Source organism: Cobetia sp. 29-18-1 (genome assembly GCF_029846405.1).
Taxonomy (GTDB): domain Bacteria; phylum Pseudomonadota; class Gammaproteobacteria; order Pseudomonadales; family Halomonadaceae; genus Cobetia; species Cobetia amphilecti.
This window is the reverse complement of sequence record NZ_JARWKS010000001.1, coordinates 402344-456562: the sequence shown is the minus strand read 5'-3', so window position 1 is coordinate 456562 and position 54219 is coordinate 402344. Positions and strand designations below refer to the sequence as shown.

38 protein-coding genes (1 of these 38 running past the window's edge) are annotated in these 54219 nt (G+C 64.5%); 8 read left to right on the top strand and 30 right to left on the bottom strand.

The features are described 5' to 3' along the window. Nucleotides 1–307: 307 nt before the first annotated feature. The 9 genes from QD208_RS01805 to QD208_RS01765 all read right to left on the bottom strand — a co-directional run bounded on the left by QD208_RS01805 (nucleotide 308) and on the right by QD208_RS01765 (nucleotide 13295). Nucleotides 308–2212 carry a M48 family metallopeptidase gene (locus QD208_RS01805; RefSeq protein ID WP_279835436.1) on the bottom strand — a complete coding sequence of 635 codons (1905 nt, stop codon included), beginning with the start codon at nucleotides 2210–2212 and terminating at the stop codon, nucleotides 308–310. 70 nt (nucleotides 2213–2282) lie between these two features. Continuing rightward, the gene (locus tag QD208_RS01800; RefSeq protein ID WP_054555402.1) at nucleotides 2283–2876 is read right to left on the bottom strand and encodes a LemA family protein; all 594 of its coding nucleotides are present in this window, start codon (nucleotides 2874–2876) and stop codon (nucleotides 2283–2285) included. Nucleotides 2877–3063: 187 nt separating this feature from the next. Next, nucleotides 3064–4722: a bifunctional 2-methylcitrate dehydratase/aconitate hydratase gene (locus QD208_RS01795; RefSeq protein WP_279835435.1), complete on the bottom strand. Its 1659-nt coding sequence runs from the start codon at nucleotides 4720–4722 to the stop codon at nucleotides 3064–3066. 205 nt (nucleotides 4723–4927) lie between these two features. Further along, nucleotides 4928–6196, bottom strand: a complete 1269-nt coding sequence (gene prpF, locus QD208_RS01790; protein WP_279835434.1) for a 2-methylaconitate cis-trans isomerase PrpF — start codon at nucleotides 6194–6196, stop codon at nucleotides 4928–4930. Then, nucleotides 6193–8895, bottom strand: coding sequence for a Fe/S-dependent 2-methylisocitrate dehydratase AcnD (gene acnD / locus QD208_RS01785; protein WP_279835466.1), 2703 nt, complete (start codon nucleotides 8893–8895; stop codon nucleotides 6193–6195). The genes prpF and acnD overlap by 4 nt, the downstream gene beginning before the upstream one ends. Before the next feature lie 67 nt (nucleotides 8896–8962). Continuing rightward, nucleotides 8963–10105 (bottom strand): 2-methylcitrate synthase, encoded by a 1143-nt coding sequence (prpC, locus tag QD208_RS01780; RefSeq protein WP_279835433.1) that lies wholly within the window; start codon nucleotides 10103–10105, stop codon nucleotides 8963–8965. A gap of 182 nt (nucleotides 10106–10287) precedes the next feature. Continuing rightward, nucleotides 10288–11199: a methylisocitrate lyase gene (gene prpB / locus QD208_RS01775; RefSeq protein ID WP_043333964.1), complete on the bottom strand. Its 912-nt coding sequence runs from the start codon at nucleotides 11197–11199 to the stop codon at nucleotides 10288–10290. 73 nt (nucleotides 11200–11272) lie between these two features. Beyond that, complete coding sequence (locus QD208_RS01770; RefSeq protein ID WP_279835430.1) at nucleotides 11273–12052, bottom strand: GntR family transcriptional regulator; 780 nt, start codon at nucleotides 12050–12052, stop codon at nucleotides 11273–11275. A gap of 370 nt (nucleotides 12053–12422) precedes the next feature. Further along, nucleotides 12423–13295, bottom strand: a complete 873-nt coding sequence (locus tag QD208_RS01765) for an alpha/beta hydrolase (RefSeq protein WP_279835429.1) — start codon at nucleotides 13293–13295, stop codon at nucleotides 12423–12425. Nucleotides 13296–13538: 243 nt separating this feature from the next. Between QD208_RS01765 and pabB the strand changes: the two genes are divergently transcribed. After that, nucleotides 13539–14990 carry an aminodeoxychorismate synthase component I gene (pabB, locus tag QD208_RS01760; RefSeq protein ID WP_279835428.1) on the top strand — a complete coding sequence of 484 codons (1452 nt, stop codon included), beginning with the start codon at nucleotides 13539–13541 and terminating at the stop codon, nucleotides 14988–14990. A 215-nt stretch (nucleotides 14991–15205) separates the two neighbouring features. Then, complete coding sequence (locus tag QD208_RS01755; protein ID WP_107335490.1) at nucleotides 15206–15832, top strand: phosphoadenosine phosphosulfate reductase family protein; 627 nt, start codon at nucleotides 15206–15208, stop codon at nucleotides 15830–15832. Between the two features lie 166 nt (nucleotides 15833–15998). Here the strand turns inward: QD208_RS01755 and cysB are convergent, their stop codons facing one another. After that, nucleotides 15999–16970, bottom strand: coding sequence for an HTH-type transcriptional regulator CysB (gene cysB / locus QD208_RS01750; RefSeq protein ID WP_043333969.1), 972 nt, complete (start codon nucleotides 16968–16970; stop codon nucleotides 15999–16001). A 176-nt stretch (nucleotides 16971–17146) separates the two neighbouring features. Between cysB and QD208_RS01745 the strand changes: the two genes are divergently transcribed. Next, nucleotides 17147–17923: a sulfite exporter TauE/SafE family protein gene (locus tag QD208_RS01745; protein ID WP_043333970.1), complete on the top strand. Its 777-nt coding sequence runs from the start codon at nucleotides 17147–17149 to the stop codon at nucleotides 17921–17923. A 250-nt stretch (nucleotides 17924–18173) separates the two neighbouring features. Continuing rightward, nucleotides 18174–18497, top strand: coding sequence for a thioredoxin (gene trxA, locus QD208_RS01740; RefSeq protein WP_043333971.1), 324 nt, complete (start codon nucleotides 18174–18176; stop codon nucleotides 18495–18497). Nucleotides 18498–18631: 134 nt separating this feature from the next. Here the strand turns inward: trxA and QD208_RS01735 are convergent, their stop codons facing one another. The 5 genes from QD208_RS01735 to QD208_RS01715 all read right to left on the bottom strand — a co-directional run bounded on the left by QD208_RS01735 (nucleotide 18632) and on the right by QD208_RS01715 (nucleotide 26019). Next, a complete protein-coding gene (locus QD208_RS01735) occupies nucleotides 18632–19852 on the bottom strand; it encodes an AI-2E family transporter (protein ID WP_225347551.1) in 1221 nt (406 codons plus the stop codon). Nucleotides 19853–20252: 400 nt separating this feature from the next. Continuing rightward, nucleotides 20253–22064, bottom strand: coding sequence for an acyl-CoA dehydrogenase C-terminal domain-containing protein (locus tag QD208_RS01730; RefSeq protein WP_279835426.1), 1812 nt, complete (start codon nucleotides 22062–22064; stop codon nucleotides 20253–20255). Nucleotides 22065–22519: 455 nt separating this feature from the next. Then, nucleotides 22520–23284 carry an SDR family NAD(P)-dependent oxidoreductase gene (locus QD208_RS01725; protein ID WP_279835424.1) on the bottom strand — a complete coding sequence of 255 codons (765 nt, stop codon included), beginning with the start codon at nucleotides 23282–23284 and terminating at the stop codon, nucleotides 22520–22522. A 168-nt stretch (nucleotides 23285–23452) separates the two neighbouring features. Then, nucleotides 23453–25123 carry an AMP-binding protein gene (locus tag QD208_RS01720; RefSeq protein WP_279835422.1) on the bottom strand — a complete coding sequence of 557 codons (1671 nt, stop codon included), beginning with the start codon at nucleotides 25121–25123 and terminating at the stop codon, nucleotides 23453–23455. Nucleotides 25124–25401: 278 nt separating this feature from the next. Further along, the gene (locus tag QD208_RS01715; protein ID WP_279835420.1) at nucleotides 25402–26019 is read right to left on the bottom strand and encodes a TetR/AcrR family transcriptional regulator; all 618 of its coding nucleotides are present in this window, start codon (nucleotides 26017–26019) and stop codon (nucleotides 25402–25404) included. Between the two features lie 117 nt (nucleotides 26020–26136). Here QD208_RS01715 and QD208_RS01710 point away from each other — a divergent pair, with 117 nt between their 5' ends. Next, entirely contained in the window at nucleotides 26137–27357 is a 1221-nt protein-coding gene (locus QD208_RS01710) for an acetyl-CoA C-acyltransferase (RefSeq protein WP_279834538.1), read from the top strand. A gap of 146 nt (nucleotides 27358–27503) precedes the next feature. Here QD208_RS01710 and pstB read toward each other — a convergent pair whose 3' ends face one another. From pstB to QD208_RS01685, 5 genes are all read right to left on the bottom strand, one after another. Next, the gene (gene pstB, locus QD208_RS01705; RefSeq protein ID WP_153635115.1) at nucleotides 27504–28346 is read right to left on the bottom strand and encodes a phosphate ABC transporter ATP-binding protein PstB; all 843 of its coding nucleotides are present in this window, start codon (nucleotides 28344–28346) and stop codon (nucleotides 27504–27506) included. An 81-nt stretch (nucleotides 28347–28427) separates the two neighbouring features. Next, a complete protein-coding gene (pstA, locus tag QD208_RS01700; protein WP_043333976.1) occupies nucleotides 28428–29594 on the bottom strand; it encodes a phosphate ABC transporter permease PstA in 1167 nt (388 codons plus the stop codon). A gap of 14 nt (nucleotides 29595–29608) precedes the next feature. After that, complete coding sequence (gene pstC, locus QD208_RS01695; protein ID WP_043333977.1) at nucleotides 29609–30865, bottom strand: phosphate ABC transporter permease subunit PstC; 1257 nt, start codon at nucleotides 30863–30865, stop codon at nucleotides 29609–29611. A 128-nt stretch (nucleotides 30866–30993) separates the two neighbouring features. Then, nucleotides 30994–32010: a substrate-binding domain-containing protein gene (locus QD208_RS01690; RefSeq protein WP_043333978.1), complete on the bottom strand. Its 1017-nt coding sequence runs from the start codon at nucleotides 32008–32010 to the stop codon at nucleotides 30994–30996. A 112-nt stretch (nucleotides 32011–32122) separates the two neighbouring features. After that, nucleotides 32123–33340 carry a Bcr/CflA family multidrug efflux MFS transporter gene (locus QD208_RS01685; RefSeq protein WP_054555389.1) on the bottom strand — a complete coding sequence of 406 codons (1218 nt, stop codon included), beginning with the start codon at nucleotides 33338–33340 and terminating at the stop codon, nucleotides 32123–32125. 324 nt (nucleotides 33341–33664) lie between these two features. Between QD208_RS01685 and tal the strand changes: the two genes are divergently transcribed. Continuing rightward, nucleotides 33665–34603 (top strand): transaldolase, encoded by a 939-nt coding sequence (gene tal / locus QD208_RS01680; RefSeq protein WP_043333980.1) that lies wholly within the window; start codon nucleotides 33665–33667, stop codon nucleotides 34601–34603. Between the two features lie 217 nt (nucleotides 34604–34820). Here tal and QD208_RS01675 read toward each other — a convergent pair whose 3' ends face one another. The 6 genes from QD208_RS01675 to QD208_RS01650 form a co-directional block, all read right to left on the bottom strand. Then, entirely contained in the window at nucleotides 34821–35375 is a 555-nt protein-coding gene (locus QD208_RS01675) for an STAS domain-containing protein (protein ID WP_279835418.1), read from the bottom strand. Then, nucleotides 35368–36519 (bottom strand): PP2C family protein-serine/threonine phosphatase, encoded by a 1152-nt coding sequence (locus tag QD208_RS01670; RefSeq protein WP_043333982.1) that lies wholly within the window; start codon nucleotides 36517–36519, stop codon nucleotides 35368–35370. The genes QD208_RS01675 and QD208_RS01670 overlap by 8 nt, the downstream gene beginning before the upstream one ends. Before the next feature lie 115 nt (nucleotides 36520–36634). Then, nucleotides 36635–37396, bottom strand: a complete 762-nt coding sequence (locus QD208_RS01665; protein ID WP_043333983.1) for a VacJ family lipoprotein — start codon at nucleotides 37394–37396, stop codon at nucleotides 36635–36637. Between the two features lie 135 nt (nucleotides 37397–37531). Next, the gene (locus QD208_RS01660) at nucleotides 37532–38716 is read right to left on the bottom strand and encodes a beta-ketoacyl-ACP synthase III (protein ID WP_279835464.1); all 1185 of its coding nucleotides are present in this window, start codon (nucleotides 38714–38716) and stop codon (nucleotides 37532–37534) included. Nucleotides 38717–39082: 366 nt separating this feature from the next. Continuing rightward, complete coding sequence (gene hrpA / locus QD208_RS01655; protein WP_279835417.1) at nucleotides 39083–43246, bottom strand: ATP-dependent RNA helicase HrpA; 4164 nt, start codon at nucleotides 43244–43246, stop codon at nucleotides 39083–39085. A gap of 232 nt (nucleotides 43247–43478) precedes the next feature. After that, nucleotides 43479–45239 (bottom strand): AMP-binding protein, encoded by a 1761-nt coding sequence (locus QD208_RS01650; RefSeq protein WP_279835416.1) that lies wholly within the window; start codon nucleotides 45237–45239, stop codon nucleotides 43479–43481. Nucleotides 45240–45759: 520 nt separating this feature from the next. Between QD208_RS01650 and cysK the strand changes: the two genes are divergently transcribed. Beyond that, a complete protein-coding gene (cysK, locus tag QD208_RS01645; RefSeq protein WP_043333985.1) occupies nucleotides 45760–46725 on the top strand; it encodes a cysteine synthase A in 966 nt (321 codons plus the stop codon). A gap of 155 nt (nucleotides 46726–46880) precedes the next feature. Here the strand turns inward: cysK and QD208_RS01640 are convergent, their stop codons facing one another. The 3 genes from QD208_RS01640 to QD208_RS01630 are packed head-to-tail and all read right to left on the bottom strand — an operon-like array spanning nucleotide 46881 to nucleotide 50499. Continuing rightward, the gene (locus QD208_RS01640) at nucleotides 46881–47774 is read right to left on the bottom strand and encodes a class II glutamine amidotransferase (protein ID WP_225347544.1); all 894 of its coding nucleotides are present in this window, start codon (nucleotides 47772–47774) and stop codon (nucleotides 46881–46883) included. Beyond that, nucleotides 47767–49914 carry a VWA domain-containing protein gene (locus QD208_RS01635; RefSeq protein WP_279835415.1) on the bottom strand — a complete coding sequence of 716 codons (2148 nt, stop codon included), beginning with the start codon at nucleotides 49912–49914 and terminating at the stop codon, nucleotides 47767–47769. Before QD208_RS01635 ends, QD208_RS01640 begins: the two co-directional genes overlap by 8 nt. Before the next feature lie 60 nt (nucleotides 49915–49974). Then, nucleotides 49975–50499, bottom strand: a complete 525-nt coding sequence (locus QD208_RS01630; RefSeq protein ID WP_279835414.1) for a hypothetical protein — start codon at nucleotides 50497–50499, stop codon at nucleotides 49975–49977. Nucleotides 50500–50766: 267 nt separating this feature from the next. Between QD208_RS01630 and QD208_RS01625 the strand changes: the two genes are divergently transcribed. Next, complete coding sequence (locus tag QD208_RS01625; protein WP_279835413.1) at nucleotides 50767–52887, top strand: prolyl oligopeptidase family serine peptidase; 2121 nt, start codon at nucleotides 50767–50769, stop codon at nucleotides 52885–52887. Between the two features lie 163 nt (nucleotides 52888–53050). Here the strand turns inward: QD208_RS01625 and QD208_RS01620 are convergent, their stop codons facing one another. Beyond that, nucleotides 53051–54219: the 3' portion of a catalase gene (locus tag QD208_RS01620; protein ID WP_153635106.1), read on the bottom strand. It continues 358 nt past the right edge of the window; the window shows 1169 of its 1527 coding nt (coding positions 359–1527); its start codon lies beyond the right edge, outside the window; the stop codon is at nucleotides 53051–53053.

The following is a 54219-nucleotide window of genomic DNA, read 5'->3' as shown; positions in this document are numbered from 1 at the left end:
ACGCTTGAGAAGTCAAGCACTTGATGATGAGTCAGTCGACTGCCTCTAAGCATCATCAAGCGGTGAGGAGCGTTGCTCGATCACCTGTTCCGTAAGGAGTGCGGCGTATTCTAGCGAATCGCCCGGGATTGTCAATCGATGATGTCGAAGCGGACTTCAAAAACATCAAGCAAAACAATCACCTGCAAACCTCTTTCACCGCTGGTAACGCCATGCGTCCCCGGCAGCGGATGCGTACTTTACGCAGGAATCGGCTTGATGGCAAGAGCTTTTTGACGCAGAAAACAGCCACTCGCCTGATCAATACTCAGACCGCCTTGCCGTCCGCGGGTCGTGACACTGGGCGCGCCTGCCAGCCACCACGCGAATGCGACTGTGTCTCAAGCGCCGCTTCCAGGCGCGCCTCCGGCAGCTGCATGACGCGGGCCAGCAGTGTCAGCAGGGCCACCTCCTCATCGGCCAGCGTCTGGTCGGCATGCACCACCTGGGCTAGCGCCGTGAACCAGCGTTGCTTGTCCATCGGGCGCAGGTGAGCCAGCTGCGTGAGATGACGGCAGCGCAGCGCAGGATTATCCCCATCCGGCTGCGACTGCGGATACGCAAGCGCCAGACCAAGTTCTGCACTGGCATCCAGGAAGATGTCCTTGCGCAGCGCTTCATCGTCGATGAGTCCGACCATCAGCACGAGCCAGTGCTGACAGGCCGGCTGGCATTGCTGCAGGGCCAGCGAGTCACTCTTGCGATCGATCCGCGGGTCCAGTGACTCCAGCAGCAACTGCCACAGGCACCAGATGAACATGTCCTGCGGAGGTGTCTGCGCCTTGAGCATGCGATGCGCGCGCTCATCCGCTTCCCGCCAGCGCGGTATCAACCGGTTGAGCAAGGGAATCCACTCGACCCGCGGCAAGGACTCGAGCTTGCGCCGCGCCTCGCGCACGCGCTTGCCATCCAGCCAGTCATGTTGACGCTCAAGCTCGGTGAGCCAGACCCCACGCCGGGTGAGCTCCGAGGGCGCGATCATCGCCACCACCAGCTGCGGGCAGAGAAAGCGCGACAGCGTCAGGTTCTCGAGCTCACCCCGGGACCGCGACAGCTCGCCCATGACGGCCGCGCCGGCGATACCCGCCATGACCCCGCCAAGCACTTCTGCCCCGATGGGCCCCTGCTGCTCGAAGGTATGCACCGGTTGCTGGCGCGCGCTCAGATATTGCCTGTCCCAACGGGGTTCCAGGCGCTTGATGCGTTCATCCAGCGGCGGATGCGAGTCGAACCAGCCCGTCAGCCATGGCGGACGCGCTTCGACGAAGAAGAGATGGTTGTAGGTCATGGCGCGCGGATGCTGGATACGCCCCTGCCAGCCCATGCCACCGATACGCTTGAGGGCCGAGGCGATGCCATCCGGGAAACGCGTCAGGCGCACTGCACTGGCATCGGCGAGATATTCGCGTGAGCGCGCGACCCCGCGCTGCAACAGCCTGCCGCCCAGCCCGCCGAGACTGCCGAGCAACCACAGCGCCACACCGACCAGCATCAGCTGTGGCATGCCGCCTTTCTTGTCGGAACCGGAGGAGCGCGCCCTGCCCAACACGAAGCCGATGCGCCCCGCACCCATCAGGAAGCGCCCCGCCTCGGAGAGAAACACCAGGCCGTGGACCGCACTCGCCAGACGCAGGTTGAGGCGAATATCGCCATTGGCGATATGGGCGAACTCGTGAGCGACCACACCCTGCAGCTCGTTGCGATCCAGCTGCTCCAACGCCCCGCGACTCAGCGCGATCACCGCATCATGTGGCCGATAGCCCGCCGCGAAGGCATTGATCATCGCCTCATGCGGCAGCAGAAACAGCTGCGGCGTGGGCAGATTGGCGGCGATCGCCATCTCTTCCACGACATTCAGTGCCCGCCGCTCGCGCGAGTCCTGGGTCTCGACATCCACCAGCTTGCCACCCAGGCGTGCGGCCACGACCGCACCGCCCTGCTGCAGGCGTCTCAATTCACGCGCCGCAACCAGTGCATTGCACAGGAAGATGATGCTCGCCACTGGCCAGACATATTCAAACGTCGTGGCGGCCGGGCGCCCCAGGAAACTGCTGATCGCGACATGCACCACGGCGCCGGCGGCAAGAGACACCACCAGCGACATGGCCGTGAAGGCCAGCAGCAATAGCCGCGTTCGACGCCGCGCACTGTCCTGCTCATGATAGAAATTCATTCGCGCTCGCCATCTACCCAGTCAGGATCACAGCGCAAGGCCGCTGCGAGAGAAGCATCAGCCGGTCGACTCACGAGAAGCTGACATCCGGGGCCTGGCGAATCTTCACGCTGTCATCAAAGGCCAGCAGGCCTGCATCACTGCGATGACCGAAGGTCGGCGCGAACACCACCTGCGGGAAGCTCTGGCGATAGACGTTGTAGTCGGTGACGGCATCGTTGTAGGCCTGACGCGCGAAGGCGACGCGGTTCTCGGTGGCGGTCAGCTCTTCCATCAGATCGCTCATGGTCTGGTCCGCCTTGAGCTCCGGATAGGCCTCAACCACCACATCCAGCTTGCCCAGACTCGCCGCCAGCCCCTGCTCGGCACCGGCCAGGCTGGCCAGCTTGTCCATGCTGCCGGGATGCGCCGCTGCGGCATTCAAGGCGGCCATCGCCTTGTTGCGGGCATTGATCACTTCTTCCAGGGTGCCACGCTCATGACTCAGATAGCCCTTGGCCGTCTCGACCAGATTGGGAATCAGGTCATAGCGCCGCTTGAGCTGCACCTCTATCTGCGCGAAGGCATTCTCGAAGCGCGCCTTGAGACTGACCAGCTTGTTGTAGATCGAGATCACGTAGATGACGATCAGCGCGATGGCGCCCAGCAGCAGAAATGTTTTCATGATGAGTCCCTTGTGATGATGCCTTTGCAATGAAGGCCCTGCAGGCGTTGTCCCGCTCTCCGGCGAGTCTTTGCAAGCGCCCCTGTCGATCTTCCTGTGCAATCCGCTTCCAGTTTACCCATACCGGATGACGGCACCAGTCAATTGGATGACTGATTGCCAACGGGGCATCATGCGGCCGGCAACCTCACGGCACCCAATGCGCCATGAACTCGTGCACCGGCAGTGCTTCGAGTCGCTCGCGATCGCCCAGCAACGCCATCAAGGTGTCGCACCGCGAGGGCGGGAAGCAGGTGGCCAGATTGGCCCGACACTTGTCCTCGAGCGGGACGAGCGACTCTTCACGCCGCCGACGATGTCCCAGCGGGTATTCCACCGTCACCTGCTCGGTGGCACTGCCATCGCAAAAGACCACCCGCAGGGCATTGGCGATCGAGCGCTTGTCGGCTTCCAGATACTCGCGGGTGAAGCGCGCCTCTTCCTTGACGACCATCCTGTCACGCAGCCGGTCGATCTCCGGGTGAGCGGCATGGAAGCCATCTTCATAGTGGTCCGCGTTCAACTCGCCGAAGATCAGCGGCACCGCGACCATGTATTGCAGGCAGTGATCGCGGTCCGCCGCATTGGCGAGCGCACCCTGCTTGGAGATGATGCGGATCGCCGATTCGTGGGTGGTGATCTCGATGCGCTCGATCTCCTCGAGGCGGCCGCGCACCTCGGGGTGGAGTTGGACGGCGGCCTCGGCGGCGGTCTGGGCATGGAATTCGGCCGGGAAGGAGACCTTGAAGAGCACGTTCTCCATCACATAGCTGCCCAGAGGTCGCGCCAGCGTCAGGTGCCGTTCGTCTTCAGGCTTGAGGGCGAGATCGCTATTGCCGTGACTGAAGGAGACATCATTGAAGCCCCACTGCGGCGCACTGAGAGCGCCGGGGACGCCCATCTCGCCACGCAGGGCAATGTCCGCCAGCCGCACGCCGCGTGAGGTGGCATCCCCCGCCGCCCAGCTCTTGCGCGAGCCCGCATTGGGCGCATGACGATAGGTGCGCAGACTCTGGCCATCGACGAAGGCGTGCGACAGCGCCGACAGCAACTGCTCGCGATTCGCCCCCATCAAGCGCGCCGTCACGGCCGTGGTCGCGATCTTGACCAGCATGACATGGTCGAGCCCGACGCGATTGAAGCTATTGTCCAGCGCCAGCACGCCCTGGATCTCGTGGGCCATCACCATGCTCTCCAGCACATCACGCATCACCAGGGGTGGCTTGCCCAGCGCGACACGCTGGCGCGAGAGGTGATCCGCCACCGCCAGAATGCCCCCGAGATTGTCCGAGGGATGCCCCCACTCCGCCGCCAGCCAGGTGTCGTTGTAATCCAGCCAGCGGATGGTGCAGCCGATATCCCACGCCGCCTTGACGGGATCGAGACTGAAGGCGGTGCCGGGCACCCGTGCACCATGCGGCACCACGGTCTCAGCCACCAGCGGGCCGAGATGCTTGGTGCATTCCGGGAAGCGCAGCGCCAGGATGCCGCAGCCGAGGGTATCCATCAGACACAGGCGAGCGGTGTCCATCGCCTCTGCCGAGGGACCTGAGCGCTCGCTCTTGCCGGCCAGACCATCCACATCCGTATCCGTATCCGTATCCGCGATACGAGGATCGTCGCAATACCCCAGCACATAGTCGGCGATCTGCTGCAGCTCCGGGTCATAGTCCGGGCGCTGGTTGACGCTAGCCTGGTTGGCACTGGCTTGAGTGGCGCTGGCCTGGTTGGTACTGGCCTGACTTTTACTGGCTTGAGTGGCGCTGAGACGGCTGTCGCCCGTCTGATCAGAGGATGGCGTGCTCATGTGTGATCTCCTGTCGTGGATCGTCTTTGCTCGCATGCATCTCCCGCGATACCGGCATGTCCCCCGAAATACCCGAGTCCGCACCACAGAAACGCGAAAGCCGGCCCTCTGCACATGCATGCCAGGCCGGCTTTCATCGGGATGCCGCGGGAGGGATATCAAGAGAGATATATTGACAGTAGACCATCGCCTGCCAATACCGGCGCTAGCACATCAAGGTCTCCGCCGGCACCCGCACCCAACCTTCCATCAGGATACGCGCGCTGCGACTCATCACGGCCTCACTGACGGTCCATTCGCCCTCGCCTTGCTGGTCGTCACCGTCCTGACCCGAAGGTGACTGACGATGGGCACTCGCGCCGACCCTGAGCGTGCCGGAGGGATGCCCGAAGCACACCGAGTCACGCGCGGTGCCATTCTGCCCGACCCCAGACTCAGCATCGGCCCCGCCACCTGCAGCCAGATTGACCAGCGTGCCGGGTACCGCGGCCGCCGCGGCGATGGCGACGGCCGCGGTGCCCATCATGGCGTGATGTAGCTTGCCCATCGATACGGCGCGAATCAGCACGTCGATCTCGTCGGTCTTGATCTCGCGACCACTGGAGACGACGTGATCCACCGGCGGTGCCACGAAGGCGACCTTGGGGGTGTGCTGACGCCTGGCGGCCTCACCCAGCTCCTGGATCAGCCCCATGCGCAGTGCGCCGTGGGCGCGCAATGTCTCGAGGCGTGCGAGGGCCTCGCCATCCGCGTTGATCGCTTCCTGCAGTTCGGTGCCCTGATAGCCGAGATCGCGAGCATCGACGAAGATGGTCGGGATGCCAGCATTGATCAGGGTCGCCCGGATCCGCCCGCCCGCGACCACCGATTCCGGTACTTCCAGCGTATCGACCACATTGCCGGTGGGGAACATGCTGCCCTCGCCGGCGGCGGGGTCGCGGAAGGCGACCGCCACTTCGGCGGCCGGGAAGGTCACGCCATCCAGGGCGAAGTCGCCGCTTTCCTGGACGCGCCCCTCGCACATCGGCACCCGCGCGATGATGGTCTTGGCGATGTTGGCCTGCCAGATACGCACCTCGGCGATGCCATCACGCGGCAGGCGCTCGGCCGGCACCAGCCCCTTCTCGATGGCGAAGGGCCCGACCGCCGCCGAGAGATTGCCGCAGTTGCCGCTCCAATCGACGAAGGGCGAGTCGATGGAGACCTGGCCGAACAGATAGTCGACGTCGTGGTCCGGCTGCTCGCTGCGACTGATGATCACCGTCTTGCTGGTGCTGGAGGTCGCGCCCCCCATGCCGTCGATCTGCTTGGCGTAGGGGTCGGGGCTGCCGATCACGCGCAACAGCAGGGCATCACGCGCCGGGCCCGGCACCTGCGCCGCTTCCGGCAGCTCATCACGCAGGAAGAACACGCCCTTGCTGGTGCCGCCACGCAGATAGGTGGCGGGAATCCTGAGCTGTGCCTGCTGGCTCATGCCGTCACCTCCGCCGCCGGCTCGCCCGGTGCCTGCGAGCTCAAGAAGTCTTCGGCGAAGCGCTGCAGCACGCCGCCCGCCGAGTAGATGGAGACTTCCTCACGGGTATCGAGACGACAGGTGACCGGCACGCGCTCGAGCTTGCCTGCCTTGTCACCGGCGGTGCGCTCGATCACCAGCGTGAGCTCTGCCCCCGGCGCCGGCTCACCCTCGACGGCGTAGATTTCGCTGCCATCCAGCGCCAGCGTCTTGCGCGTGGTACCGGCGGCGAACTGCAGCGGCATCACGCCCATGCCGACCAGGTTGGTGCGGTGGATACGCTCGAAACCTTCCGCGACGATGGCCTCGACGCCCGCCAGCCGCACGCCCTTGGCCGCCCAGTCACGCGACGAGCCCTGGCCGTAATCCGCGCCCGCGATGATGATCAACGGCTGCTTGCGCTGCATGTAGGCCTCGATGGCCTCCCACATGCGTACCACCTTGCCTTCCGGCTCCAGGCGCGTGAGCGAGCCCTGCTTGACCTCGCGCTTGCCGTCCGCCCCTTCCACCACGGCCATCTCGTTGATCAGCTTGGGATTGGCGAAGGTGGCCCGCTGCGCGGTGAGGTGATCACCACGGTGAGTGGCGTAGGAATTGAAGTCCTCCTCCGGCAGGCCCATCGCGGCCAGATACTCGCCCGCCGCACTGCTGGCCATGATGGCATTGGAGGGCGACAGGTGATCGGTGGTGATGTTGTCCCCCAGCACCGCCAGTGCCCGCATCCCCTTGAGCGTCGGTGCGCTGGCCAGGCCGCCTTCCCAGTACGGCGGACGACGGATGTAGGTGCTCATCTCGCGCCAGTCGTAGAGCGGGCTGGTCGTGTCGTCGCGATCCTGACGGGCCTCGAACATCGGGATGTAGACCTGACGGAAGTGATCCGGCTTGACGCTGGAGCCGACGATGGCGTCGATCTCCTCGTCGCTCGGCCACAGGTCCTTGAGCATGATCGGCGAGCCATCCGGCGCATGCCCGAGAACATCCTTCTCGATGTCGAAGCGGATGGTGCCGGCGATGGCGTAGGCGACCACCAGCGGCGGCGAGGCCAGGAACGCCTGCTTGGCGTAGGGGTGGATACGGCCATCGAAGTTGCGGTTGCCGGACAGCACCGCGGTGGAATAGAGATCGCGCTCGACGATCTCCTGCTGGATCGCCGGGTCCAGCGCACCGCTCATGCCATTGCAGGTGGTACAGGCGAAGCCGACGATACCGAAGCCGAGCTGTTCGAGCTCCGGCAGCAGTTCCGCCTCTTCCAGATATAGCTGCACGGCCTTGGAGCCCGGCGCCAGCGAGGTCTTGACCCACGGCTTGCGCGTCAGGCCCAGCGCATTGGCGCGTCTGGCCAGCAGGCCGGCGGCGATGACGTTGCGCGGATTCGAGGTATTGGTACAGCTGGTGATGGCGGCGATGATCACCGCGCCATCCGGCATCAGGTCGCGCCCGTCCTCGTCCTGCTCATGCTCGATCACCCCGGAGATGCCGCGTGCGGCCAGCTCACTGGTCGGCACGCGACTGTGCGGGTTGGAGGGGCCCGCCAGGGTGCGCACCACCGAGGACAGGTCGAAGGTCAGCTCGCGCTCATATTCCACCGCGCCTTCGATATGACCGCTCTCGTCGGCCCAAAGCCCGGTCTCACGCGCGTAGCGCTCGACCAGCGCGATGTTCTCCGGCTCACGCCCGGTCAGCGTCAGATAGTCCAGCGTCTGCTGGTCGATGTAGAACATCGCCGCCGTGGCGCCGTACTCCGGCGTCATGTTGGAGATGGTGGCGCGATCGCCCAGGGTGAGGCTGGCCGCGCCTTCGCCGAAGAATTCCAGATAGGAGGAGACGACCTTCTCGGCGCGCAGGAATTCGGTCAACGCCAGCACGATGTCGGTGGCGGTGATGCCCGGCTGCGGACGCCCGGTGAGGCGCACGCCGATGATGTCCGGCAGACGCATGTAGGAGGCACGCCCCAGCATCACGCTCTCGGCCTCGAGCCCGCCGACGCCGACGGCGATCACGCCCAGCGCATCGACATGCGGCGTGTGACTGTCGGTGCCCACCAGGGTATCCGGGAAGGCGACCTGATGACCCTTCTCATCGGCGCGCGACTCGATCACCGGCGACATCCGCTCCAGATTGATCTGGTGCATGATGCCGTTGCCCGGCGGAATCACGTCGATGTTCTCGAAGGCCTGACGCGTCCAGTCGATGAAGTGGAAGCGGTCCTCGTTGCGACGCTCCTCGATGGCGCGATTCTTGGCGAAGGCGTCCTTGTCGAAGCCGGCGTGCTCCACCGCCAGCGAGTGGTCGACGATCAACTGGGTCGGCACCACCGGATTGACCTTGGCCGGGTCTCCGCCGCGCTCGGCGATGGCATCGCGCAGACCGGCCAGGTCGACCAGCGCGGTCTGACCGAGGATGTCATGGCACACGACGCGCGCGGGGTACCAGGGGAAATCGAGATCACGCCGACGTTCGATCAATTGCACGAGGCTGTCACGCAGCTGATCCGGCGGGCAGCGACGTACCAGGTTCTCGGCCAGTACGCGTGAGGTATAGGGCAGACCGGCGTAGGCGCCGGGGGCGATGTCTTCCACGGCGGCACGCGCATCGAAGTAGTCGACCGGGGTACCCGGTGACGCCGTGCCAGGCAGGGGTTTGCGATACTCGGTATTCATGGGCATCCGGACTCATCAGGCGGTCAAGAAAACGATCGGCCAGCACGCTGACTGGCCGAGGAAAGGGTCAGTCGCGCTGCTCGATGGGCAGCCAGTCGCAGTGCTCCGGGCCGGTGTAATCGGCGCTCGGGCGGATGATGCGATTGTTGGCGCGTTGCTCGAAGACATGCGCCGCCCAGCCGGTCAGGCGTGAACAGACGAAGATCGGCGTGAACAACTTGGTGGGAATGCCCATGAAGTGATAGGCGCTGGCGTGGAAGAAGTCGGCATTGCAGAACAGCTTCTTCTCGCGCCACATCACGGCTTCGACGCGCTCGGAAACGGCGTAGAGCTGAGTGTCGCCCACATCCTCGGACAGCTTGCGTGACCATTCCTTGATGATGGCGTTGCGCGGGTCACGTTCACGGTAGATGGCGTGGCCGAAGCCCATGATCTTCTCGCGACGTTCCAGCATGCCGAGAATCTCGCGCTCGGCTTCCTCCGGTGAGCGCCAGTTCTCGATCATCGCCATCGCCGCCTCGTTGGCACCGCCATGCAGCGGTCCGCGCAGCGAGCCGATGGCCCCGGTCACGCAGGAGTGCAGATCAGAAAGCGTCGAGGCGCAGACACGCGCGGTGAAGGTCGAGGCATTGAACTCGTGCTCGGCATAGAGGATCAGCGAGGTATTCATCACCGCGGCATGCAGCTCGCTGGGGGCCTCGCCGTGCAAAAGGTGCAGGAAGTGCGCGCCGATGGAGTCGTCATCGGTCTCGGTGTCGATGCGCACGCCATCATGGCTGAAGCGATACCAGTAATTGATGATCGACGGGAACACCGCCAGCATGCGGTCGGCCTGATCGGACTGCTCATCGAAGCTCTCTTCGGTCTCCAGATTGCCGAGCATCGAGCAACCGGTGCGCATCACGTCCATCGGGTGGGCACTGGCCGGAATCTGCTCCAGTACCGCCTTCAGGGCATCCGGCAGACCACGCAACTCCTTGAGGCGCGTGATGTAGGCGTCCAGCTCCGAACGATTGGGCAGCTTGCCCTTGAGCAGCAGATAGGCGACTTCTTCAAAGCTTGCGTGGGCGGCGAGATCCTCCAGATCGTAGCCGCGATAGCGCAGGCCGGAGCCGGTCTGGCCGACGGTGCACAGGGCGGTCTCGCCGGCACTCTGGCCGCGCAGGCCGCTGGAGGCACTAGGGCTCGGGGTAGCGGTGGTATCTGACATGGCGCGATCTCCTTGGCAGTGACGTCATTGAGTTGTTCTTTTTCTTGTAGGGCATAAAGCGTCAAGCCCCTCGCCGGCCAGGCGTTTGCCAGCGAGGGAGAAACGGTCGGGCCGGAAGTGCCGGCCCGTGAAGCCAATGGCCTCCTGATACGAGACATGGCGCCCGTCTCGAGCGTCTGGCATCAATCCTTGCGGCTTTCGGCCTCGAACAGGGTGTCCAGCTTCTGCTCGAAGGTGTGGTAATCGAGGAAGTCGTAGAGCTCCATGCGGGTCTGCATGTCGTCGACCACGTCCTTCTGGTCCCCCTTGTCGTGGATGTTCTGGTAGACCTTGAGGGCGGCGGCGTTCATGGCGCGGAAGGCGGACAGCGGATAGAGCACCATCCGGCAGCCGACATCGCCCAGCTCGCGCTGATTGAACAGCGGCGTGGCGCCGAATTCGGTGATGTTGGCCAGAATCGGCGCGTCGACGCCCTCGCAGAAGGCACGGTAGTCCTCGAGGGTATGCACCGCCTCGGCGAAGATGGCATCCGCCCCGGCCTCGACACAGGCATTGGCACGCGCCACGGCGGCCTCGAGCCCTTCCTTCTGGAAGGCATCGGTACGCGCGATCAGATAGAAGTCGTCGTCACGGCGGGCATCGGCGGCCGCCTTGATGCGATCGACCATTTCCTGGCTGGAGACGATGGCCTTGTTGGGACGATGCCCGCAGCGCTTCTGGGCGACCTGGTCTTCCAGGTGCACGGCAGCCACGCCGGCCCGCTCCATCTCCTGAATGGTGCGCGCGATGTTGAAGGCGCCGCCCCAGCCGGTGTCGATGTCCACCAGCAGCGGCAGCTCGCTGGCGGCGGTGATGCGGCGTGCGTCTTCCAGCACGTCATTCATGCTGGTCATGCCCAGGTCCGGCAGCCCGTAGGAGGCGTTGGCCACGCCGCCACCGGACAGGTAGATCGCCTGATGCCCGACGCGCTCGGCCATGATGGCGGTATAGGCATTGATGGTGCCGACGATGGGCAGCGGACGGTTGGCTTCCAGCGCCGCGCGGAAGCGGGCGCCGGGGCTTGGCAAGGCGGTGGAACTCAGATGGCGTGACATGACATCTCCCGGGCTGGGCCCATGACGGGGTTGGAATTGTTGGGGGTGATCCGGTCGCAAGCGGTGTGGCAGTTCACTCCTCGCCCTGCTCTTCCTTGAGCGTGGCGGCATAGCGGCGGGCGACGTTCTCCCGCGAGGCGCTGACGTGGCGCCGCATCAGCAGCTCCGCCAGTTCCTCGTCACCGGCCTCGATGGCATCGACGATACGGTGGTGCTCGACGAAGGCCTTCTGCGGACGCGAGCCACTGGCGCTGAACTGGGTGCGATACATGCGCACCAGGTAGTAGAGGTCGTCGCAGAGAATCGTCATCAGCATATGGTTATGGCTGCCGAGGACGATCTGATAGTGGAAGTCGAGATCGCCTTCCTTCTGGAAGTAGGCGGTGCCGGTCTTGAGGTCCGACTGCTGCTCGTGGGTCTTGAGCACGCTGCGCAGCCGCGCGACCTCCTCCTGCGTCATGTGCCGCGCCGCCAGACGCGCGGCCATGCTCTCCAGCGCCTCACGCACGTCGAACAGCTCCAGCAGCTCGGTCATCGAGAGCTTGACCACCCGCGCGCCGACGTGGGGCACGCGCTCGATCAGGCGATGGACCTCGAGGCGACGCATCGCCTCACGCAGCGGGCCGCGCGAGATGCCATAGGCCTGCGCCAGCCCCGGCTCGGTGATCTTGCTGCCCGGTGCCAGCTCGCCGCGCACGATGGCGTCCTGCAGCTGGTGGAAGACGCGCTCGGCCAGGGTGCGCACCTCAGGCGCCGGAGCACTCGCGGAGGCGGTGTGGCCTGCCTGCTCGGCAGTGGCGCCGCGCGCGAGGCTTCGAGCGGTGGTGGCATTGTGAAAGGCATCGGTGGTCATGGCGGTCAGGCAATCCGGCTGGACAAGGGGCTGAGACAGGACAATGGCGATGAGGGACTTTCAGCACCATTGTCGACAATCGTTCAATGACTGCCAGACTAGCCAGCGAGCCTGAGTGGGTCAAGATGCAATCCGCCATATCCTCTACACCTTTGGCGTAAGAGAGCTGGCATGCGCTGGATAAACGGCTGCCAGAACAAGGCTTAACCGCCTGAGACGCCGCCATGCCAGTCTTCTCACTTCGACAGGCCAGAGGCACGCCAGCCGGTAGCAGCCGAGACTCAAGACGCCCCGCCAGCACAGGCTGACGGGGCGTCTTGAGTCTCAATGCCAGACCGTTCATCGGTCGGCTTGTCGACAATCACGCGTTTTATGTGAAGCTGAGCTCCGCGCCGATGCGGCGGGGTTTCTGGAAAGGCAGCGAGTGATCGGTGCCGGGGATTTCCAGCGATTGCCAACCCGCATGACGTTCGGCCAGCAGGCTGTGATAGTCGCGCAGGGTCTGCGGGCTCTTGCCGCCGACCAGGCTGCGCACCTCGCTGCCTGAGGCCAGCACGTCGGCCAGCAACGCCTCGCGGTCGATCTCGCGCACGGCATGCGTGACACAGTCCAGCGCATTGGCGAAGCCCAGATGACGATGCGCCAGTCGCGCCACCATCATGCGCTCGGCGCGCGGGTTGCGCGTACGGTGCGGCGAGATGAGATCGAGGAAGGCGGTGATGCCCGCCTCGGGGCTTGGGGCTTCGCGCATGGCGCGCGCCGCCTCGGCGTAGCCGTCACGCACCTTGAGCATGGTGGCGTGGCATTCGCGCTCCAGCAGCGCCGGCTCCAGCAGACTGATGTCGCCGACCTTCACCTCCGGGCGCTCGGCGCGCAGACGCTGGACGAGACGCATGGCGACCAGCCCGCCGAAGCTGTAGCCGATCAGGTCGAAATGCGTGATGCGCTGGGTCTCGATCAGCGCCATCACGTCCTCGACCACCTGCTCGAGAGTGAAAGGAGGCTCGCCGCCCTGCGGCGCCAGCGTCTGCCCCATGCCACGCAGGTCCGGGATGATCAGCTCATCATGGGCCGTGAGATGCCCGACCAGCGGTGCCCAGGTCAGCGTGCCGGCCACGCCCGCGCCGTGCAGCATCAGCAGTCGACGCCCGCCCTGGGCGCCATGCCGCTTGAGACGCTGCCAGAAGATGTTCTGATCGGGACGTGACAGCAGATGTTGGCCGTGTTCGAACTCGGGATGCATGCAGGGGCTCCGGTGGGGTGCCAGGGGCTGGGCGAGAGACTGGGCAAGAGGGCTGGGCGAACGTCAGCACGCGCGTCAGGGCAGTCATCGATGACGACGCGGGGCGTTCAAAGGCAGGCACCTTAATCAGCGCACGGGAGAACGGCAAGCCGACAAGGCCAGCCACTCACCGGAATCCGCACGCATGGGCGGACAAAACGCCTTCGGATGCCTAGAATGCCCTGTCCGCCAACGGAAGCTGTCATGACCATCTCGCTCGAAATCAACGCCCTGCCCTACGCCCTCGCCGCCGAGGATGAAGCCTCCACGCTGTCGCGCTTCGCACGCCTGCGCTCACGTCCCGACGCCGTGCTGCTCGACAGCGGCCAGCCGTCGCTGGCCGGTGGTCGCTTCGACATCATCAGCAGCGACCCGCTGGCCGTGCTGGAGCAAGGCCCACACGGCGGCAAGCTCACCGGCCCGCTGCCGGAGTCGATGCGTGACCTGAGCCAGTTCAGTGAAGCGCTGGAGCGCCTCGCCCGCCTGCCGGTGATCGAGGCCCAGCGCCAGCTGCTGACCCTGCTGCCGCAGACGCTGGCAGGCGAAGAGCTCGCCCGGCACGACCTGAGCGCCGAGGACCTGCCGTTCATCGCCGGCCTGCTGGGCTACTGGAGCTACGACTTCGGGCGCGCGCTGGAAGACCTACCCGCCACGACCGAGGACGACATCGCGCTGCCCTGGGCGCGTCTCGGTCTCTATGACTGGGCATTGATCAGTGACCATCAGCACCAGCAGAGCTGGCTGATCGCCTCGCCCCAACGGCGCCGGCAGGTGCTTGAGTGGCTGGAGAAACCGGCGCCGCGCAGCGCCGACTTCGCCCTCGACACCCCCTTCTCACCACTGCTGGACCGCGCGAGCTACGGCGAACGCTTCCGCCAGGTGATGGAGTATCTGCATGCCGGTGACTGCTATCAGATCAACCTGACCCAGCGCTTCTCCGCCGACTGCAGTGGCGACAGCTGGGATGCCTACCTGCGCCTGCGTCAAGCCACGCCGACACCCTACGCCGGCTATCTGAGCTGGCAGGACGCCCAGGGCGAGGAGATGGCGATCGTCTCCGTCTCGCCGGAGCGCTTCGTCGAGGTCAATCATCGCGCGGTCGAGACCAAGCCGATCAAGGGCACCCGCGCACGTGGCGCGACGCCGGAAGAGGACGCGCGGCTGGCCGCCGAGCTGCTGGAAAGCCCCAAGGACCGCGCCGAGAACGTGATGATCGTCGACCTGCTGCGCAATGACCTGGGCCGCGTCTCCGCGCCCGGCAGCGTCAAGGTGCCATCACTGTGCGCCTTGGAGAGCTACGCCAACGTGCACCATTCCGTCAGCACCATCACCAGCACCCTGGATGACGGACGCGATGCGCTGGATCTGCTCGGCGCCGCCTTCCCCGGCGGCTCCATCACCGGCGCGCCCAAGATCCGCGCCATGCAGATCATCGAGGAGCTGGAGCCGGTGCGCCGCAGCGCCTATTGCGGCAGCCTCGGCTATCTGGATATCCGCGGCCACATGGATACCTCCATCGCGATCCGCACGGCGGTGATCGCCGAGGGCCAGGTGCATCTGTGGGGCGGCGGCGGTCTGGTCGCCGACTCCGAGGAAGAGGCCGAATACCGCGAGAGCCTGGCCAAGATCCAGCGCCTGATGGAAGCGCTTGGCTGACAGGCGGCGTTATAAGGCGTCATGAGCGCCATAACTCGATGGCATATAACGTTCGAACGAATTCGTATTGGGGAAGCAGTGCCTGCCTTTGATAGGGTAGGCGCATTCCTGCACGTCTCCTTGAGCGCTACCCGCCTCTGCTGATGGCCTTTCCTGGCCATTGATCAGCCCTGCGCCCCGCTCCATCGGACGTGCCCTCGTTCTGGAGATTCCTCATGTCCGATACCTTCGATCTCGCCCGCATCAATGCCGAATTCGGCAACGACCCGGAAGCCCTGACCCGCTGGGCTCTGTCGCTGGACAAGCACGCCATCTGCACCACGAATTTCCGTCCCTTCGAGGCGGTGATCCTGCACATGGTGACGCGCTTCCGTCCTGACATCCCGATCGTGTGGATGGACAACGGCTACAACACCGATGCCACCTATCGCTTCGCCGATGAGGTGACGCGCAAGCTGAACCTGAACCGCATCATCTATCTGCCGCAGCGCACTCGCGCCCACCGTGAAGCCGTCGATGGCCTCACGCCGCATATCGATGACCCGCGCCATGAAGCCTTCACCCATGAAGTGAAGCTCGAACCCTTCGAACGTGCGCTGCGCGAGCTGAACCCCGAGATGTGGTTCACCGCCGTGCGCGCCAGTGACACCGCCTTCCGTGCCGGCATGCAGCCGGTCTCGCTGAACGGCGATGGCCTGATCAAGGTCGCCCCGGTGCTCAACTGGTCATCCAAGCAGATGCACGAGTATCTGGTCGCCCACGACCTGCCCAACGAGTTCGACTACGTCGACCCGACCAAGGCGGAAGACAACCGCGAGTGTGGCCTGCACCTGGCACACTGAGCCCTGTGGTTGACGCTGTGCGCTCGAGCCGCCCAGCCAGCAAAAAGCCCGCCTCTCAGGAGGCGGGCTTTTTCATCTGTACTGTGGCAGATCAGGCGAGCGGCACTCAGTCCACCGACACTCAGTCCACCGACACTCAGCCAACCGGCACTCAGCGCACCGGCACTCAGCGCACCGGCAGCTCGATATCGTGGAAGATCTCGTGCTCGTGGCGCGGGCCGGCGGCCAGTGCCGCTTCAACACGCTCGCGCGTCAGGTGCGGCGCGAAGCGCTCGACGAATTCGAACATGTAGCTGCGCATGAAGGTGCCGCGACGGATGCCGATCTTGGTCGTGGAGCTCTCGAACAGATGCGTGGCGTCCAGCGCGACCAGGTCCTCGTCGGCCACCTCGTCCACCGCCATGTGCGCGACGATGCCGATGCCCATGCCGAGACGCACATAGGTCTTGATGACATCGGCGTCCGAGGCGGTCAGCACCACGTTGGGCGCCAGGCCGTGGGACTTGAAGGCATCGTCCAGCTGGCTGCGCCCGGTGAAGCCGTAGGTGTAAGTGACCAGCGCATAACTGGCCAGCGACTCGAGGGTCAGCTCCTCGCCATTGGCCAGCGGATGATCCTTGGGCACCAGCACGCAGCGGTTCCAGCGATAGCACGGCAGCAGGATGAGGTCGTTGAACAGCTCCAGCGACTCGGTGCAGATGGCGAAATCGGCCTGACCTTCACTGACCATGTTGGCGATCTGCTTCGGCGTGCCCTGCTGCATGTGCAGCGCGACATCCGGGTACTTGCGCGTGAAATCGGCGATCACCGGCGGCAAGGCATAACGCGCCTGGGTGTGCGTGGTGGCGATCGACAGGCTGCCGCGACGGTCGTCACTGTGCTCCTGGGCGACGTGCTTGATGTTCTCCACCGTGCGCAGCACCTGGCTTGCCAGCTCGACGATGGACTCGCCGGCCGGGGTCACCCGCGTCAGGTGCTTGCCACTGCGTGCGAAAATTTCGACGCCAAGTTCATCTTCCAGCAGACGAATCTGCTTGGAAATGCCCGGCTGGGAGGTATACAGACTTTGCGCGGTGGCGGACACATTCAAGTTGTGACGGGTGACTTCCCAGATATAACGCAACTGCTGGAGTTTCATGCGGCTTCACTCTCCTGAGAAGCACCATCGACGCGACGCGGCGTGACAGTGGCCCGGACATGGCCGGTCACCTTGCTAAGATGATCGGGCGATAAAATCATGAATAATGATTCCTTTCGGGAATATACGCTCAAGAGTAGATTGGCGACAGTAACCTGACAAGGGGGTAGGTAGGGATGGAAGTCACACAACTGCTGCTATACGTGCTGGCAGGCGCCGGAGTGGGTTTCGCGGTCGGTGTCACTGGCGTGGGCGGCGGCTCGCTGATGACGCCCCTATTGTTGATGTTCGGCTTCCCGCCGCACATCGCCGTGGGCACCGACCTGCTCTATGCCTCCATTACCAAGGCAGGCGGTGCCTTCGCGCACCATCGCCAGGGCCATGTGGACTGGACCATCGCCCGGCGCCTGGCCATCGGCTCGCTGCCGGCGGCGCTGTTGACGATTGCGGTCCTGCACACCTTCTTCACTGACCCCACCGCCTACGCGGGCCTGATCAAGGGCATGCTGGGCGTGATGTTGATCCTCACCGCCGGCGTGCTGCTGTTCAAGAAGCGCCTGCTGGGGCTGATCAGCCCGGAAAGCTTCATCGTACGCCACGCGGCACCGCTGACCGTGCTGTCAGGCATCGTGCTCGGCGTGTGCGTCACCCTGTCCTCCGTGGGTGCCGGCGCCTTCGGCGCTGCCGTGCTGATCATGCTGTTCCCGCTGTTGAGCACCGCGCGCATCGTCGGCACCGATATCGCTCACGCGGTCCCGCTGACCCTGGTCGCGGGACTGGGCCACCTGTGGCTGGGCAACGTCGACTTCCTGTTGCTCGGCGCGTTGCTGGTCGGCTCACTGCCCGCCATCAGCCTGGGCGCACGCCTGACACGCCACATGCCCAGCGGCCTGCTGCAGGGCCTGCTGACGACACTGCTGCTGGGGCTGGGCATCCGTTACGCCTTCTTCTGAGCTCTCCTTGCTGCGGGATCCTTCACACAGGCAATACCAAAGTCGGGGCAGGCAATCCACATTGCCTGCCCCGTTGCTATTCCCTCAAACCAATAAAACAGCTATAAAAACACTAGCGATCATAACCCCGTGCTATTGAGCCGATGGACAATGCCCATTTGTCAGTGATGCAAAGTGGCGCTACCATCGGACGCAGCCTGCATGTCCGGCAATGCCGCAGACAGCGAAACGAATCCCCTGGAGAAACAAGATGTCCAATCACGTCGATGTCACCGGCGCCAACTTCGAACAGGAAGTTCTCAACGCTGAAGCCCCGGTCCTGCTGAAGTTCTGGGCCCCGTGGTGTGGTCCGTGCAAGATGATGGCGCCGGTCGTCGAAGAAGTCGCCAACGAGAAAGGCGAAGGCCTGAAGATCGTCAACGTCAATGTCGATGACGCGCCGGAAATCGCTGCCGAGCAAGGCGTGCGTGGCGTGCCGACCGTGATCCTGTTCAAGTCCGGCGCCAAGGTCGCCTCTCTGGTCGGTGCCCAGTCCAAGGGTCAGCTGAGCCAGTTCATCGAGCAGAACCTCTGAGTCGACTTGCTGACAGGTGACTGCCCCGCCAGCCACCGCGCACTGATTCGATAACCAAAGGCCCCGTCACGCTATGCGTGACGGGGCCTTTGGCATTCAGGCAGCGGGTCATCCTCGCAGAGCTGGCTCGCGGGTCATTCCTCCGCCATGCGTCGACGACGGCGAATCCGGCGCACGGAGGGGCCCAGCAGACGCGCCGCCCAGCGCGTGCCCGGGTGCGAGTCGAAGGCGATCTTGAGCGTCATGGTGATCGGCACCGACAACAGCATGCCCACCGGCCCGAACACCCAGCCCCACACCACCAGCGACAGGAAGGCGGCCAGCGTCGACAGCCCCAGGGTGCGCCCCATCACGCGCGGTTCGATCAAGTTGCCGAGAATGAAGTTGATCGCCAGATAACAGCCGCCCAGCATCAACGCCTTGACCGCGCCACCCTCCGGCATCACCAGCGTCAGCAACACCGCAGGCACCGCGGCCAGCGCCGAGCCGATGTTGGGGATGTAGTTGAGGCAGAAGGCCAGCGTGGCCCACAGGAAGGCGAACTCCACATCGAGCACCAGACAGCTGATCGCGACCAGTCCCCCGGTCACGAGGCTGATCAAGGTCTTGACCGCCAGATAGCGGCGCAGCGTCAGCGAGAACAGCGTGAAGCGGCGCAGACTGACATGCGGGCTGCGCAGCGTGCTGACCAGCTTGTCGCGCAGTGACAGCGCCTCATAGAGCAGGAAGGTGGCCGTCAGCACGATGATCACGCTCGAGGACAGAAGCCCCCCAAGTCCGGTCAGCAGGTTCGGCACCCACTGGGTCAACGAGGCCGGGTCGACCAGCTCGCTGAAGCGGGCCGGCGCGATGGATACGCCGCTGTCCGCCAGCCATTCCAGCATGCTCTGATACTGTTCGCGCAGGCTCTCCTCAAGCTTGGGCATCTCATCGCTGAACAGGGTGAAGCGCGAGACCAGCAGCGCCGTCAGCGACGAGAACAGCACGCAGACCGTCAGGATGACGATCGGCACCCCGAAGCGTTGCCCGATGCCGTGACGGGCCAGCCAGCGCACCGGCGCGTCGCAGACCGCGGCGACGAACACCGCCAGCAGCAGCGGGACTACCAGGTCCGCCGCCAGCTTGAGGCCGCCGATGATGATGACCACTGCGGCCATGCCGACCAGCAAGGGGTGAATCTCCAGCGCGCGGCGCACATTGGGCGCATGGCGAGAACGTCCGGAGCGTTCGAGCGCCTCCTGCTGACGCTCGTCGCGTGGCACCTGCATGCGTGTCACGGCCTCCTCGATGGAAGTGCCCTCACTGACGCTGCGTGGCTCGCCAACGCTATCGTCAGGCGCTTGCGCATCAGCCATCTGCGCCTCGGGCGGCACTTCCTCGTGTCGCGATCTTTCCTCAGGCGTATCGTTCGCGTGCATCCTGCGCCACCTATCCTGTCAGTGCTTGCCATCAGTACTTGCCATCAGTACTTGCGAGTCGTTGCCCCGCGGGTTCCTCGGGACAGCCTTCGATGCGCCTATCTTGGGCGCATGCCTGTCACAAGCCAAGACTGAAACGAGATTGATTGCTCGTGTCGGGGAAAACCCGCGCTCCCCTCAAGACGCACAAAAAATGGGGAGACCGAAGTCTCCCCAAGGGTACCGAGTCAGAGCGCACTGACTGGAGGCATAAGACACGACTGTTGCCGATACATCTAACTGCTGAGTCTTGAAACTGCTGTCAGGCTTGAAACTGCTGTCAGGCTTGAAGCCGTCATCAGATCTCGAAGCCGCTGCCGAAGCCTTCCACCGTCGGCGCCATCAGCGTCTCGCCACCGGCACGAATCATCGCGGCATGGCCTTGCGTGCGCGGCAGGATGCGCTGGAAGTAGAAGCGCGCGGTATCCAGCTTGGCCTGATAGAAGGCAGCGTCCCCTTCGCCGGCCGCCAGCGCGGCCCTGGCCGTCTCACCGGCCCGCGCCCACAGGTAGCCCAGCGTGACGTAGCCGGCATACATCAGGTAATCGACACTGGCCGCGCCGACCGCTTCGCGGTCCTGCATCGCACCCATGCCCACCGCCATGGTCAGCTCGCCCCATTCGCGGTTGAGCTCGGCGAGCGGATTGGCAAACTCGCTGCCTTCGCTGGCCTGACAGAACTTGTGGATCTCCTTGGTGAAGACCTTTAGCGATTCGCCCTGGCTCATCAGGATCTTGCGGCCCAGCAGGTCCAGCGCCTGGATACCGGTGGTGCCTTCATAGAGCAGGGTGATACGCGCATCGCGCACGAACTGCTCCATGCCCCACTCCTGAATGAAGCCGTGGCCGCCATAGACCTGCACGCCGTGATTGGTCGCCTCGAAGCCGGTCTCGGTCAGGAAGGCCTTGACGATGGGCGTCAGCAGGCCGAGCAAGGTATCGGCACGTGCCTTGTCTTCGCTGTCCGGGGCGTTCTCGACGATGTCATTGAACTGGGCGGCGTACATCACCAGCATGCGCCCGCCCTCGGCGATGGCCTTCTGGGTCAGCAGCATGCGGCGCACGTCCGGATGCACGATGATCGGGTCGGCCGCCTTCTCCGGTGCCTTGGCGCCAGACAGGGCACGCATCTGCAGACGGTCACGCGCATAGCTCAGCGCATTCTGGAAGCTGGCCTCGGCCAGCGCCACGCCCTGGATCCCCACGCCGAGACGCGCGGCATTCATCATGGTGAACATGCAGGCCAGTCCCTTGTGCGGCGGGCCGACCAGATAGCCTGTGGCGGAATCGAAGTTCATCACGCAGGTCGCGTTGCCGTGAATGCCCATCTTGTGCTCGATGGAGCCACAGCTGACGCCGTTGCGCTCACCGGCTTCGCCATTGGCGTCGGGCAGGAACTTGGGCACCACGAACAGCGAGATGCCACGCGAGCCTTCCGGAGCATCCGGCAGCTTGGCCAGCACCAGGTGCACGATGTTCTCGGACAGATCGTGCTCACCGGCCGAGATGAAGATCTTGGTGCCGCTGATGCGGTAGCCCTTGCTGCCATCGCTGTCATCCGGTGGCACGGCGCGGGTCTTGATCAGTCCCAGGTCCGTGCCGCAATGCGGTTCGGTCAGGCACATGGTGCCGGTCCAGCTGCCTTCGACCAGCTTGGTCAGATAGGTCTGCTTGAGCACCTCGCTGCCGTGATGCTCGAGTGCATTCATCGCGCCATGCGACAGACCCGGATACATGCCCCACGACAGGTTGGCGGAGGCAACCATTTCCGAGAGTACCATCGCCAGTGACGGCGGCAGGCCCTGACCACCATGCTCCGGTGAGGCAGCCAGACTCGGCCAGCCGCCCTCGACATACTGCTGATAGGCAGCCTTGAAGCCGCTCGGCGCCTTGACCTCGCCGCCCTCGAAGGTACAGCCCTCGCGATCGCCCGACTGGTTCAGCGGCGTCAGCACCTCGTGCGCGAAGCGTGCGCCCTCCTCGAGGATGGCGGTCACGATATCGTCGCTGGCCTCATCGCCACCCGGCAGGCTGGCATAGTGCGCGGGATAGTCGAGCAGCTCATTCATCACGAAGCGGATGTCGCGCAACGGCGCCTGATAGTCCGGCATGCTTTACTCCTTGAGCCGTCGCGACGCGGCGGCACTGACCTGAACAACGACAGGTGGCGGCAGGACGCTTGTCAGGCGGCGCAACACTCACTCGAGCAATGAAGAAGCGAGTCGCTGGCGGCGAACAGGTCTGACGCAACACTATCAAACATGTGTTTGAAATTAACGCCTCCTTCGCCATACCGTCAAGCGGTCGTTTGATTTCTGACCTGCGACATTGGTGGCAAGCCCTGTCTCATCAATGGCAAGCCCTGTCTTCAGGCCGCGCCGCGCGCACGGCAGACACAAAAAGACACACACTAAAAACAGAAACAAAAAAGCCCGACCGCAGCCGCGATCGAGCAATATCTCCCCCAGAGATAACCTGTCCTGCAAGATTCCTTGTGTACCGTGCTCTCTCCAGAAAGCTGATCCAGAGAGCCCGATCCAGACGATAAAGGTCTTACCCGCCAGCCTCAGGCCATGCGAATGCTGCCATCGAGGCGGATCACCTCCCCGTTGAGCATGCTGTTGGTGATGATGTGCTCGGCCAGACGCGCGAACTCATCGGGCTTGCCCAGACGCTTGGGAAACGGCACCGCCTCGCACAACGCTTCGCGGGCCGGCTCCGGAATGCCGGCCATCATCGGTGTCTCGAACACGCCGGGCGCGATCGCCATCACGCGAATGCCATGGCGTGCCAGCTCACGCGCCATCGGCAGCGTCATGCCGGCGACCCCGGCCTTGGAGGCGCTATAGGCACACTGCCCCACCTGGCCATCGAAGGCCGCGACCGAGGCGGTATTGAGAATGATGCCCCGCTCGCCGTCCTCGCCTTCGGCGGCATTGCGCGCCATGCGTGCCGCCGTCAGGCGCGCCACGTTGAAGGTGCCGCTAAGATTGATCGCCAGCGTCTTCTCGAAGCCCTCGAGCGGAGCAGGCTCGCCGTCACGGTCCACCAGCTTGGCGACGCTCACCACGCCGGCGCAATGGATCACTCCATGAATGGCACCGAAGGTCTGCTCCGCGACATCCAGCGCGGCCTCGACACTGGCGCTGTCGGTGATATCGCAATGACAGAAGCGTGCCGCCTCCCCCAGTGAATCGGCCTGTTCACGTGCGGTCTCGGCAAGATCCGCCAGCACCACCTGGCCGCCGGCCGCGACGATACGTGAGGCCGTGGCGGCCCCGAGGCCGGATGCTGCGCCGGTGATCAGAAAGCAGTGGTCGGCGATCTTCATGAAACGAGTCTCCCGAAAGGTGATGGCAGGAAGGTGATGACAGACCTGTGGTGACAGGCACGTGGTGACAGGCCGGTGGTGACAGGCGCGTGGTAACAGGCGCGTGGTAACAGACAAGCCCCGCCGGATAGCCGGCCGTGCCTGAAAGCCGCGTGTATGCCTCGGTGTTCAGCTCTCGCGCGCCTGTGCCCGCAGCAGGAAACGCTGGATCTTGCCCGACGGCGTCTTGGGCAGGCTGTCGACGAAGTGGATCTCGCGCGGATAGCTGTGCGCCGAAAGTCGCTGACGCACGCTGGCGCGAATTTCCTCCGCCAGCTCGTCACTGCCGACATGGCCATCGCGCAGCACCACATAGGCCTTGATGATCTCGCCGCGCAGCGCATCCGGCTTGCCGACCGCCGCCGATTCCGCCACCGCCGGATGCACCAGCACAGCGTTCTCGACATCCGCCGGGCCGACGCGATAGCCCGCGGTGGTGATGATGTCGTCATCACGCCCGGCGAAGGTGAAGCGGCCATCGGGCTCTGCCACCACCACGTCTCCAGTCAGGTAATAACCCTCGACGCAGGGCTGTTTTTCCTGCCAGGTGTAGCCGGCGAAGAAGTGCGCGGGAGAGCGGGCGATATCCACCGCCAGCACACCCGGCTCGCCCGGCGGCAGCTCACGATACTCGGCGTCGAGCACGGCCAGTCGATAGCCGGGCAGCGGGAAGCCGACACTGCCAACCACGACCTCATGGGCCAGCGCGTGATGATTGCAGCAGGTCATGCCGGTCTCGGTCTGGCCGTAATGGTCCATCACCGCACAGCCCAGCTCCCGCGCGACCCAGCCCACCACCTCGGTGTTGAGGGGCTCGCCGGCCGAGCTTGCGACCCGCAGGTTCAGGCGCTCGAAGGCGCCTTCACCAAGCCCGGAGGCCTTGAGCATGCGATAGGCCGTGGGCGCGGCCGCGAAATTGTCGATGCGGTGACGCTCCATGAAGGCCAGCCCGCCTTCTGCACTGAACGGCGCCTGCATGAAGTAGGTGGTGGCACCCAGCAGCAGCGGGCCGGTGATGGCGTAGTAGAGGCCGTAGGCCCAGCCGGGGTCGGCCATGTTCCAGAAGCGCTCGCCGGGGCGCAGGTCCACCGCCAGTCGTTGATAGAGCCAGAAGGCGGGCAGCGCATTCAGCGCCACCGCCACGCCCTTGGGCTTGCCGACCGTGCCGGAGGTGAACATCTGCAGGAAGGGCGCCTCCGCCGGAAGCCACACCGGCGGCTCGGTCAGTGGCTCGCTCTGCATCAATGTCTGCCAGTCGAGATCGCCCGCCTCCAGCGCATCTCCCTCACCGCGCACGCAGATGATCACGGGATGGCGGGCAAGCTCAGTGAACTTGCTGCGCTGGCTCGTCTCGGTGATCACTATCTGCGTCTCGGCGCGCGACAGGCGATAGTCGAGCGCATCGGTGCCAAAGGCGGTGAACAGCGGCTGATAGACGGCGCCCAGCCGCCAGGTCGCGGCCAGCGCGATCATCAGCTCCGGCGTGCGCGACAGCATGCAGGCGACCCGCTGCCCCGCCATCACACCCTGTGCCTTCAAGGCAGCCGCCATCCGCGCGCTCTGCTCATCGAGCTGTGCGTAACTCAGCTCACGCACCCGGCCCTGTTCGTCTTCGTGGACCAGCGCGATACGATCGCCCTGCCCGGCGCGCAGATGACGCCCGACACACGCCTCATAGGCATTGCCGAGCTCGCCTTCGCCGTCGGCGTCGAGCGGCGTGGTGAACAATTCATCGCGCAGTGTCTGGATATCGAAGGCGGCCAGATAATCGCTCAGCGTCTGGCTGGCGGCGGGTTGCATGGCGTGTGAATTCGCAGATGCAGCAGAGGCGGCGCGTGACGTGCGGTTTGTTGTTGTATCGCTTGGCGTCATGGCGTGACTGGCTCCTGAGTGGTGCTCCGGGGCGAAGTGAGATGACTGGGCACCAGTCATCTACAGTTAACGTAAACGTCAAGTTAGCGACAAGCCTGTCGGGCGGCAAGCATTGTGACGCTCGACTGGCCAAAAGTTGCAGACGCCGTGTAACGGACGCCGTGTAGCGGACGCCGTGTAACGCACGCTGAGTAGCAGACGCTGGCTCAGGGCAGGCGACACAGGCTGTCGACCAGCGCCTCGGCCAGCTCATCGGGGGAGCGCTCTCCATCGGGGCGATACCAGCGTACCGTCCAGTTGAGCGCGCCGAGCATGAACTGGCGCAGCAGTGCGGCGTCGCCCTTGAGCAGCCCTGCGGCCACGGCGGAGGCGATGGCGTCACGCCACAGGTCTTCGTAGTCATCGCGCAGCTGGACGAGATGCTCGCGCGCCGGGCCCTCCAGCCGCCGCCACTCATAGAGCGCGACCACATGGGCATTGCGATCAGTGAGCAGCGTGTCCAGATGTGCACGCGCCAGGGCCAGCAGTCGTTCACGCGCCTGTTGCTGCGACGCCGCCGAGGCGGTCACTTCGCTTGCCTGGTGCGGCTCGCAGCGCGCCAGATGCTCACGGGCGATGGCCAGTGCACTGAACATGCCCTCCTCGATCACGGCGCACAGAATTTCCTGCTTGTCGGCGAAGTGATGGAAGAGACTGCCGGACTTGATGCCCATTTCCTGGGCCAGCATGCGGACGGTGGTGCGATCGAAACCCTCCTCGACGAACAGGCGGGCAGCGATACGGACCAGCTCCTTGCGACGGGGTGAGGCGGTGGCTACATTCATCGTATAACTAGCGCTTGCTTGGTTTATGGGATTGAATGGATCAAAGCATAGCCACGCAGTGATCACAACGCCGACTGCACGACTCGATATTCCAATAACAAGACACAGGAGACCGTCATGACGACCGCTTCCCGCACTACGCCAAGCCCCGCCGCCAGCGCCGATGACATCGTGATTCTCGCCGGTGCCCGCACGCCGATGGGGGGCCTCAAGGGCTCACTCTCGACGCTGAGCGCACCCCAGCTCGCCGCCGTGGCCATCAAGGCGGCCATCGAACGCGCTGGCCTCACGCCTGCCGATGTCGACGAGGGCATCTTCGGCTGCGTGCTGCCAGCCGGCGTCAAGCAGGGCCCGGCGCGGCAGGCCATGCGTCAGGCCGGCGTGCCGGACAGCATCGGCGCTACCACCATCAACAAGCTGTGCGGTTCCGGCATGAAGGCCACCATGCTGGCGCATGACCTGATTCGCGCGGGCACCAACCGCATCATGCTGGCCGGCGGGATGGAATCGATGTCCAACGCCCCGCATCTGCTCACCCAGGCACGTGGCGGCTATCGTCTCGGCCATGGCGAGCTGAAGGACCACATGTTCTTCGATGGGCTGGAAGACGCCGAGACCGGCAAGCTGATGGGCGTGTTCGCCCAGGAAGTGGCCGATGCCCGCGGCTATGATCGCCAGCGCATGGACGACTTCGCCATCGAATCGCTAAGGCGTGCCATGACGGCGACCGAGTCGGGTGACATCGCGCCGGAAATCGCCGCCGTCACGGTCAAGAGCCGCAAGGGCGAGAGCGTGGTCGAGCAGGACGAGCAGCCCTTCCAGGCCAACCTCGACAAGATTCCCACCCTGCGCCCGGCCTTCGCCAAGGACGGCACCATCACCGCCGCCAATGCCAGCTCCATCTCCGACGGCGCCTCGGCACTGGTGCTGACACGCCGTGATGAAGCCGAACGACGCGGGCTGGCCGTCAAGGCGCGTATCCTCGGACACAGCACCCACTCCCAGCACCCCAGCGAATTCACGCTGGCGCCCATCGGCGCCATCGACACGCTGATGAAGCGCCTGGAGTGGACCACAGAAGACGTCGACCTGTTCGAGATCAACGAGGCCTTCGCGGTGGTCACCCTGCTGGCGATGGACGCCCACGACATCCCGCACGACAAGGTCAATGTCTTCGGCGGCGCCTGCGCCCAGGGGCATCCGGTGGGCTCCACCGGCTCGCGCATCATCGTCACCCTGATCAACGCGCTGGAGCGCCGCGGCAAGAAGCGCGGCATCGCGGCGCTGTGCATCGGCGGCGGCGAAGCCACCGCGATCGCCGTCGAACTGGAAGGCTGATCCGCCAGCAGACACTGAGCCAACCTGATGCTTGAAACGACACGAGGCCCGGATCATTGATCCGGGCCTCGTGTCATCGTGCGGCCTGCAATGCTCTCAGGCAGCGATCAAGGGCTCAGCCTTCCGAGCCCTGACGCTGGCGCCGCTTAGCCATAGCGACCGGTGATGTAGTCCTCGGCCTTCTTGGTGTTCGGGTTGGAGAACATGGTCTTGGTGTCGTTGTACTCCACCAGCTCACCCATGTGGAAGAAGGCGGTGTAATCGGCGACACGCGCCGCCTGCTGCATGTTGTGCGTCACGGTGACGATGGAGAACTGGGTCTTCAGCTTGTCCATCAGGTCTTCGATGGTCGCGGTGGAGATCGGGTCGAGTGCCGAGGTCGGCTCATCCATCAGGATGACGTCCGGCTTGACCGCGATGGCACGCGCGATGCACAGACGCTGCTGCTGACCACCGGACAGCGAGGTGCCCGGCTGGTCGAGAATGTCCTTCACTTCTTCCCACAGACCCGCATCACGCAGCGCGCTCTCGACCAGATCATCCTTGTCGGCGCGACGGCTGACCAGGTCGTGCATGGTCGGCGCGTAGGCGATGTTGTCGTAGATGGACTTGGGGAACGGGTTCGGCTTCTGGAACACCATGCCGACGCGACGACGCAATGCCACTTCATCCATGTTGCGCGCGTTGACGTCACGGCCATCCATCTCGACCAGACCTTCGATGCGCACGCTGCGGATCAGGTCATTCATGCGGTTCAGGCAGCGCAGGAAGGTCGACTTGCCACAACCGGACGGGCCGATCAGAGCGGTGACGTTCTTCTGGAAGACATCGATGTTGATGTTCTTCAACGCCTGCTTCTCGCCGTACCACAGGTTGAGGTCTTCCACGCGAATGGCCAGCTCGTGGTTGGCATCTTCGTTGATGACGACCGGGCTACCGGGACGAGTGGCGGCGGCAGGCTTGGCGGGAGTGGCGACGGTGCTGTTCATGTCTCGTATTCCTTGATGAGTCGTGGGCCAGGGCTAAGGGTGGAAGGCGACCGGCCAATCGGCGGGCCGCCTCGCAGCTGCCTACCAGCGACGCTCGAATTTCTTGCGCAGCATCACGGCTGCGGCATTGAGTAGGATCAGCACTGACAGCAGCACCAGGATGCCCGCCGCAGTACGTTCAACATAGGCCTGCTCCGGCTCGCCCGCCCAGGTGAATATCTGGGCCGGCAGCACGGTGGCAGCCTGGGTGATGGCGGTCGGCGCATCCGGAATGAAGGCCACCATGCCGACGATGATCAACGGCGCGGTCTCGCCCATCGCCTGTGCCAGGCCGATGATGGAACCGGTCAGGATTCCCGGCAGTGACAGCGGCAGCACGTGGTCACGCACCACCTGCCAGCGGGAGCAGCCGACGCCGAAGGCGGCCTGACGAATGGTGTCCGGTACGCTGCGCAGCGCCGAGCGCGTGGTGATGATGATCACCGGCAAGGTCATCAGACCCAGCGTCAGACCACCGACCAGCGGGGAGGAACGCGGCATGCCGAAGAAGTTGATGAAGATCGCCAGACCCAGCAGACCGAACAGGATCGACGGCACCGCCGCCAGGTTGTTGATGTTGATCTCGATGGCCTGGGTGAAGCGGTTGTCCGGAGCGAACTCCTCCAGATAGACCGCCGTCAGCACGCCGACCGGGAAGGCGAAGGCCAGCGTGACCAGCAGTGTCAGGATCGTGCCCATCGCGGCCGACCAGATACCGGCGTATTCCGGCAGCTTCGAATCACCGGTGGTGAAGAAGTTGATGTTGAACTTGAGCTCGGCCGTGCCGTTCTCGATCATGCGATCCAGCACGGCGGTCTGCTTGGGCTTCAGGTGTGACTTGTGGCCCTTGAGGTACTGGTCGACCTGGTCATCGGCGATCACCCAGCGGTCGATCGTCTGCCCCATCAGGCTGGCGTCAGCGGCCATGTCGCGCGGCAGCTGGCGCAGCCAGCCGCGGCTGACCAGATCACGCACGTCTTCTTCCACCGCTGCCAGCGGGATTTCCTGCGACTGCTCGCTGTAGGTGACCGGCACGTGCAGTTCTGCCTGCTGGAAGGCCGGGTAGCCGCGCATGACCATGTCGCCGATGAAGACCACCAGGAAGGTGGCGGCCAGGGCGAGTGCGCCCATGGACATGAATTTCAGGCGCTTGGTGCGGCGATGACGGCCCTTCAGCTGGGCCGAGATATCGTCGAATGAATGGCTCATGTCTAGTCTCGGCCTCAGAGGTTGTTGGCGCTGTACTTCTCACGGAAGCGGCGGATCAGGACCACCGAGACCATGTTCAGCAGCAGAGTGACAACGAACAGCACCAGACCCAGCGCGAAGGCCGACAGAGTCTCGGCACTCGCGAATTCCTGGTCGCCGGTCAACGCGGCAACGATGCGCACCGTGACGGTGGTCATGTCTTCCAGCGGGTTGGCGGTCAGGTTCGGACGCATGCCCGCCGCCATCACCACGATCATCGTCTCGCCGAGGGCGCGTGACATGGCCAGCAGAGACGCGGAGATGATGCCCGGCAGCGCGGCCGGCAGGATGACGTTGCGGATGGTCTCGCCGTGGGTCATGCCCAGCGCCAGAGAGCCCTGACGCATGGTGTCCGGCACGGAAGTGATGACGTCATCGGACAGTGAGGAGATGAACGGAATGATCATGATGCCCATGACCAGACCCGGCGCCAGCGCGTTGTTGTAGGACGCCTCGATGCCCAGCGGCGAGAAGATGTCGACGATCAGCGGCGCGACGGTGATGGCGGCGAAGAAGCCGTAGACCACGGTCGGGATACCGGCGAGCACTTCCAGCACCGGCTTGGCGACGGTACGCACGCTCTCGGGGGCGAACTCCGCCATGTAGACCGCGGCGAGCAGACCGATGGGAATGGCCACCAGCATCGCGATCAGGGTGATCATGAAGGTACCGGCGAACAGCGGTACGGCACCGAAGTTGGCGGTGCTCTCGACGCCTTCACCACGGCCGGCGGCCATCTGGAAGCTGTTGCCCGGATCCCAGGTGGTGCCGGTGATGAAGGTCCAGAAGCTTTCCATCTGGAAGAAGCGGATGGCCTCGAAGATGATGGAGACCAGAATGCCGAACGTCGTGACGATGGAAATCATCGCCGCGCCGATCAACACATAACGAATGAGGGTCTCGATGGCATTGCGCGCATGGAAATCAGGCTTCACCAGGGCGAGGCCGATGACCAGGCCGACGGCTGCGACGACCAGACTGGCGATCAGCAGCTGCATGCCTTCGATATCGATATCTGCGGTGGCAATCGCAACGACGGCTGCCAGACCGACCAGCAGAGCAGGCCCTGCGCTGGAGATTGCCGTGAACCAGCCGTACTGATCCGGCTGGGCGTACATTTCAGCACCGCTGGCACGCACACGCTGTGCCTTGCTGCGGCCGCTGAAGAAGGCCACCAGGCCAGCCAGCGCCACGATGCCTATGAAGAAGAGAAAGATCTGCTGAGTCTGCATCTTTCGGGTCCCGGAGTCGCGTTGTTCACAGGGGGAAGGCTTCATGCCTTGCGAAACCCTGCGACCAGTCAAGCAAACGGGCCGGCTGCCAAGGGCAACCGGCCGCGTCAGAGGGTCAGCTGCGTTGCTTACTTCTGGAGATCGGCCAGAGTCAGCTTGGTGCGCTCAGCGACCTGCTCGCGAAGTGTGGCGCGCTCTTCCTTCGGCAACGGGATCAGACCGATGCCCTTCAGGTAGCCCAGCTCACCGATCATCTTCTCGCTCATGAACAGGTCGTTGTAGGCCTGCTGAGCCGGCACGTCATCCTTGTGCTGGTTCTTCACGTAGTAGAACAGGGAGCGGGAGACCGGGTACTCGCCAGAGGAGATGGCATCGGCTTCCGGCTGCACGCCATCGATGGAAGCACCGACGACCTTGTCAGCATTCTCTTCGAGGAAGGAGTAGCCGAAGATACCGAAGGCTTCGGTGTTCTCGACCAGCTTCTGGATGATCAGGTTGTCATTCTCGCCGGCAGCGATGTAGTGACCGTCCTGACGGATGTTGGTGTAACCCTCACCGCCGTAGCCTTCCATCTCTTCGGTGGAGACTTCCATCACCAGCTCTTCGAAGGCGTCACGAGTACCGGAAGTGGAAGGCGGCCCGTAGACGGTGATCTTGCGGTCCGGCAGGGAGGAGTCGATCTCGGACCACTTGGTGTAGGGGTTGTCGACCAGCTTGCCGTCGACCGGCACCTGAGCGGCGACCGCCAGGGTGATCTGCTCACGGGTCAGGTCGATGCTGCCATCGCGGACAGACTGGGCGAAGGCGATACCGTCGAAGCCGATCATGGCTTCGGTGATATCGGTCACGCCGTTCTCTTCACAGCGCTCGAATTCAGACGTCTTCATGCGACGAGAGGCGTTGGTGATGTCCGGGGTGCTGTCACCGACACCTTCACAGAACAGCTTCATGCCGCCGCCGGAACCGGTGGATTCGATGACCGGAGTCGGGAAATCGCTGGTGGCACCCAGCTCTTCAGCGACGTAGCTGGAGAACGGATAGACCGTGGAAGAACCCACGATGCGCAGCTGTTCACGGGCTTCTGCAGCACCAACTGATGCAGCGATGACAGCCACTGCGAGACCGGACTTGAGGAACGCCTTCATGCCTGAAACTCCTTGCGATAGGAATGAGCCAGTGAGGTGGCTTCTTGTCTACAGGGAGTACCTTGCCAAGCATTCATGACAACTGTGTGACAGTCGCCGGCTCAAGCCTTTCTCAGTCGGACGGCGTCTCATGGCGCGCCAGGGCGCGGCGCCCTGCCAGCACCCGCAGCAGAATATTGCTGACCAGCGCCGTGCCCAGCATGCCGAGAATCATCGGCCACAGGCTGTCCATCGCCAGACCTGCGATCAGCATGCCGATCACGGCGCCACTGGCAAACTGCATGCTGCCGATCAGCGCATTGGCCGTGGCGCTGATGCGCGGGAAATACTCCAGCGCCGAGGAGATCGCGTTGGGCGCCACCATGCCGTTGGCCCCGACGAACACCATCAGCAGCGGTGCGATGACGTAGAGCAGGTCCAGCCCCAGTGCCAGCGCCGATACCAGCAGGATGGCGGCAGACAGCTGGATACCGATGCCGATGCGCAGCAGACGCGGCGGCGACAGGCGTGACAGCAGGCGCACGTTGAGACGGTTGGCGGTGAACATGAACAGGATGTTGGCGCCGAACAGCACCGGGTACCAGGCGGCCGTCACTCCGAAATGCTGCATATAGACGTAGGGCGACGCGGTGATGAAGGCGAACATGCCACCGAAGCCCATCGCCTGCGTCAGCGCATAGCCCATCGCCGGCCCGTGGCGCAGCACGCTGGCATAGTCACGCGCGACCTGCAGGAGGCTGGCCGGCGGCTCGTCCGCCTCACGCTTGCGTCGGGTCTCGGGCAAGCGCAGCGGCAGCACCACCAGCAGGAAGGCGGCATAGGCGGCCAGGAAGGCGAAGATCAGCCACCAGCCCGCCATGCCCAGCAGCAGACTGCCGATGGCAGGCGCGATCAAGGGCGCCAGCATCATGATCACCGCGACGGTGGACAGCACCTTGGCCGCCTCGCGGCCACTGAAGCAGTCGCGCACGATCGCCGAGGAATTGACCACCGAGGCGCCGCCGCCCAGCGCCTGCAGGAAGCGCAGCGCATAGAGCCCCTCGAGGCTCTCGACCTGGGTGATGGCCAGACTCGCCAGCAGGAAGACGAAGATGCCTGACAGCAGGACCGGCTTGCGCCCGATACGGTCTGACAGCGGGCCGAAGATCAGCTGCCCCAGCGAGAAGCCGAGCAGGAAGACCGACAGCGACAGCTCCGTATGGTGCACCGTGGTCGCCAGGTCTTCTGCCATGGCCGGCAATGCCGGCAGATAGGCATCGATGGCCAATGGAGCCAGGGCCGTATTGGCCGCGACCAGCAAGGCCAGCTGACGGGTTTGACGCTTGTCCACATCCCCTCCTGCAATCGTTTGTCGATGGTATGTCCACGTGCCGAAAACGCCACGCCCTTGCCGTCAGATGACGACAGTGGGCGCGCCGCCGCACAATTGATACAGTTGACCTACACAGGTGACGAATGTCACATCACGCTGATGAAATCCCCGCGGATCATCCACTTGGGGCGATCGGCCCGAGATGTCTTCACAGCCGGCAGGCGTGGGTGCACACTCGGTGGCAGCGCTCGCTCCGGCGGCCCCTGCCCTTCACCTCTTGCCTTATTCATGAGGGCCACTCACCCCTTCGGGTGGCTCACGCTCAGTACAGGAAACTCTTGCATGGCACAGGACAAGCTCTCCCAACTCAAGGAAATGACCACCGTCGTCGCCGACACCGGTGACCTCGAGGCCATTCGTCGCTTCGCGCCCACTGATGCTACCACCAACCCGTCACTGATCCTGCAGGCCGCTCAGGACCCGTCACGTCGCGAGCGCCTGACCGAAGTCGCGCGCAAGGCCACCGACATCGATGATGCCGTCGACGCCGTGGCCGTGGATATCGGTACCGAGATCGCCGGCCTGGTGCCGGGCTATGTCTCCACCGAGGTCAGCGCCCGTCTGTCCTTCGATGCCGACGAGACCATCCGTCGCGCGCATCGCATCATCGAGCGCTACGCCGCCAATGGCGTCGGTCAGGAACGCATCCTGATCAAGACCGCCTCTACCTGGGAAGGCATTCGCGCCGCCGAGAAGCTCGAGCGCGAAGGCATCCGCACCAACCTGACGCTGCTGTTCAGCTTCGCCCAGGCCCAGGCCTGTGCCGATGCCGGCGTGACGCTGATCTCGCCCTTCGTCGGTCGTATCCTCGACTGGCACAAGGCCAATCAGCCGGACGCCGACTTCAGCGGCGACAACGACCCGGGCGTGAAGTCGGTCAAGGCCATCTACGAGCACTACAAGGGTCACGGCTACAAGACCATCGTGATGGGCGCCAGCTTCCGCAACACCGGCGAGATCGAAGCGCTGGCCGGCTGTGACCGCCTGACCATCTCGCCGGCACTGCTGGGTGAGCTGGCCGAGAGCACCGGCCCGCTGGAACGTCGCCTGCTGGCCGCCGATGCCGAGCAGAACGTGCCGGAAGTGCTGACCGAGTCCAACTTCCGCTGGGACATGAACGAAGATGCCATGGCCACCGAGAAGATGGGCGAAGGTATCCGCAAGTTCATGGCCGATCAGCGCAAGCTCGAGACTCTGCTGGCCGAACTGCGCAGCCACTGAGCCTGAGGGGCAATGCCCGGAACTGACCATCGCCAGCGAGCCTGACGTACCCAAGGCAGCTGGCTACAGAGACCGAGCATAGCGCCGATGATGAGCTCTTGTTAAGCAAGAGCTCATTGAATGGCCAAGGCAACAAAAAGCGCCTGCCGTATTTCACGGCAGGCGCTTTTTTGTGCTTTCAGCAGCGTGCTGTCAGGCTCAACGTCCCAGCGCGCCTTCAGTGCGGCTGGCGATGCTCCTCGCTTTCCAGCAGCTCGATCAGCGGCTGGAACTCCAGGCGGTTGTGGCCGTTCAGGCACATCAGCAGCCGGTGAGCCTCGAGAATGCGTCCGCGCAGCTCCTGTTCCTGCTGGGGCGAGACATCGGCGTCATCCTGAGACTCGTTCAGCGCTGGCGCATTGCAGCAGGAAGCCCCGTCCAGATCGGCCTGGTCCGCCTCCGGCAGGCTGCCGGCGTCCACGACACTGGCCACCTCGTCGAACCCCATCACCTTGAGCATGGTCAGCACGTCGGGATGGGCAGCCACCACCTGCGCCGGCATCACCAGCCGGTCGCGGACCGCCAGCGCCAGCTTGGCCAGAAAGCCCAGTGCGGTGGAATCGACATTGGTCGCTTCGCGCAGATCGATGATCACGCTTTCCAGTCCCTCAACCGCAGCCACGCGCTGTACCTGCTGATCCAGCGTGGCACACAGCGTCAGGCGTACATCACCGGATAGCTTGAGCACGAACAGGCCGTCTTCGAACACGGCCTGGATACGTCCTTCATCCATCATGGAATCCTGTCAGCGTCATCAAGGTAAGGTCATCCGGCAGCTCGCCATCCAGCGCCAGTCCACGACGCAATCCTTGCACATCCTCACTGCTCAGAATCCGTTGATGCAGTGCTCGAGTCCTGTCCTCCAGTGCCTCGCCCGGCAGGCATTCCAGTACACCATCACTGGCCAGCCACAGACGGAAGCGCTCAGGAAGCGCCACACGATACGCTGGATAGCGGGTGTCTGGGAAGAGCCCCACCGGCCGACCGCTGCCTTCCAGCTCACGCAGCTCGCCGTCGGGCGTGACCAGTACCGGCATCGGCAGCTGGGCGCCCAGGGTGTAATGCAGCGTGCGCGTGTCACGGTCCATCACACCACACATCACCGTGGCATGCTTGCCGATACCACTGTCGATCAGTTCACGGTTGAGCAGTGCCAGCCACTCGGGGCCGAAGGTTTCCGGCGTATGTTCCTCCCAGTGGCGGATCGCCCGTGCGAACAACAGCTTGAGCAGCACGGTCACGAAGGCCGACGAGGCGCCATGACCGGAGACATCCGCAAAGTAGAACAGGCTGAAGCGTTCGTCGATCGCCTGATACTCGAGGAAGTCACCCGACAGATACAGCGACGGCGACAGGCAGTATTCATAACTGACGCCATTGATGTGCTGCCCGCTCTGGGGCAGCAGACGCTGCTGGATCTGGCCACCGGCCTGCTGGTCCTGACGCAGCAGCGCCAGATGCGTCTCCAGGTGCTCGTTGAGCTCCTCGAGGCGCGCGCGTGCCTTGGCGTGCTCATGGGCCAGCTGGTGATGCTCCGCCGCCCGCTTGAGCAGGCTGCGCAATACCGAGCCATGCTCGCGCGGCGAGATGAGGTAATCGACCAGCCCGGCCTCCACCGCCGGCAGCAGGCATTCATCGCCACGGCTCTCGGCCACCACCACCGTCGGCAGGCGCTCGGCCAGACGCGCCCACTCATGACTGGAAACGGCCTCGACATGCGCGACCACCACCGCCACCCCGCTGGGCAGTGTCGCGATGCCATCACAGGCCGCCACCGCACAGCGTTCATCCGTCAACAGGTTCGCCAGCGCATCACGCCGCGAGCCGGGAAGATCAATCAGACCGATCAACAGACGCTTGCCTTGCTCATCCGCCATGCCAACCCCTCATTCCCGTCCTTACTGCCATCCACTCGCAGTCTTGATGCTGCTTGCCCTCGCGACCGGCACCACTGAGCATTCACGGTACCGGTCGCCTGCTGCGGGTGACGCGTTACTGGCTGTCATCTTCCGGTGCGAAGGCACCGTCGAGATCGGCATCATCGAAGCTGTCGCTGGCGAAGGGATCATCGCCCAGCTTGCCATCGTTGATCTCGAAGTTGCGGCGCTGCAGGTAGGCATCACGAATGAAGCTGTAGCGATCGCCCTGGATCAGCTTCTCCTGCTCGAGCAGACCGGCACGGGTATCGACCAGATCCAGCGCCTTCAGGCCGTAACGCACCTTGTCGTCTTCGACGTAGTTGACGGGATCAGCGAAGTAATCCACCGGCATGCCCGCGGTATCACGCACGGTACTCGGACCGAACAGCGGCAGCACGAGATACGGCCCCTGCCCTGCGCCCCAGACGGCGAGGGTCTGACCGAAGTCTTCCTCGTCCACTGTCCAGCCAAGCTCGCTGGCCGGGTCGAACAGGCCGCCGATGCCGACGGTGGAGTTGAGCAGCAGACGGCCGGTGGAGACACCGGCGTTGGCCCACTTCCACTGCAGCACCGAGTTGAACATGGTGCTGACCTCTCCCAGATTGGAGAAGAAGTTGCCCACGCCATCCTGTACCAGCTCCGGCGTCACATAGTCATAGCCCTGCGCGACCGGCTTGAGGGCATAGCGGTCCAGGGTGTCATTGAAGGTATAGACGTTACGGTTGAAGCCCTCCCAGGGGTCCTGAGGGTTCGGCTCGCTGTCTCCGGTGCTGGCGCAACCCGCCAGCAGGGACATGGCCAGCAGTGCCGGCAGGGAAGTCTTGATCGTGTGCATCTCGTCACCTGTAAGTCTATTGGATTCCTGCAGCGGTCCTTGCCACATCCCTGGCTGTCAGGTCCGGTCTTCTTTATACGTTCCGCGCCCGCCAAGAGCCAGCACAGGCCACGTGGATTCGCGCAATGTCCTGCTTCAACCGCAGCGTTTTAGCAGCACGCTGCCGGCACTGTAGCCTGCCCCGAAAGAACACAATACCCCCAGGCTCCCCGGCGCCAGATCAGCGTGATGGAGATGGAAGGCGATCACCGAGCCCGCGGAGCTGGTATTGGCGTAGCGATCGAGAATGATCGGCGCTTCCTCGCTCGACGGGTCACGCCCCAGCACGCGCCGCGCGATCATGTCGTTCATGTGGCGGTTGGCCTGGTGCAGCCACATGCGATCAAGATCACCGCCGTCTGCCTCGATCTCGCCCAGATGGGTGGTGATCAGCTCGGCCACCATCGGGCAGACCTCGCGGAAGACGCGCCGCCCTTCCTGGATGAACAGCTTGTCATCGGCCTTTACACGATAGCTTGCGCTGTCGAGTGTCATCGCGGATGCCACGTCGTCCTCAAGCACTGCCGTGCGATTGAGGAAGCCGAAATTGTTGCGTATCGCGTTGGAGAAGCGCGTCACCAGACGCGTGCCGAGCACCTCGAAGCCATCGGTGCGCGTGGCGACATCCGCCGCTTCCAGCACCACGGCCGTGCAAGCATCCCCGAAGATGAAGTGGCTGTCACGGTCGCGGAAGTTGAGATGCGCACTGCAGATCTCCGGATTGACCATCAGCACACGCTTGGCGCTGCCGCTGCGAATCGCGTTGGCGGCGGTCTCGATGCCGAAGGTGGCGGAGCTGCACGCCACGTTCATGTCGAAGGCATAGCCACCGGCCTCAAGCGCGGCCTGCAGTTCCACCGCCACCGCCGGATAGGGGCGCTCGAGGTTGGAACAGGCCACGATGACCAGATCCAGGTCCGCGGCGTTGACGCCCGCCGCCGTCAGCGCTTCACGCGCGGCCGCCACGCCCATCTCGCACTGCACCGAGGGCTGGTCATTGGCGCGCGCCGGCAGGCGTGGGCGCATGCGCTCCGGGTCGAGAATGCCCTCGGCATCCAGCACGTAGCGGCTGTGGATACCCGAGGCCTTGACGATGAATTCGGCGCTGGACTCGGTGCGCGCCTCTCGCTCACCACGTGCGATGGCGTCGGCATTGGCGACATTGTCCGCCGCCCCCCAGGCATTGAAGGACGCCACCAATGCCTCGTTGCTGATGGCATTGGGCGGCGTATAGAGCCCGCTGCCGGTGATCAGTACGCGATGATTGCCGCTGGCGCTCATGGACTGACCGGCGTTGGCGTGTTGCGTATCGGCAGCGTGATCATTGTCATTGTTTGGCATGCATCCACTCCTGACAGTGCTATCCCGCGGGATATCACCAGAATTGAGCGGGGCACGACCCGGCGCCGCGTCGTCATGCCCCATGTTCAGTGTACGCTGTCTCGGCGATTCCAGGCGCCCGAGTCAGCATTTGTCGGGCGATCACAGTGAATGCTTAAACAGCAATTCCTGTCTGCAGCTTGGGCCATCCCGCCGCGGCACGCCTCCACGTACCGGTCACGCAAGCCCCTGATGCCACGCACAGCGCCCTGGAATGGCCCCAGCCAAGGCAGAGCTTCAGCCAAGACAGAGCTCAGCCTCAGGACATCAGCGGCGCGCCATCAGCTCCTGCCAGCGCTTCTCGAGGCGTTTGGCGGAGACGGTCTCCAGGGTGCCGAGCTGCTGGGCAAACAGCGAGACGCGCAGTTCCTGCAGCCACCAGCCGAACTCTTCCAGCTCCGCATCCGGCAGCCCCTGCTCGCGCGCCTTGCTCAGGCGGGCATCAAGGCGGGATTCGAAGCCCTTGACCTCCTCCATGTCACGCTGGTCGCGCATGCGCTCACGCGGCGCCTTGTCGAGACGGATCAGCATCGCCTCCACATAGCGCGGCAGCTGATGCAGCCATTCACCGGAGGCCTGGATGAAGCCCGGTGTGATCAGGCGCGCCTGCTGGGCCTTGAGATCAGTCACCACCAGCGCCATCGAGAAGTCGATCTTGCCCTTGAGGCGCTTGGAAAGCTCCAGATGCTGTTTGAGCGCGGCCTCCAGCGGCTTGAGCAGCGCCTCGGCGTGCGGCACCAGCTCGGCCCGCCTGTCATCGAGACGCGCCTGCAGCTCGCTGCGCGAACGCGGCAGCGGCTCGACGGCCATCACCTGCTCGAAGACGCTGTAGATGAAGTCATCCGCCAGCTGGCGACGCGTGCCGACCTTGGCGAACAGCAGCGCACAGCGCTCCAGCGCCTTGAGGTCACGGTCCAGATAGCGCACCTGGTCGGGCAGGCGTGCCATCGCCAGACGCGTGATGCCATCACGGTGCGCGGCGGCGGCCTTGGCCGGATGATCGAACAGCTCCACGCTCAGATTCTGCTCGACCTGAGCCGTCGCGCTGGCAGGCGCATGGCTTGACGGCGCGCTGTTCTTGCCGGTCTTGCGCGCCAGCTTGCGCTGCTTGGCGCTCATGCCGCTGTCAGCAGGCGCCGCCTTCACCACCAGCGCCGGGTAGGCCTCGACGCGGATGCCCGCCTGGGTGGTGCTGTGCGAGGTGGCGATCGGCGTTTCCGGCAGATCTTCCAGTACTTCGCTGTCGGCTTCACGGCTGCGGTTGGCCATCGCCCGCGCGGCGGCCGCGGCCGAGTCCTTGAAGCGTGCTTCCAAGGCTTCGAGATCACGCCCTTCGCCCAGCACCTTGCCGTCCTGATCGACGATGCGCAGGTTCATCTTCAGGTGCGGTTCCAGCGTTTCGGGCGCCCAGGCATCCTGCGGCAGGCGCAGGCCAGTCTTGACGCGCATGAACTCGGCCAGCGCATCGGTCAGCGGCACGTCGTCCGGGGTCAGCGCCTCAAGTGCGGCATCGACCCAGTTGGGAATCGGCACCACCTGCTTGCGGTACTGCTTGGGCAGCGACTTCATCAGCGCGATGGCCTTGTCGCGCAACAGCCCCGGCACCAGCCATTCGATGCGATAGCGCGGCAGCTGCGAGAGCATCGCCGCCGGCACGATCATCGTCACGCCGTCATCCACCGCACCGGGCGCGAAGTGATAGCTCAGCGGATAGGCGACGCTGTTGTGGTGCAGCTGTTCGGGGTAGCGCGCGACGGTGACTTCCTCGGCGTCGCGCGCCATCAGGTCGTCGAGATTCAGATGCAGGACATCGGGGTTGTCGCGCTCGGCCTCCTTGCGCCACTTGTCGAAGCTGCGCCCGTTGTAGATGCCTTCCGGAATCCGCTCGGCATAGAAGGCGAACAGCGTCTCTTCGTCGACGAGGATGTCCCGCTTGCGCGCGCGGTCCTCAAGCTCACCGACCTCATCCATCAGGCCGCGATTGTGGGCGAAGAACGGCGCACGGGTCTGGAATTCGCCCTCGACCAGCGCGCGGCGAATGAACAGCTCGCGAGACTCTTCCGGCGCCAGCGGGCCGTAATGCACCTTGCGCGCGGTGACGATGGGCAGCCCGAACAGGGTCACCTGCTCACTGGCGACCACCTGGGCACGCTTCATCTCCCAGTGCGGCTCGCTGTAGCTGCGCTTGACCAGATGCTCGGCCAGCGGCTCGACCCACTCGGGCTTGATCGCCGCGACCTGACGCGCGTAGAGCTTGGTGGTCTCGACCATCTCGGCCGCCATCACCCACTTGGGCGACTTCTTGGCCACACCGGAGCCCGGGTGAACGAAGAAGCGTCGGTTGCGCGCGCCGAGATACTCGCGATTTTCCTGCTTGAGGCCAAGATTGGAGAGCAGCCCGGTCAACAGCGCGCGATGCAGTGATTCGTGATCGATGGCCACCGACGGACGGCGGCCCTGCCCCGGTGAGGCCAGTACCCGCGCGGTGACCTCGGCCTGCGCCTCGGCGTCGCGCTCGTGCTGGGCGCTGGTCATCTCCAGCCCCAGGTCGCGCGTCAGCTGCTTGAGCTGGCGGAAGGTGTCATGCCACTCGCGCAGGCGTAGATAGTTGAGGAAGCGCGCCTTGCACCAGCGGCGCAGCGGGTTGGCACCCAGCGCATCCCGCGCCAGTTCGAAGCCTTCCCACAGATTCAGCCAGCTGACGAAGTCGGAGTTGTCGTCATCCCACTCATGGTGGACCTGATCAGCCTGCTGGCGCTTGTCGGCAGGGCGCTCGCGCGGGTCCTGGATCGACAGCGCGCTGACGATGATCAGCACTTCACGCAGGCAGCCGCGCGAGGCGCCCTCAAGCACCATGCGCGCCAGACGCGGGTCGATGGGCAGACGCGCCAGGGTGCGGCCATCACGGCTCAGTCGGTTGTGTTCATCCACCGCGCCCAGTTCGCGCAGCAGGCGGAAGCCATCGGTGACGAAGCGCGAATCCGGCGCATCGACGAAGGGAAACTTCTCGATGTCGCCCAGCTTGAGCGACAGCATCGACAGGATCACCGAGGCCAGATTGGTGCGCTGGATTTCCGGCTCGGTGTATTCCGGGCGCGCGAGGAAGTCCTCCTCGCTGTAGAGGCGGATGCACAGGCCTTCGGCGATACGCCCGCAGCGGCCCTTGCGCTGGTTGGCGCTGGCCTGGCTGATCGGTTCCACCGGCAGACGCTGGATCTTGGAGCGATAGCTGTAGCGGCTGATGCGCACCAGGCCCGGGTCGATCACGTAGCGGATGCCCGGCACGGTCAGCGAGGTCTCGGCGACATTGGTGGCCAGCACGATGCGGCGGCCACGATGCGGCTGGAAGACGCGGTTCTGCTCTTCGTTGGAGAGGCGCGCGTACAGTGGTAGCACCTCGGTATCACGCAGCTGGGCGCGACGCAGGGTGTCAGCGGTGGCGCGGATCTCGCGCTCGCCGGGCAGAAAGATCAACACGTCACGCGGGCCCTGCATCCAGCCCTTCTCGCGCTCGATCACCGACAGCTCTTCCACCGCGCGCAGGATGCCTTCCTGCAGGCTGAGGTCTTCCTCATCCTCGGCATCGCGCACCAGCGGCAGGTACTGGGTCTCGACCGGGAAGTTGCGCCCGCTGACCGAGACGATGGGCGCCGGCGTGCCATCCTGGGCCGCGAAGTGCTGACTGAAGCGCTCCACGTCGATGGTCGCCGAGGTGATGATGATCTTGAGGTCCGGACGGCGCGCGGTGAGACGCTTGAGGTAACCGAGCAGGAAGTCGATGTTCAGACTGCGCTCGTGGGCCTCATCGATGATGATCGCCTCGTAGCGGCTCAGGTCCGGGTCATGCTGGGTTTCCGCCAGGAGGATACCGTCGGTCATCAGCTTGATCAGCGTCGACGGGCCGGTGGTGTCGTTGAAGCGCACCTGATACCCGACCGTCTCGCCGAGTGTCGTCTCGAGCTCCTCGGCCAGACGCGCCGCCACCGAGCGCGCCGCCAGACGGCGTGGCTGGGTGTGGCCGATCAGGCCGTTGCGTCCCAGCCCCATCTCCAGACACAGCTTGGGCAGCTGGGTGGTCTTGCCCGAGCCTGTCTCACCGGCGACCACCACGATCTGATGTTCGGCAAGCGCGGCGAGGATGTCTTCGCGACGCTCCACCACCGGCAGTTCCGGCGGATAGTTGAGCGCGGCGGGTGTCTGCCAGCGTGCCAGTGCCGTCTCGCGCGCGGCGCGCTGGGCGATGCTCGCCTCCAGGCGGCTCTCGATGTCGTTGATGGCACGATCGACCGGCTTGCCTTCCTTGAGACGCCGCCGCAGGCCAGCCAGGCGCTTGCCCAGTTCGCGCTGATCACGGCTCAGGGCGCGTTCAAGGCGAGCCGCGAGGGCTTCAAGACGCGCATGTTCGGACGGTGCGGTAGCGGTGTCGCTCAAGGACTGCCTCTTCTCAACCAGCGACCACACGCCACGCGCGCAGCCGGAAACTCTCGGGAATTCAGCCTCACGCTCGCCTGCACGAGGCAGCAAGCCATGACGCCTGAATGACAAAACGGCCCGTCAACAAGTGACGGGCCGTCCATTGTAGCCCTGCGCGTAGCCGCGCCCAACCTTGGCGGCGCTTGTTCCCTGCCACGCCGCCGGCTCAGCGCTGCCCTCAGTACTGTCCTCAGTGCTCGCGTAGCGGCGTATTGCCACCGCTCTCTTCGCTGTCGCGCAGCTCACGGCGCAGCACCTTGCCGACGTTGGTCTTGGGCAGTTCATCGCGGAATTCGACGAAGCGCGGCACCTTGTAGCCGGTCAGCTGCTCCTTGCACCAGCTGCGCAGGCTGTCGCGATCCAGATCCGGGTTGCTTGAGACCACGAACAGCTTGATCGCCTCGCCGCTCTGCTCGTCCGGCACGCCCACGGCCGCCGCCTCGACGATATCCGGATGGCCGCTGACCACGTCCTCGATCTCGTTGGGGAACACATTGAAGCCGGAGACGATGATCATGTCCTTCTTGCGATCGACGATGCGCACGAAGTCATCTTGCTGGATGACCGCGATATCGCCGGTGCGGATGAAGCCCTCGTCATCCATCGCCTCACGCGTGGCATCGTCACGCTGCCAGTAGCCCTTCATCACCTGGGGGCCGCGCACGCACAACTCGCCCGGCGCATCACGCCCCAGCGTCACGCCATCGGCGTCCACCACCTTGAGCTCGGTGCCCGGCACCGGCTTGCCGATGGTACCCAGCTGCAGCTCACGCGGCGGATTGAAGCTGACGATGGGCGAGGTCTCGGTCATGCCGTAGCCCTCGGCGATCGGGCAGCCGGTGACGGCTTCCCAGCGTTCGGCCGCGCTGCGCGTCAGCGCCATGCCGCCGGAGATGGTCAGCTTGAGACTCGAGAAGTCCAGCGCCTTGAAGTCATCACGCTGACACAGCGCCGAGAACAGCGTGTTGAGGCCGACGAAGGCGGTGAACGGTGTCCTGGCCAGTGTCTTGATGAAGCCATCGATATCGCGCGGATTGGTGATCAGCACGCTGTGGTTGCCGCTCTCCATGCTGTAGAGGCAATTCACCGTGAAGGTATAGATGTGATAGACCGGCAGCGGCGCGATCAGCACCTCCTGGCCTTCATTGAGCACATCACTGATCACGCCACGCGCCTGCAGCATGTTGGCGACCAGATTGCGGTGGGTCAGCATGGTGCCCTTGGCGACGCCGGTGGTACCGCCGGTGTACTGCAGCGCGGCGATGTCCTCGGGCTGGCGCGTGACACGCGTGTGCGAGAGCCCCGCCCCGCGCTTGAGCACGTCACGTAGGCCGTGTGCGTCGGGCAGGTGGTACTTCGGCACCATCTTCTTGACGTAGCGCACCGCCAGATTGATCAGCGGACGCTTGGGGAAGTCATGCAGGTCACCGATCTCGGTGATGATGACCTCCTCGATGTCGGTGCGCTTGAGCACCTTCTCGAGCTTGTCCGCCATGTTGGCCAGAATCACGATGGCGCGGGCGCCGGAGTCATGGAACTGGTGCTGCATCTCGCGCTCGGTGTAGAGCGGGTTGGTGTTGACCACCACCAGACCGGCGCGCAGCGCGCCGAATACCGCCACCGGGAACTGCAGCAGGTTCGGCAGCTGGATGGCGATGCGGTCACCGGGCTCAAGGCCGGTCTCGTGTTCCAGCCAGGCGGCGAAATTGCGCGACAAGCGGTCCACATCGGCGTAGCTGAGCGTCTTGTCCATGCAGCTGAAGGCTGGACGCTCGGCATAGTTGGCGCAGCTGGCCTCGAAGACCTCGAGAATCGAGGGGTAATCCTCGAGACCGGACAACGGCTCACCGCTGACGATCAGGTTGGCGTCCCCGGTCACGGGGCCAGCGTGATCAGACGCCTTGTCGGCTTCCGGGTCTGCCGAGGCGTTGGCAGGATTGGCATCATGCATGGCTTGGGCTCCATGACTGCATTCGTCTGCTGGATCGTGGCCGGGCGCGGAGTCTTTCACTGGCAGCCACAGGCGAGAATTCAGCACTTGTTGTTATCAGGACGTCACGCCCACATGTGAACAATGACATGAATGACGGCGTGATGGGGAAAAGGACGGCGCGACAACGCGCGCGCAGGTGCCGGCAATACACCGACGACACCCCGGCAAGAACCTCCAGGGCCGCCGCGCTTCACCTTAACCAGTCAGGCCAATGATGTAAAACGACCGATTGAAACCATCGTTCACATCCGAAAAAGTCTCGTTAAATCAGATCACTACTCTTGTACGACCTTGGTCAGAGGCTAGCCACGACTGCCAACCTTGCCATGTCGTTATGCGCTTCAGGCCTTTGAGTCGCGCTCGGCTAGCCCTTAACCTTATGCTCATGCAGTCGCGACAGCCGTTGCTGAGCATCATCACTTCACTCAAGCAGCGGGCATGCTCGCTGTCTAGCCGCCAGATACCCAGAGGACCTCGCATGGCCAAGATCTATCAGGACAACTCGCAAGCCATCGGCAATACGCCGCTGGTCAAGATCAACCGCCTCAGCAGCCATCCACGCCTGTACGCCAAGGTGGAAGCCCGCAACCCGGCGTTCTCGGTCAAGTGCCGTATCGGTGCCAGCATGGTGTGGGACGCCGAAGAACGCGGCGTGCTCAAGCCGGGCATGGAGATCATCGAGCCGACCTCCGGCAATACCGGTATCGCGCTGGCCTTCGTCGGCGCGGCGCGTGGCTACCCCGTCACCCTGACCATGCCCTCCTCCATGAGCATGGAACGCCGCAAGGTGCTGAAATCCCTCGGCGCCAACCTGGTGCTGACCGACCCGGCCAAGGGCATGCAGGGCGCCATCGACAAGGCCTGCGAGCTGCAGAAGGCCGAGCCGGAACGCTACTTCCTGCCGCAGCAGTTCTCCAACCCGGCCAACCCGCGCATCCACGAAGAGACCACCGGTCCGGAGCTGTGGGACGCGCTGGATGGCGAGATGGACGTGCTGGTGGCGGGCGTCGGGACCGGCGGCACCATCAGCGGCATCGCCCGCTACTTCAAGACGGTGCGCGGCCAGTCACTCGAAGCCGTGGCGGTGGAGCCGGCGGAATCCGCCATCATCACTCAGCGCATGCAGGGCGAGTCGATCACGCCGGCCCCGCACAAGATCCAGGGCATCGGTGCCAACTTCATTCCCGACAACCTGGACCTGGCGCTGATCGACCGCGTCGAGCCGGTCGCCAGTGAAGACGCCATGGCCATGGCGCGTCGCATCATGCAGGAAGAAGGCATCATGTGCGGCATCTCCTGCGGTGCGGCGATGACCGCGGCGCTGCGTCTGGCGGAAGACCCGGCCTACGCCGACAAGTCCATCGTCGTCATCCTGCCGGACAGCGGCGAGCGCTACCTGTCCTCGCCGATGTTCGCCGGCATGTTCGACGACGTCGAAGGCTGAGCCTCACGCATTGACCAGGCAAAAGCCGCAAACACGAAGGGCCGCGATTGCGGCCCTTCGTGTGTCTGGCGTTCAAGCGCTTTCTACGTCGCTCAGCGTCAGCGACTCAGCCAAACGTCAGCGACTCAGCCAAACGTCAGCGACTCAGCCAAACGTCAGCAGCTCAAGTCAGAAGCCAGCCAATCCGGCTTGCGGCGCGCGGTCGCGGTGCGATCGACCGCCCCGCTCTCGGCCTGCTCCTGCCCTGGCTCTTCCTGGCTCAGCGGCAACTCACCACCGAGGCTGGCGACCAGCTCGCCTTCGCGGAATACCACCAGCTGCCCCGGCAGCAGGCGCTGCCATTGCTCGTTGTCGGTCAGCGGATCGGTGGCGATCACCGAGACCACATCGGCATCGGTGGTGTGCTGCTGGAAGTCGACGCTCATCTCGAAGTCGGTGAGGCTCGCCTGCCCGAAGGGCGCGCGGCGCGTGATGTGCGCCAGCTTGGTGGAGCAGTAGGCGTAGAGATGCACGCCATCGGAGAGCAGCAGATTGAAGACGCCAAGCCCGCGCAGACGCTCGCACTGGGCGTGCAGATGCCGCCACAGGTCTTCGCACCGCGCCGGCGGATTCGGGAAGGCGCGCCGGATCTCGCCGAGCAGGAAGCAGGCGGCGTGCTCGCTGTCCGTGCTGCCCACCGGGCGATAGTACGGCAGGGGCAGTGCCTGCCAGTCCGCCAGCTGACCGTTGTGGGCATAGCACCACTGACGGCCCCACAGCTCGCGCGTGAACGGGTGGGTATTGGCCAGCGTCACCTGGCCGACATTGGCCTGGCGAATATGGCTGATGACCATCTGCGACTTGATCGGATAGTCGAGAATCATGCGCGCGATGGGCGAATCCACCGACGGATGCGGGTCACGGAATTCGCGATAACCGCCCTCTTCATAGAAGGCGATTCCCCAACCATCGCGGTGCGGACCAGTACCCCCGCCTCGCTGCAGAAAACCGGCGAAGCTGAAGCAGATATCGGTCGGCACATTGGCACTCATGCCGAGCAGTTCACACATGGGGTTCCTCCCGCTGAGTCGGCTTGCGCGTCATGCGACGCACCAACATGATCACTACCAGCAGGCCGATCACACCGGCCACGGCGTAGGCGATCATGCGGCTTTGCGGTGATTCTGCCTCACGCTGGGCAAAGTCCGAAGCTCCTTCGAACCACTGACTGATCAACGCAGGCACCTTGTCGATGGGCAGGCGGCCCTTCATCAGCAGATCATTGAGGTCTTCCTTCTCCTCCACCGCCTGATCCAGGCCCTGAATCTCACCGAAGGACTCACCCTCGATGGGCGAGCGATCCAGATTGGCGGCACGCCGCGCCGCATTCTCGTTGAGGGTATAGGGCGCCAGATCGATCACCCGCGAGCTCCCGCCCAGTGCGATGCGCGCGCTGATCTGCACATCGGCACTGACGTCACGCTCCAGCGGCGGCAGTTCGATACGCCAGCGACTCTCGCCCGCTTCCGCCACGCTCAACGGCTCGCCCTGCAGCGTCGCGTCCAGCTGGGTATTGGCGGTATTGAGCAGCGGATGACGCGCACTGACCTCCAGCGCGCTCGGCGGCGTCGCATTCTGCGCATTGCCACCGATCGGCTCGACCAGCAGCGGGTCGACCACACTGGTGCGCTGGCTCAACTGACGTGCAAAGGGCGCGCCATCGCGCTGGCCCTCGATGGTCAGCGTCAGGCGAGCGCCACCCGGTTGCTGCGGCGGCGGCATGTTGACGCTGAACTGCGCACCGTCACGCTCAAGACCGCGCTGCTGGGCGCTGGTCACGGCTGCCGTTTCTGCTGACATGCCACCCTCGTCTTCCGGCACCAGACGCGCATTGCCGTCCAGCGTCGCCAGAAAGTCCTGCTCAGCGACATCACGTGCACCGTCGACCAGCGAGGCTGAAAGGGAATAGCCAAAGCCGCGATACAGCGTGGCCGGCAGCGGGCGCGACACCAGCGCCAGGTCTGACACCACGGTGATGCGGCTGTCGACACCCACCTGCCCTTCGATACGCCACTGTCCGGCCTCGGGGTCGGTCACGGTGATCAGGTCATAGCGCGGCTGATGCTCCCAGCGCACGTCCTCGGGCAACGACGCCTTGTCGGCCAGCGAATAGCGCTGACCATCGGGTGCGATCAATACCGGCGCGCTGTCATCGGGGCCATGGAAGACCAGCGCCGTGAATTCCTCGACGCTGCCATCGATGGTGAAGTGCTTGTCCTCGAGCGGCACCAGCTCGCCGGGCACGATACGGTCGAGCGCCCCAAGGAAGGCACGCAGCAGGTCTTCCGGGGTCTCGGCGACCGTCGCCAGCCCGCCGGTGCCATCGGCGACTTGCTGCAGCAGATCGATATCGGCATTGCGCGACAGCGCGACGGTATGCACCGTGATGTTGTGCGCCGCCAGCTGTGGCGTCAGCTCATCGGTGATGCGCTGACGCGAGGCGCTGTCCGAGGCGGCCTTCTCGCTGCTCGGCTCACGCAGGTCGACCATGCCATCGGAGAGCAGAATGACCTGACGCGGCCCCTGGCCATCGATGCTCGCATCGGCGCCTTCGGCGGCGGCACGCAGGCCCGCCTCGAGGTCGGTGTACTGCTCGTAATCGTCCAGCCGCCCTTCCAGCCCGCGGGCCGCCTGTTTCCAGCCCGCATCGACCGCGCCCAGTGCCAGCAGGGGCTGCACCTGCTCACCGAAGCCCCACAGCCCCGCACGCGAGCGCTCCGGCAGCAAGGTGACCAGCAGGTCGAGCGCACTGGCGCGCAGATTGGTCGGGTCGTTGTGCTTCATGCTGCCGGAGACATCGATCGCCATGCGCAGGTCAGGCGCAATGTCGCGTGCCGAGCCACTGCTTGCATTCACGTCACTCGCGACATCGCGGGCCACGAACGGCATCTGCTCAGCCTGTTCGCTTGACGACTCATCTACCGGCTCACTCACCGACTCACTCCTCGGCTCGCTGGCCGAGGCGTTGGCCGCTGACGATGCCTGCTCGGCGAAGGCCGAGGGCGACGCGAGGCTGATGCCCGCCAGCATCAGGGCAGCCAGCCAGCGCGCCCCCGCTCCCTTCGCTAGAGGGCCGGATGAAGAGCCGGACGCAAGCCCTGGTGAACGGACTGGCTCAAGAGACGAAGTGACAGCTACATCACGGGGCATGACAGATCCTTAGTCCACGCTCGGACAATGCACGGCTGGCGCTGATCGAACGACGCTCGATCAGAGCGACGGTTCCTGACGGTCACGGCCTGCGCGGGTACGCGCCGACGCACGAGCCGGGGTGCCACGTTTCTCGCTACGCAAGCTGGCGCCAGCGGCGTGGCCCTCGCGCACTTCCTCTTCCTCCTGCTCGTGGGCATGAGGCTGGCGGCGCTGCTGGGCGGCGCGGCGACGCTGTTCACGCCCGCGTCCCAGCCACCAGATCACCAGGCCCAGCACCACGCCGGCCCCGATGCCCAGTACCAGCATGCCGAAGGCCGAGGCCATGCCACCACCATCCTTCTGCACCACGCTGACGGCAAAGGCCACGATGGCTGGTGCAAGGCCGGTATAGGCATCTTCCGCGACGCTGGCCGTGACGTGAAAACTGGTCGGCACGGCGATCATGCCGGCGATACCGCCGACGAGGATCCAGCGCAGGAAACGCGGCAGTATTCGCACCGCCATATAGCCGGTAAACAGCACTACCGCCGCCAGGCCAAAATAGATCAGCCACATCTGCGGCAGCGAATCGGAAATCATCATGCCCTTCACTCCTGTCATAACATCCTGTCGAGACTGACATTCTGAGGGGTGCCTGTCCTGTGCAGAAGCAGCCGGCACCTCAGTTCAGCCATCGAGTCATCCCATCATCGGAGCCACACGTTGCGTGGCACCAGAGGCTGCGCATTCATCTCTCACGGCGGCGATGCCTCCCATGAGGCAAGGGCTTGCGCACGCTGTGGGACAGGCTCAATGTTACACTCCATGCCCGCCCGACACACTCGAGCACCCCACTTTCAAGAGGTAGCCATGCCCGATAGCCCCGTCCAGCGCCATTATCGTGCCGATGACCCCGAATGGCACTGGCTTGAAGAACGCGACACGCCAGAGGTCACCACCTTTCTGACGGCGGCCAACGCCGAGAGTGATCGCTGGTTCGCCCCGCTCGCACCACTGAGCGACGCCCTCTATCACGGCCATCTTGCGCGCCGTGAACTGGCCGTCTCAAGCCTGGCCGAGGCACTGGATCACTACGTCTATTGGAGCGAGACCGCCGCCGACGCCGACTATCCGGTCTGGTGGCGCCATGCGATCGGCGCCGACCCCGCCGATACCCGCCAGCACGAATGCCTGCTGGACCTGCAGAGCCTGTCGCGCCATCACGATTTCGTCGAGCTGGGCGATATGGCCATCTCCCCGGATGAACAGCAACTGGCATGGACTCTGGACACCAGCGGCGACGAGGTGTTCAGCCTGCGTCTTGCAACACTGAACGCGGCGAATGGCGACTCACGCAACGCCGGCCACGATGACGAGTGTCTGCTGGAGGATATCGGGCCGGACCTGGTGTGGGCCGAGGACGGCCAGCACCTGCTGTTCACGCGCTATGACAGCACCCAGCGCCCCTTCGAGATCTGGTGTCTGAATGTCGCTAGCCGCGCCGAGACGCTGCTCTATCGCGAGGAAGACAGCGAATTCTGGGTCGGCATGGGCAAGACCCGCTCACGCGCTTGGCTGATTCTGGAAACCGCCTCCAAGGACACCAGCGAGACCTGGTTGCTCAAGGCCGACACCCCGCTGGGTGAGATGCGCCTGGTGCGCGCCCGCGAGACCGGTGTCGAGTACGGCGTCGATCACCGCCCCGGCCACTTCTATGTGCTGCACAACAGGCAAGCGCCGCACTTCCAGCTCGATATCGCCTCCGAGCATGCGCCCGGCGACTGGCAGCCGCTGATCGCCACCCGCGATGAAGCGACGCTGGAAGGCGTCGAGGCCTTCAGCTGGGGGCTGATGGTCGATGAACGCGACCACCGTCAGGCACAGGCCTGGCTGCGGGTGATCGAATTCGAGGGCACGGCACCGACACAAACGATCTGCCGCGACGAGCGCCTGGCGATGCCGGAGCAACCGCTGAGCCAGGGGCTGGGTGACTGCCCGCATTTCGATGCTCGCCGCCTGCGCATCCGCGAGGAAAGCTTCACCACGCCGCCGAGCTGGATCGAGCTGGACCTCGACACGGGTGAGCGCCGCCTGCTCAAGCGTCAGACCGTGCATGGCGATCTCGCGCCCGAGCAGCTGATCAGCCGCCGCCTGTGGGCGACCTCCGACGATGGTGAGCAGGTGCCGGTCTCGGTGGTCATGCGGCGCGACCTGTGTGATGACGCAGGCCACCCTCACGCCCCGCTGCCGGTATTGCTCTACGGCTATGGCGCCTACGGCGAGACGCTGGACCCCTGGTTCTCGATCGCCCGCCTGGAACTGCTGACGCGCGGCGTCGCCTTCGCGGTCGCCCACGTGCGTGGCGGCGGGGACCGTGGCGAGCCCTGGTATCTGGCCGGCAAACTGGAGCACAAGGAAAACAGCTTCAACGACTTCCTCGCCGCGCGTGATGCGCTGGTCGAGCAAGGCGTCGGGGCCGCGGATCGCATCGCCGCCTACGGTGCCAGCGCCGGTGGTCTGCTGGTCGGCGCCAGCCTCAACAAGCGTCCCGAGGCCTTCTGCGCCGCGGTGCTCGATGTGCCCTTCGTCGATGTGCTGCGCACCATGGAAAATCCGGAGCTGCCGCTGACCACCGCGGAATACACCGAGTGGGGCAACCCGCACGAGAACGAGGCGCGGCGTCGCATCCGCGCCTATTCGCCGCTGGACAACCTGAGTGCCGCGCCCTATCCGCCGCTGTTCCTGCAGGGCAGCTGGCATGACACCCGCGTGCCCTACTGGGAGCCGGCCAAGCTGTATGCGCGTCTGCGCCAGATGGACTGCACGCCGCATCCGGTCCTGCTGCGCACCGACATGAGCTCCGGACACGGCGGTGCCTCGGGTCGCTTCAAGGCGTGGCGTGACAATGCGCGTCAGGACGCCTTCCTGCTGTGGGCGCTGGGCGTGTGCGAGAAAGCCGACGGCAATGAGGCCACGCGCGACGACGACTGAGGTGCCTGTGCTTGCGTGTCTTTCGCACAGCGCTGTGACTGTCGGAAAGCACCCTGACGGCCGCATACGACAAGGCCCCCGCCGGTTACCCGGCGGGGGCCTTGATGTTTTCGTCAGCTCAAAGGGTCACTACTGACCTGACGAAGGGTGCAGCATGACTGACTCAGCGCGGATCGAGCTTGGCCAGCTTGGTGGCGATACGATCACCATAATCGGCATCCGCCTGACGGAAGTGCGCGATCATCTTGTCCTGGACCACATGGCTGACGCCTACCATGGTGCCGGCGATGACGTCGGTGATGCGCGTCTTCTGGCCTTCATCGAACAGACGATAGAGGTTGCCGGCCTGGCTGTAGTTATCCTCATCGCTGTTGTCGTGATAGCCCATCCAGGCGTTCTGCTCCAGCGGCATCGCCGGCTCGGCGACGGTAGCGTCCGGCACCGGGGCGCCCTGATCGGCACGCTCGTTGGGGTAGAAGTTGGTGCGTGAGTACTGGCCACCTTCCTTCGTTTCTCCCGGTACACCCTGACCGACCTGGCCGCCCAGCGGGCCGCCACCGTGACCGGTGACCGGGCACATGCCCGCCATCACGCCATCACGCTGGTAGTGGTTGACCGGGCAGACCGGACGGTTGACCGGCAGCTGCTCGGCGTTGGCACCGACACGGTAGCGGTGTGCATCGGCGTAGGCCCACAGACGAGCCTGCAGCACGCGGTCCGGGGAGGCGCCGATACCCGGCACGAAGTTGGACGGCGAGAAGACGGACTGTTCGACTTCCGCGAAGTAGTTCTCCGGGTTGCGATTGAGCTCCATCTTGCCGACTTCCATCAGCGGGAAGTCACCGTGCGGCCACACCTTGGTCAGATCGAACGGGTTGATGTGGTAGTCACGTGCCTGGGCTTCGGTCATCACCTGCAGGTTGACGGTCCAGCTCGGACGCTCGCCACGCTCGAGGCGGGTGAACATGTCGTGCTGGTGGAAGTCCGGAGCGACCTGCGCCGCTTGATCGTCGGTCAGCGTCTCGTGGCCCTGGTCGGTCTTGAAGTGCCACTTGACCCAGACACGCTCGCCCTTGTCGTTCCACAGGCTCAGCGTGTGCGAGCTGTAGCCGTTCATGGTGGTCAGCGACTTCGGGATACCGCGGTCGGACATCAGGATGGTGACCTGATGCAGCGCCTGCGGATGGTTGGCCCAGAATTCCCAACGATTCTGCCAGTCGACCATGTTGGTGCGCGGGTCTTTCTTCTGGGTGTGGATGAAGTCAGGGAACTTGGACGGCTCGCGGATGAAGAACACCGGCGTGTTGTTGCCGACCATGTCCCAGTTGCCAT

Excerpts from the sequence above, each read along its gene's own strand:
- QD208_RS01805 (WP_279835436.1), bottom strand. The coding sequence starts at position 2,212 with ATGAATTTCTATCATGAGCAGGACAGTGCGCGGCGTCGAACGCGGCTA.
- QD208_RS01800 (WP_054555402.1), bottom strand. The coding sequence starts at position 2,876 with ATGAAAACATTTCTGCTGCTGGGCGCCATCGCGCTGATCGTCATCTAC.
- QD208_RS01795 (WP_279835435.1), bottom strand. The coding sequence starts at position 4,722 with ATGAGCACGCCATCCTCTGATCAGACGGGCGACAGCCGTCTCAGCGCC.
- prpF (WP_279835434.1), bottom strand. The coding sequence starts at position 6,196 with ATGAGCCAGCAGGCACAGCTCAGGATTCCCGCCACCTATCTGCGTGGC.
- acnD (WP_279835466.1), bottom strand. The coding sequence starts at position 8,895 with ATGAATACCGAGTATCGCAAACCCCTGCCTGGCACGGCGTCACCGGGT.
- prpC (WP_279835433.1), bottom strand. The coding sequence starts at position 10,105 with ATGTCAGATACCACCGCTACCCCGAGCCCTAGTGCCTCCAGCGGCCTG.
- prpB (WP_043333964.1), bottom strand. The coding sequence starts at position 11,199 with ATGTCACGCCATCTGAGTTCCACCGCCTTGCCAAGCCCCGGCGCCCGC.
- QD208_RS01770 (WP_279835430.1), bottom strand. The coding sequence starts at position 12,052 with ATGACCACCGATGCCTTTCACAATGCCACCACCGCTCGAAGCCTCGCG.
- QD208_RS01765 (WP_279835429.1), bottom strand. The coding sequence starts at position 13,295 with ATGCATCCCGAGTTCGAACACGGCCAACATCTGCTGTCACGTCCCGAT.
- pabB (WP_279835428.1), top strand. The coding sequence starts at position 13,539 with ATGACCATCTCGCTCGAAATCAACGCCCTGCCCTACGCCCTCGCCGCC.
- QD208_RS01755 (WP_107335490.1), top strand. The coding sequence starts at position 15,206 with ATGTCCGATACCTTCGATCTCGCCCGCATCAATGCCGAATTCGGCAAC.
- cysB (WP_043333969.1), bottom strand. The coding sequence starts at position 16,970 with ATGAAACTCCAGCAGTTGCGTTATATCTGGGAAGTCACCCGTCACAAC.
- QD208_RS01745 (WP_043333970.1), top strand. The coding sequence starts at position 17,147 with ATGGAAGTCACACAACTGCTGCTATACGTGCTGGCAGGCGCCGGAGTG.
- trxA (WP_043333971.1), top strand. The coding sequence starts at position 18,174 with ATGTCCAATCACGTCGATGTCACCGGCGCCAACTTCGAACAGGAAGTT.
- QD208_RS01735 (WP_225347551.1), bottom strand. The coding sequence starts at position 19,852 with ATGGCTGATGCGCAAGCGCCTGACGATAGCGTTGGCGAGCCACGCAGC.
- QD208_RS01730 (WP_279835426.1), bottom strand. The coding sequence starts at position 22,064 with ATGCCGGACTATCAGGCGCCGTTGCGCGACATCCGCTTCGTGATGAAT.
- QD208_RS01725 (WP_279835424.1), bottom strand. The coding sequence starts at position 23,284 with ATGAAGATCGCCGACCACTGCTTTCTGATCACCGGCGCAGCATCCGGC.
- QD208_RS01720 (WP_279835422.1), bottom strand. The coding sequence starts at position 25,123 with ATGCAACCCGCCGCCAGCCAGACGCTGAGCGATTATCTGGCCGCCTTC.
- QD208_RS01715 (WP_279835420.1), bottom strand. The coding sequence starts at position 26,019 with ATGAATGTAGCCACCGCCTCACCCCGTCGCAAGGAGCTGGTCCGTATC.
- QD208_RS01710 (WP_279834538.1), top strand. The coding sequence starts at position 26,137 with ATGACGACCGCTTCCCGCACTACGCCAAGCCCCGCCGCCAGCGCCGAT.
- pstB (WP_153635115.1), bottom strand. The coding sequence starts at position 28,346 with ATGAACAGCACCGTCGCCACTCCCGCCAAGCCTGCCGCCGCCACTCGT.
- pstA (WP_043333976.1), bottom strand. The coding sequence starts at position 29,594 with ATGAGCCATTCATTCGACGATATCTCGGCCCAGCTGAAGGGCCGTCAT.
- pstC (WP_043333977.1), bottom strand. The coding sequence starts at position 30,865 with ATGCAGACTCAGCAGATCTTTCTCTTCTTCATAGGCATCGTGGCGCTG.
- QD208_RS01690 (WP_043333978.1), bottom strand. The coding sequence starts at position 32,010 with ATGAAGGCGTTCCTCAAGTCCGGTCTCGCAGTGGCTGTCATCGCTGCA.
- tal (WP_043333980.1), top strand. The coding sequence starts at position 33,665 with ATGGCACAGGACAAGCTCTCCCAACTCAAGGAAATGACCACCGTCGTC.
- QD208_RS01675 (WP_279835418.1), bottom strand. The coding sequence starts at position 35,375 with ATGGATGAAGGACGTATCCAGGCCGTGTTCGAAGACGGCCTGTTCGTG.
- QD208_RS01670 (WP_043333982.1), bottom strand. The coding sequence starts at position 36,519 with ATGGCGGATGAGCAAGGCAAGCGTCTGTTGATCGGTCTGATTGATCTT.
- QD208_RS01665 (WP_043333983.1), bottom strand. The coding sequence starts at position 37,396 with ATGCACACGATCAAGACTTCCCTGCCGGCACTGCTGGCCATGTCCCTG.
- QD208_RS01660 (WP_279835464.1), bottom strand. The coding sequence starts at position 38,716 with ATGAGCGCCAGCGGCAATCATCGCGTACTGATCACCGGCAGCGGGCTC.
- QD208_RS01650 (WP_279835416.1), bottom strand. The coding sequence starts at position 45,239 with ATGCATGATGCCAATCCTGCCAACGCCTCGGCAGACCCGGAAGCCGAC.
- cysK (WP_043333985.1), top strand. The coding sequence starts at position 45,760 with ATGGCCAAGATCTATCAGGACAACTCGCAAGCCATCGGCAATACGCCG.
- QD208_RS01640 (WP_225347544.1), bottom strand. The coding sequence starts at position 47,774 with ATGTGTGAACTGCTCGGCATGAGTGCCAATGTGCCGACCGATATCTGC.
- QD208_RS01635 (WP_279835415.1), bottom strand. The coding sequence starts at position 49,914 with ATGCCCCGTGATGTAGCTGTCACTTCGTCTCTTGAGCCAGTCCGTTCA.
- QD208_RS01630 (WP_279835414.1), bottom strand. The coding sequence starts at position 50,499 with ATGATGATTTCCGATTCGCTGCCGCAGATGTGGCTGATCTATTTTGGC.
- QD208_RS01625 (WP_279835413.1), top strand. The coding sequence starts at position 50,767 with ATGCCCGATAGCCCCGTCCAGCGCCATTATCGTGCCGATGACCCCGAA.